At 68.4% G+C, this 55934-nt stretch carries 54 protein-coding genes, 1 tRNA gene and 1 pseudogene (1 of these 56 running past the window's edge); 25 read left to right on the forward strand and 31 right to left on the reverse strand.

Annotated elements, in window-relative coordinates; translation table 11 throughout:
* The coding region (locus E6P78_RS23155; protein WP_168712684.1) for an IS3 family transposase at positions 1-189 on the forward strand (189 nt) is incomplete at its 5' end.
* Here E6P78_RS23155 and E6P78_RS23160 read toward each other — a convergent pair.
* The 5 genes from E6P78_RS23160 to E6P78_RS32905 form a co-directional block, all read right to left on the reverse strand.
* Complete coding sequence (locus tag E6P78_RS23160; protein WP_136205562.1) at positions 186-1019, reverse strand: hypothetical protein; 834 nt, start codon at positions 1017-1019, stop codon at positions 186-188. The genes E6P78_RS23155 and E6P78_RS23160 overlap by 4 nt on opposite strands.
* 428 nt (positions 1020-1447) lie before the next feature.
* A complete protein-coding gene (locus E6P78_RS23165) occupies positions 1448-3226 on the reverse strand; it encodes an SAVED domain-containing protein (protein ID WP_136205563.1) in 1779 nt (592 codons plus the stop codon).
* On the reverse strand, positions 3223-4692 hold the full coding sequence (locus E6P78_RS23170) for a ThiF family adenylyltransferase (protein WP_136205564.1): 1470 nt from the start codon (positions 4690-4692) through the stop codon (positions 3223-3225). The genes E6P78_RS23165 and E6P78_RS23170 overlap by 4 nt, the downstream gene beginning before the upstream one ends.
* Positions 4689-5693 carry a nucleotidyltransferase gene (locus tag E6P78_RS23175; RefSeq protein WP_136205565.1) on the reverse strand — a complete coding sequence of 335 codons (1005 nt, stop codon included), beginning with the start codon at positions 5691-5693 and terminating at the stop codon, positions 4689-4691. The genes E6P78_RS23170 and E6P78_RS23175 overlap by 4 nt, the downstream gene beginning before the upstream one ends.
* A gap of 92 nt (positions 5694-5785) precedes the next feature.
* Positions 5786-5926, reverse strand: a complete 141-nt coding sequence (locus E6P78_RS32905) for a hypothetical protein (RefSeq protein WP_168712685.1) — start codon at positions 5924-5926, stop codon at positions 5786-5788.
* A 117-nt stretch (positions 5927-6043) separates the two neighbouring features.
* Between E6P78_RS32905 and E6P78_RS23180 the strand changes: the two genes are divergently transcribed.
* Both E6P78_RS23180 and E6P78_RS23185 read left to right on the forward strand, forming a co-directional pair.
* On the forward strand, positions 6044-6418 hold the full coding sequence (locus E6P78_RS23180) for a hypothetical protein (RefSeq protein ID WP_240799334.1): 375 nt from the start codon (positions 6044-6046) through the stop codon (positions 6416-6418).
* A gap of 49 nt (positions 6419-6467) precedes the next feature.
* Entirely contained in the window at positions 6468-7604 is a 1137-nt protein-coding gene (locus E6P78_RS23185) for an ImmA/IrrE family metallo-endopeptidase (protein WP_136205566.1), read from the forward strand.
* Between the two features lie 63 nt (positions 7605-7667).
* Here E6P78_RS23185 and E6P78_RS23190 read toward each other — a convergent pair whose 3' ends face one another.
* Positions 7668-8066 (reverse strand): hypothetical protein, encoded by a 399-nt coding sequence (locus E6P78_RS23190; RefSeq protein WP_240799335.1) that lies wholly within the window; start codon positions 8064-8066, stop codon positions 7668-7670.
* 258 nt (positions 8067-8324) lie between these two features.
* Here E6P78_RS23190 and E6P78_RS23195 point away from each other — a divergent pair, with 258 nt between their 5' ends.
* Positions 8325-9554: a TerD family protein gene (locus tag E6P78_RS23195; RefSeq protein WP_136205567.1), complete on the forward strand. Its 1230-nt coding sequence runs from the start codon at positions 8325-8327 to the stop codon at positions 9552-9554.
* 22 nt (positions 9555-9576) lie between these two features.
* Here E6P78_RS23195 and E6P78_RS23200 read toward each other — a convergent pair whose 3' ends face one another.
* The 5 genes from E6P78_RS23200 to E6P78_RS23220 form a co-directional block, all read right to left on the reverse strand.
* Complete coding sequence (locus tag E6P78_RS23200) at positions 9577-10371, reverse strand: aminoglycoside phosphotransferase (RefSeq protein ID WP_240799336.1); 795 nt, start codon at positions 10369-10371, stop codon at positions 9577-9579.
* Positions 10372-10491: 120 nt separating this feature from the next.
* Positions 10492-10704, reverse strand: a complete 213-nt coding sequence (locus E6P78_RS23205; RefSeq protein ID WP_136205569.1) for a hypothetical protein — start codon at positions 10702-10704, stop codon at positions 10492-10494.
* Positions 10701-11804 (reverse strand): radical SAM protein, encoded by a 1104-nt coding sequence (locus tag E6P78_RS23210; protein WP_136205623.1) that lies wholly within the window; start codon positions 11802-11804, stop codon positions 10701-10703. The genes E6P78_RS23205 and E6P78_RS23210 overlap by 4 nt, the downstream gene beginning before the upstream one ends.
* A gap of 53 nt (positions 11805-11857) precedes the next feature.
* The gene (locus E6P78_RS23215; RefSeq protein ID WP_136205570.1) at positions 11858-12310 is read right to left on the reverse strand and encodes an ATP-binding protein; all 453 of its coding nucleotides are present in this window, start codon (positions 12308-12310) and stop codon (positions 11858-11860) included.
* A gap of 8 nt (positions 12311-12318) precedes the next feature.
* Positions 12319-12747, reverse strand: coding sequence for a hypothetical protein (locus E6P78_RS23220; protein ID WP_136205571.1), 429 nt, complete (start codon positions 12745-12747; stop codon positions 12319-12321).
* Between the two features lie 154 nt (positions 12748-12901).
* Here E6P78_RS23220 and E6P78_RS23225 point away from each other — a divergent pair, with 154 nt between their 5' ends.
* The 3 genes from E6P78_RS23225 to E6P78_RS23235 are packed head-to-tail and all read left to right on the forward strand — an operon-like array spanning position 12902 to position 15427.
* Positions 12902-14026 (forward strand): helix-turn-helix domain-containing protein, encoded by a 1125-nt coding sequence (locus E6P78_RS23225; RefSeq protein WP_136205572.1) that lies wholly within the window; start codon positions 12902-12904, stop codon positions 14024-14026.
* Entirely contained in the window at positions 14023-14691 is a 669-nt protein-coding gene (locus E6P78_RS23230) for a YdcF family protein (RefSeq protein WP_065488002.1), read from the forward strand. Before E6P78_RS23225 ends, E6P78_RS23230 begins: the two co-directional genes overlap by 4 nt.
* A gap of 46 nt (positions 14692-14737) precedes the next feature.
* Positions 14738-15427 (forward strand): WbqC family protein, encoded by a 690-nt coding sequence (locus tag E6P78_RS23235; protein ID WP_136205624.1) that lies wholly within the window; start codon positions 14738-14740, stop codon positions 15425-15427.
* Between the two features lie 30 nt (positions 15428-15457).
* Here the strand turns inward: E6P78_RS23235 and E6P78_RS23240 are convergent, their stop codons facing one another.
* The 4 genes from E6P78_RS23240 to E6P78_RS23255 all read right to left on the reverse strand — a co-directional run bounded on the left by E6P78_RS23240 (position 15458) and on the right by E6P78_RS23255 (position 20470).
* Positions 15458-17149, reverse strand: a complete 1692-nt coding sequence (locus tag E6P78_RS23240; RefSeq protein WP_136205573.1) for a mobilization protein — start codon at positions 17147-17149, stop codon at positions 15458-15460.
* A complete protein-coding gene (gene mobC, locus E6P78_RS23245) occupies positions 17146-17811 on the reverse strand; it encodes a plasmid mobilization relaxosome protein MobC (protein WP_136205574.1) in 666 nt (221 codons plus the stop codon). Before mobC ends, E6P78_RS23240 begins: the two co-directional genes overlap by 4 nt.
* A gap of 102 nt (positions 17812-17913) precedes the next feature.
* Positions 17914-18864 (reverse strand): DUF2637 domain-containing protein, encoded by a 951-nt coding sequence (locus E6P78_RS23250; protein ID WP_276607229.1) that lies wholly within the window; start codon positions 18862-18864, stop codon positions 17914-17916.
* Positions 18865-19192: 328 nt separating this feature from the next.
* Positions 19193-20470 (reverse strand): DUF3631 domain-containing protein, encoded by a 1278-nt coding sequence (locus tag E6P78_RS23255; protein ID WP_206307888.1) that lies wholly within the window; start codon positions 20468-20470, stop codon positions 19193-19195.
* 294 nt (positions 20471-20764) lie between these two features.
* Here E6P78_RS23255 and E6P78_RS23260 point away from each other — a divergent pair, with 294 nt between their 5' ends.
* From E6P78_RS23260 to E6P78_RS23275, 4 genes are all read left to right on the forward strand, one after another.
* Entirely contained in the window at positions 20765-21277 is a 513-nt protein-coding gene (locus tag E6P78_RS23260; protein ID WP_136205626.1) for a helix-turn-helix transcriptional regulator, read from the forward strand.
* Positions 21278-21403: 126 nt separating this feature from the next.
* Positions 21404-21781, forward strand: coding sequence for a helix-turn-helix domain-containing protein (locus E6P78_RS23265; RefSeq protein ID WP_136205576.1), 378 nt, complete (start codon positions 21404-21406; stop codon positions 21779-21781).
* A 32-nt stretch (positions 21782-21813) separates the two neighbouring features.
* The gene (locus E6P78_RS23270; protein ID WP_136205577.1) at positions 21814-23316 is read left to right on the forward strand and encodes a LacI family DNA-binding transcriptional regulator; all 1503 of its coding nucleotides are present in this window, start codon (positions 21814-21816) and stop codon (positions 23314-23316) included.
* Positions 23317-23424: 108 nt separating this feature from the next.
* On the forward strand, positions 23425-24582 hold the full coding sequence (locus E6P78_RS23275; protein WP_136205578.1) for a hypothetical protein: 1158 nt from the start codon (positions 23425-23427) through the stop codon (positions 24580-24582).
* 32 nt (positions 24583-24614) lie between these two features.
* On the opposite strand, the gene E6P78_RS23280 is transcribed toward E6P78_RS23275, so the two are convergent.
* The 3 genes from E6P78_RS23280 to E6P78_RS23290 all read right to left on the reverse strand — a co-directional run bounded on the left by E6P78_RS23280 (position 24615) and on the right by E6P78_RS23290 (position 26463).
* Positions 24615-25097, reverse strand: coding sequence for a hypothetical protein (locus E6P78_RS23280; protein WP_240799338.1), 483 nt, complete (start codon positions 25095-25097; stop codon positions 24615-24617).
* Positions 25098-25351: 254 nt separating this feature from the next.
* Positions 25352-25425, reverse strand: a tRNA-Pro gene (locus E6P78_RS23285).
* 96 nt (positions 25426-25521) lie between these two features.
* On the reverse strand, positions 25522-26463 hold the full coding sequence (locus E6P78_RS23290) for a metallophosphoesterase (protein ID WP_136205580.1): 942 nt from the start codon (positions 26461-26463) through the stop codon (positions 25522-25524).
* Between the two features lie 79 nt (positions 26464-26542).
* Between E6P78_RS23290 and E6P78_RS23295 the strand changes: the two genes are divergently transcribed.
* A complete protein-coding gene (locus E6P78_RS23295; RefSeq protein ID WP_136205581.1) occupies positions 26543-27007 on the forward strand; it encodes a GatB/YqeY domain-containing protein in 465 nt (154 codons plus the stop codon).
* An 88-nt stretch (positions 27008-27095) separates the two neighbouring features.
* Here the strand turns inward: E6P78_RS23295 and E6P78_RS23300 are convergent, their stop codons facing one another.
* A complete protein-coding gene (locus tag E6P78_RS23300; protein ID WP_136205582.1) occupies positions 27096-29354 on the reverse strand; it encodes a transglycosylase domain-containing protein in 2259 nt (752 codons plus the stop codon).
* Between the two features lie 386 nt (positions 29355-29740).
* On the opposite strand from E6P78_RS23300, the gene E6P78_RS23310 reads away from it, so the two are divergent.
* A complete protein-coding gene (locus E6P78_RS23310; RefSeq protein WP_018551136.1) occupies positions 29741-30091 on the forward strand; it encodes a WhiB family transcriptional regulator in 351 nt (116 codons plus the stop codon).
* Between the two features lie 47 nt (positions 30092-30138).
* On the opposite strand, the gene E6P78_RS23315 is transcribed toward E6P78_RS23310, so the two are convergent.
* Both E6P78_RS23315 and E6P78_RS23320 read right to left on the reverse strand, forming a co-directional pair.
* Positions 30139-31518, reverse strand: coding sequence for an ArsA family ATPase (locus E6P78_RS23315; RefSeq protein ID WP_136205583.1), 1380 nt, complete (start codon positions 31516-31518; stop codon positions 30139-30141).
* Positions 31515-32504, reverse strand: coding sequence for an ArsA-related P-loop ATPase (locus E6P78_RS23320; RefSeq protein ID WP_136205584.1), 990 nt, complete (start codon positions 32502-32504; stop codon positions 31515-31517). Before E6P78_RS23320 ends, E6P78_RS23315 begins: the two co-directional genes overlap by 4 nt.
* 82 nt (positions 32505-32586) lie before the next feature.
* Between E6P78_RS23320 and E6P78_RS23325 the strand changes: the two genes are divergently transcribed.
* The 4 genes from E6P78_RS23325 (at position 32587) to E6P78_RS23340 (ending at position 35124) form a co-directional block, all read left to right on the forward strand.
* Complete coding sequence (locus E6P78_RS23325; RefSeq protein WP_136205585.1) at positions 32587-32745, forward strand: DUF4177 domain-containing protein; 159 nt, start codon at positions 32587-32589, stop codon at positions 32743-32745.
* Positions 32745-33215, forward strand: coding sequence for a RidA family protein (locus tag E6P78_RS23330; protein ID WP_136205586.1), 471 nt, complete (start codon positions 32745-32747; stop codon positions 33213-33215). Before E6P78_RS23325 ends, E6P78_RS23330 begins: the two co-directional genes overlap by 1 nt.
* A 152-nt stretch (positions 33216-33367) precedes the next feature.
* Complete coding sequence (locus tag E6P78_RS23335) at positions 33368-34297, forward strand: NUDIX hydrolase (protein ID WP_136205587.1); 930 nt, start codon at positions 33368-33370, stop codon at positions 34295-34297.
* Positions 34294-35124, forward strand: coding sequence for an MBL fold metallo-hydrolase (locus tag E6P78_RS23340; protein WP_136205588.1), 831 nt, complete (start codon positions 34294-34296; stop codon positions 35122-35124). The genes E6P78_RS23335 and E6P78_RS23340 overlap by 4 nt, the downstream gene beginning before the upstream one ends.
* Positions 35125-35201: 77 nt before the next feature.
* On the opposite strand, the gene E6P78_RS23345 is transcribed toward E6P78_RS23340, so the two are convergent.
* Positions 35202-35876 carry a Crp/Fnr family transcriptional regulator gene (locus E6P78_RS23345; RefSeq protein ID WP_014046869.1) on the reverse strand — a complete coding sequence of 225 codons (675 nt, stop codon included), beginning with the start codon at positions 35874-35876 and terminating at the stop codon, positions 35202-35204.
* Between the two features lie 254 nt (positions 35877-36130).
* Here E6P78_RS23345 and nth point away from each other — a divergent pair, with 254 nt between their 5' ends.
* From nth to E6P78_RS23360, 3 genes are all read left to right on the forward strand, one after another.
* The gene (gene nth / locus E6P78_RS23350) at positions 36131-37105 is read left to right on the forward strand and encodes an endonuclease III (RefSeq protein ID WP_240799339.1); all 975 of its coding nucleotides are present in this window, start codon (positions 36131-36133) and stop codon (positions 37103-37105) included.
* A gap of 153 nt (positions 37106-37258) precedes the next feature.
* The gene (locus E6P78_RS23355) at positions 37259-38116 is read left to right on the forward strand and encodes a CoA pyrophosphatase (protein ID WP_136205589.1); all 858 of its coding nucleotides are present in this window, start codon (positions 37259-37261) and stop codon (positions 38114-38116) included.
* An 88-nt stretch (positions 38117-38204) separates the two neighbouring features.
* Positions 38205-39410: a MarP family serine protease gene (locus E6P78_RS23360; RefSeq protein WP_136205590.1), complete on the forward strand. Its 1206-nt coding sequence runs from the start codon at positions 38205-38207 to the stop codon at positions 39408-39410.
* 66 nt (positions 39411-39476) lie between these two features.
* Here the strand turns inward: E6P78_RS23360 and E6P78_RS33570 are convergent, their stop codons facing one another.
* From E6P78_RS33570 to E6P78_RS34025, 7 genes and pseudogenes are all read right to left on the reverse strand, one after another.
* Positions 39477-39680 carry a hypothetical protein gene (locus tag E6P78_RS33570; RefSeq protein ID WP_136205591.1) on the reverse strand — a complete coding sequence of 68 codons (204 nt, stop codon included), beginning with the start codon at positions 39678-39680 and terminating at the stop codon, positions 39477-39479.
* A 105-nt stretch (positions 39681-39785) separates the two neighbouring features.
* The gene (locus E6P78_RS23370; protein WP_136205592.1) at positions 39786-40811 is read right to left on the reverse strand and encodes an alpha/beta hydrolase; all 1026 of its coding nucleotides are present in this window, start codon (positions 40809-40811) and stop codon (positions 39786-39788) included.
* Positions 40808-41338 carry a phage holin family protein gene (locus tag E6P78_RS23375; protein ID WP_136205593.1) on the reverse strand — a complete coding sequence of 177 codons (531 nt, stop codon included), beginning with the start codon at positions 41336-41338 and terminating at the stop codon, positions 40808-40810. The genes E6P78_RS23370 and E6P78_RS23375 overlap by 4 nt, the downstream gene beginning before the upstream one ends.
* 39 nt (positions 41339-41377) lie before the next feature.
* Positions 41378-42784, reverse strand: coding sequence for a Na+/H+ antiporter NhaA (gene nhaA / locus E6P78_RS23380; RefSeq protein WP_136205594.1), 1407 nt, complete (start codon positions 42782-42784; stop codon positions 41378-41380).
* Between the two features lie 228 nt (positions 42785-43012).
* A complete protein-coding gene (acs, locus tag E6P78_RS23385; RefSeq protein ID WP_136205595.1) occupies positions 43013-45010 on the reverse strand; it encodes an acetate--CoA ligase in 1998 nt (665 codons plus the stop codon).
* Positions 45011-45308: 298 nt separating this feature from the next.
* Complete coding sequence (locus tag E6P78_RS23390) at positions 45309-47810, reverse strand: carbonic anhydrase (protein WP_276607228.1); 2502 nt, start codon at positions 47808-47810, stop codon at positions 45309-45311.
* A gap of 97 nt (positions 47811-47907) precedes the next feature.
* Positions 47908-48123 (reverse strand): annotated as a pseudogene (locus E6P78_RS34025) (hypothetical protein); the annotation flags it as partial.
* A gap of 283 nt (positions 48124-48406) precedes the next feature.
* On the opposite strand from E6P78_RS34025, the gene E6P78_RS23395 reads away from it, so the two are divergent.
* Entirely contained in the window at positions 48407-49720 is a 1314-nt protein-coding gene (locus E6P78_RS23395; RefSeq protein ID WP_136205596.1) for a hypothetical protein, read from the forward strand.
* A gap of 137 nt (positions 49721-49857) precedes the next feature.
* On the opposite strand, the gene E6P78_RS23400 is transcribed toward E6P78_RS23395, so the two are convergent.
* Positions 49858-50850: an ATP-binding protein gene (locus E6P78_RS23400; RefSeq protein WP_136205597.1), complete on the reverse strand. Its 993-nt coding sequence runs from the start codon at positions 50848-50850 to the stop codon at positions 49858-49860.
* 102 nt (positions 50851-50952) lie between these two features.
* Here E6P78_RS23400 and E6P78_RS23405 point away from each other — a divergent pair, with 102 nt between their 5' ends.
* Positions 50953-51777, forward strand: a complete 825-nt coding sequence (locus E6P78_RS23405; RefSeq protein WP_136205598.1) for an oxidoreductase — start codon at positions 50953-50955, stop codon at positions 51775-51777.
* Between the two features lie 432 nt (positions 51778-52209).
* On the opposite strand, the gene E6P78_RS23410 is transcribed toward E6P78_RS23405, so the two are convergent.
* Entirely contained in the window at positions 52210-53049 is an 840-nt protein-coding gene (locus E6P78_RS23410) for an HAD-IB family hydrolase (protein ID WP_136205599.1), read from the reverse strand.
* A 567-nt stretch (positions 53050-53616) separates the two neighbouring features.
* Between E6P78_RS23410 and ssd the strand changes: the two genes are divergently transcribed.
* The 3 genes in view from ssd to E6P78_RS23425 are tightly spaced (at most 35 nt apart) and all read left to right on the forward strand, a layout consistent with a single transcriptional unit that may run on beyond the window.
* A complete protein-coding gene (ssd, locus tag E6P78_RS23415) occupies positions 53617-54678 on the forward strand; it encodes a septum site-determining protein Ssd (RefSeq protein WP_240799346.1) in 1062 nt (353 codons plus the stop codon).
* Positions 54675-55823 (forward strand): TadA family conjugal transfer-associated ATPase, encoded by a 1149-nt coding sequence (locus E6P78_RS23420; RefSeq protein WP_136205600.1) that lies wholly within the window; start codon positions 54675-54677, stop codon positions 55821-55823. Before ssd ends, E6P78_RS23420 begins: the two co-directional genes overlap by 4 nt.
* Positions 55824-55858: 35 nt before the next feature.
* Positions 55859-55934: the 5' end (the start) of a type II secretion system F family protein gene (locus E6P78_RS23425; protein ID WP_206307889.1), read on the forward strand. 767 nt of this gene lie beyond the right edge of the window; 76 of the gene's 843 nt are visible here — the first part of the coding sequence; its start codon is at positions 55859-55861; the stop codon falls past the right edge of the window.

The following is a 55934-nucleotide window of genomic DNA, read 5'->3' on the forward strand; positions in this document are numbered from 1 at the left end:
GTCTTCGCCACCAGGGCCGAAGCGAACCTCGCGCTCTTCGAGTACATCGACGGCTTCTACAACCCCCGCCGCATCCAGAAACGCCTCGGCTACCTCAGCCCGATCGAGTACGAGGAGAAGCACTACGCCAACCAGGCAACGACCGAACAAGTGAACCTGAAACTACGTCACCCCGCCCTGACCAGCTAGTCAACACCTCCCGCACAGCGGGGGAACCTCACAGGGATGCCCAGCGTGTAGACGGCCACTGCGAGGGTTGCGATGATGCAGATAACTAGACACTGGAGCCGAGAGCGAGCCAAGGGCACGGCGAAAGCCGTCCACCAGGCTGGGACGGCACAGACGACAGCGAGCAACCAGCACACGGCGGCCGCAACGGGTATCAAGTGCTGAGCTGTTGACAGGAAGAGGGACATGGCGAGCAGTGGCCCGCCGAAGAGCGCCACAGCCCTGTTGAGGGCGTCCTCTCCATGACGGATAGTCCCGGTACGCCCCCGTCCGTCGAGCGGCCGCACGTCGAGGTCCGCTCGGGGCCCGTCCGTGCGTAGATGCCGGGCCAGGTGTCGGGCGGCGTCCTTGCTCGCATGGATGCGCACGCGGACGTCGAGCAGCCCGGTGTGCGCCGCGCACCAGCGCGTGGCTGTTCGCCAATGCCGACGGAAGCCCGGTGTGACAGTGCCTTCGGGTTCGTGATCTGCCGAGTGCACCTGCCACTCGGGCTCAAGAACCCGATCGATCTCCTCACGCCGGAACAACCGACCGTAAATCACAGTCTGTACCGACCGGCTCAACTCTGTGATCTGCCAAGCTGCTTCGCGGTCGGCACGCCAGGTGGAGCCCATGATCGGCACTTCCACCCACCAGAATTCGCTGCAATTGACATCTGAGTCGAACGCCCGGAGGACCGTGCGTCGCTCTTTCGGGCTGAGCTCGTGGCACGTCCAGCCCAGCTCCCGTATCCGCCGCATGGCTTTGTCCCACTGCGGCCTGCCGCCTTGCAGCTCGATCAGGGTGGTCACCGTGCAGTCCGGTCCACGGGGAATCATCGGGCACCCTCGATATGATTGGCGAAGGGTGTTTTTTCAGCCAGCATGGCGGTGTCCGTCCTCAATCTGTCTCAATCGTCGGAGTGCAGAGAAACGACGATATGGCTCAGCACTGACAGGCAGACGGCGTCTTCAGCGGGTACGTCCCAGTGTGAGTGTGGGTGCGGCAGGCTGACCTCCGCTGAGGCCGCCGGCGTGGTGGATCCATCCGACGACTCGGTCTGACGAACACTTTTCACGTCCTGGCTTGTGACTCAGGCCGGCAGGCCCGCTGCGTTCGCCACCCTTTCGCCCAGTACGACTGAATCACCTTCTGGCTCAGAAACATCTCGTGGTGCACTGCTACAACTTCAGCCAGGCAGAGCAAGACCGGCTGGCACGCCGCGTGTGCGTCCCCACGCCTATTGGGCGAGCAGAATCTCGGTAATCGGTCCGCCGTTGACACCTGGCTCAAGCACGAGAGCTGGCGTGTAGCTGGGCCTCCCAGGGGTAGCACCGTCCCACTCGTAGACGACGGTGCGCAGTGTGTTGAGGTATCGCCCTACGAGCAGAGCCATCGTGTAGGGGCCGTGGAAAGCGAGATGCACCTCCGCACGGCCGCTGTGTGCGGCAAGCGCTTTGATCTGTTGCGCGGCAGCCGTGCTGAGTCGTGCGGCCTCGCGCGGGTCGAGTCGGTCTGCCCCGGCGACGGAGATCACGGCGGCCGCGGCGAAGCCGTCGCTGGACTCGTGCAGGAGCTGCTTGAATGCGGTCTGATCTGGATTGGCAGTCAGGCTGAGGAAGATCGCGACGCGGTCGTGGCTGTCGGGTGTCTGCGCTTGTTCGAGGTCAACTGGTTGCGTATGAAGTTCGCTGGTCAGTGGGTCGTCACCATTTTCTGCAGACGTCCACTGAGCGCCGCGAGTGTCGACCACCTCGACATTTCCGATCTTGGTCTCGGGCAGGGCGGCTCCCAAGGCCAGGGCTACCGACAGGTGAGCTCCGCCAAAGACGCGTACGGTTTGCGCGCTGGCGGCATAGACGGCGTCGCTGGTCAGGGGCAGTGTGGTCTGCAGGAGCTGAAGTCCCTCTCGCAAGGGCAGACGCCCGTCGCTGGCGGCCCTGATGCGGATGTGCAGGTCGTCCTCGCCCGCGTCCATGGCGAACGGCGCGGGGCGGGTCTGGACTCGGATCGTGAAGGCGCGGTTCTGGCTGTGAATGGCGGGCTTGCGTTGTTCGACTCGGTGCATCAGCAGGTCGCGCACGATCTCGCTCTCGCCGGACGGCTGGAGCATGTTGCTTTGCTTCTTGTCGGCGAGGGTCCGGGAGGGAGCGAGTCTTAGGAGTCGGTCCGGTGCGTCGTAGTCGCACCGTGTATCGCTTCCCGCTCTGGCGGTCTTGTTCGCGATGCATAGGCTGAAGGCGGGGTCCTCGTCCAATTGGAGCAGCCGAGGGAGCTCACGTTCTCGGACGATGTCGCTGTGGACGATGTCCGGTGTCACGACGAGCACGGCTGCTGAAAGCCCTTGGGTCAGGGCTTGCTCGAGGCGATCGGTCGTTGTGCCGGCGCGCAGGTCGGTACGGTCTCTCCACACGACGAGACCGGCGGCCCTCAGCAGGTTCTCGATCGACTCGGCCTGCGGGGACCCGTCAGACTGCCGGTAGGAGATGAACACCGCGCCGTCAGGCCGGACCGCGCCCTTGGGCAGTGGCCCTAGCGCCTTGAATCTCTGTGGTGGCGGAAGGACCGTTGCTGCCTTGCTGGTGACGCGTCCCCATCGTGGGCGTCGGGTGATCAGCCCGGAGAAGGGGTTCGTCCCGCCGGGAGCGTAAACGAGGAGTGCGATCGGGCCGTCGTGTTCCCGGGCCATTGCCCGCATCGCGGCAAGGTCCGTTGGGCTCGGTCCGGACGGTGCGGGATGGCTGTGCCACTCGCCGACGTAGCCGGTTGGATCGTCGTCCGCTCGCCGGGCCAGGAACTCTGCGAGGAGCGTGTTCGCCTTGACGTCATCGCGCACGTACCTGTGGGTGGTCGCTCCTTGTCCCTCGACCACTAGGGCATGGGTGACAACGACGTTGGCGTCTTCCTGATAGCCGAGGAGGATGCCACCCGTTTCCCGTGGTAGCTGCTGCGCGGTCGCGGACCCGATGACCTCGTATGCCGCCTGGCGCAGCTCGAGGCGTGGTGCCGGCCGGGTCACTGGTGGTGGCTCCCTTGTTGTGCGGAGTGGAGGTGGCGCGTCTCCCCTGCAGGATGGAGGGGGCGGTCCACGAGGAGTCCGACGGCGTGGCGGACGGTTGCCGCTGCTGCCTCGATCACCGCGTGGGGCGGCGTTGGGGAGATCGGACTTCCGCAGCCTGCTTCGAACAGTTGCGGTGCTTCGGCGTCGGCTCTGGTCGTCGAAGGCGGCAGCGGTGCTGCGGCGTCGATCGGTGGCAGTACGTCGATGCGATAGGTCCTGCCGTCGTTTTGAAGCGCCGCAGACAGGACCCGTGTGCCCAGTGTCAGGGCGCTCACATGCAGGAGCGCGGTGGTGGCGAAGTCGGCGGTGGCGTTCACGACGAGGTCGTGGTTCCGCAAATGGTCGACCGCGTCGGCACCCGAGGTAAGGGCGCTATTGATGGTGTCGATGTCTGCAGCCGGCGCCTCGTTGTGCCTGACGAGGTACCGCTTGACCGCTTCGGCTTTCGGCAGTCCGACTGCGTCGGGGCCGACGACGTGGCGGACGACGTTTCCCGGCATGACCACATCGTCGTCGATGAGAGTGAGGTGACGGACACCGGAGCGCACCAGCATGTCGGCGATGAACGAACCCAAAGCGCCGACGCCGACCACGGCAACCTTGGATTCACGCAGTTTGGCAACGTGGACGCCTGCGCGAGCGGACCGGGCGGCCTCGGTGTCTGCGCCCGAGCGCAGACGTGTGACGGCCGTGCCGCCCTCCTTCGTGGGCGTTACGTCCAGCACGATCGCGCCCTCGTGGGTGCCTCGTTGGTAAACCAGCACGACGACCGCGACCGACTGCTGGCGAATTCTGCGGTCCAGATCCGCGTTCGAGCCGAGCCGGGCACAGATGTCTGCCCAGGTTCGCGGCGGCACGTCGACCTCGCCGAGATCGGCCACGAACCCAAAGCGGTCCTTGCTGTGCTTAAGGGCTTTCCTGGGACGGATGCCGTGCCTGATACGCATCGTGTTGTTGCTGGCCGGGCTGAAGCGGACGGAGCGGTTGAGGTACTGGCCGAGGTCGTCGTAGAGGTAGAGGCGCCGGTCCGCGGACTGATGGAAGTACCGGTCGAGGTCGAGGTCGGGCCGATCGTCCGTCCATCCGGTGTCCGCGTGATCGAACCATGCTGTGACGTGTTCGAGGAATGCAGGTGCCTCCGTCCACCACAGCTCGTCGTGATCTTCTTCAGCAACCAGGCACAGCGCGCCGTCCGGGTCACGGTGCCAGGACCAGGGCACCGTGTCGTGATCGATCGGCACCACCCTCGGCGGCCGAAACGGGAAGCGGGGCTGCAGGTCGATCACTACACGAGTCGTGCCCGCCGAGTGCGGGACAGGCCCTTCCCACCCAGCTTCCATCTCTTGGAACCCGGCGCGGATCAGGCCCTCCTCGAAGTGCAGCCGCGCGTAGGCGACGTACTCGTCGAACTCGGCAGAGGTCACCCGAAAGTCCTCTTGCCGGCAGGTACGACGCGGGCACCGGGCGAGATCGCGGATGCCGTCTTGCTGCCGTCCTCGTTGAAGCCGGGGGGCATTGGGAAGACCATATCTCCATCGCCGTTCTTTCCCAGCAGTTTCCGGAACGCCAGCGCGGCCTTGCCCGCGTCCTCCTCGGCGAGCGCAGTTGCTGCCGACGTCGCGGCGTCGTTGAACCGCGTACACGCGGTGTCCAGTTCATCGTCCGTCGCGCGGACGTGGATGGTGTGTCCAGACAGGGTCGGGTCGGTCACCGCGATGCCGTAGGTCACGAAGTTTTCTATGATCTTGCTGACCTCCCGGAGAGCCGAGACGTAGTACTCCGCCTGGTCGTTGCCCGAGACTGTGCCTGAGGCGAACGCCTGGTAGGCGGCCATCTCGATGAAGAATCCGCCCGGCTTCTTCGTGCCGAGCAGGGCGCGACGAGTCTGGCGAAGCAGTTTGACGGTCGGTACGTAGTACTCGTCGTGGTCCGCGTTCATCGTGCTCGACAGTTCGGTCAGCCCGTCTGGGTTGGTGCGCACCCACTCGTTCTCGTCGCCCTTCTGGGGGATCTCCCAGGTTCCGTCCCCGTAGGGGCGGGCAGGCACCGCGTCGACGTAGAGGTCGTACTCCGGGAAGGAGACTTGCAGGCTCCGGTCCTGGCGCTTGGTGCGCCGGTGCCCGTCTGCGTCGGTGGCGAACTCCGCATGCAGGACCTTGAAGAACCTGTCGAGGACGTCTGCCGACGTGACATCGCTCGGGACATCGGGCAGGCGCACGAACACATCGACGTCCTTGATCCTGCGGATCGACACGTTGCGCTTGTAGGAGCCGATCAGTACCGGGCTGACGCCGTACTCGACGAGCTTGGCATCAGCCTTGAGGGCGTCACGGACGAGGCGATGCGCCTCTGGCGCGTTGGTCTTGTCGTCGCCGGGCTCGATGGAGCTCAACGCACCCTTGAACTGCTGCTTGAGGTGAGCCATCGGGCCCTCCGGTCTGGTCGTGACTGCATTGGTCTGCTGAGCCTGCCTCGCACCAATGGCAATGCGAGGTCCGCCGGCGAGGGACTGGTGGCCTACTTCTTCTTGCTGCCCTTGCCGGTGCTCTCGTTGGTCGTTGCCTTCGGGTGCCGCTTTACGGTGGCCTGCTTCACGAACCGGCCCGTGATGGCACTGCGGCCCCGCTTGCCGTTGGATGCGCTGCTCTTGCCCGCCATGGGCTGTCCTTCCGATCTTCTGCGGTGGCCTGCGGTAGCACACGCCACATCCTGTCTATAGATTTCGTTTACCCAGTAGGTGCATGGAATCTCGTAGACCTTGATCGGGAGGATAGCATGGAGGCAGTAGGTACACGGAAATGGATTCTGGGGTCGCTGGTGGAGATCGTCTTCGAGGACGCCGAGCTCGCCCGTCTCTGCAACAGCGGCCCTGCCCGCAGGGACCGTTTAGGCCCCGATGGGGCGACCACCCTGCTCCGGCGTCTTGGCCAGATGGCGGCCGCCCACCACTTGGCCGACCTGCGCCACGTTGCAGCCGCGCGGCTGCGGCCCGCAGCCAACGGGGACTGCTTCACTCTGCTGGTGTCGCTCGGTGATCACGGCGATCTCGTGGTCCGCCCGCGTGACGACCCGCCCCGCACCCTCGACGACGGCACCCTCAACGAGCACGCCGTACGCGCTGTGATCGTCGCAGCGATCCACCGCCCCTGATCTCGCCACCATGCCCGCCCCGCAGCCTCGCCGACCGAGAGGCACTCACGTGACTCCGCCCTCCGCCCCGCACCCGTTCGCACCGGATGAAGTCCTGCCTCCTGGTGACACGCTGAAAGAACAGCTCGACGCCCTTGGCATTCCCCAGGCGGACCTTGCCCGCCGCACCGGGCTGTCGACCAAGCACGTCAACCAGGTCGTCCAGGGCAGCGCTGTCCTTACCCCCGACACTGCCCTTTTGCTGGAGCGGGCCGTCGGAATCCCGGCTTCGCTGTGGAACCAGATGGAGGCCGCCTGGCGCACCCATGTCAGCCGCATCCAGAGCCGTGAAGCCCTTAGCCATCGCCTCGACTGGCTCGACCGCTTCTCCCTGCAGGAGTTGGTCAAACGCGGCATCCTGCAGACGAAAGAGCGCACGGTGGACAATCTCGAGCGTCTGCTGGCGTTCTTCGGGGTCGCCGACCCAGAGGTTGCAGAGAACGTGTGGGGCAGTTACCGAACTGCCTTCCGGCGTTCCACCGTCCTCACGCCGGACGACTACGCCACCGCCGTCTGGCTGCGCCAGGCTGAACTCCGAGCACGTGAAATCCCTTGCGCACCCTACGACCGCGCGGTCCTGCTTGAGCTACTTCCCCAGCTGCGAGCCCTGACCGTCGAGGAACCCGCCGTCTGGCGCACCGAAATCCCGCGCCTCTGCGCCCGAGCCGGCGTCGCGGTGGTGTTCGTTGCCGCGCCCCCCAATAGTCACGTGTCCGGCGTCACCCGATGGCTCACCCCTGAGAAGGTCGGAGTCGCCCTCAGCGGCCGGTTCAAGAAGGACGACCACTTCTGGTTCACCGTCTTCCACGAGCTCGGCCATGTCCTCCTGCACGGCAAACGCCTCACCTTCATCGACAACACGAGCCGTGACGACGACACGACCCCCGAAGGAGATCGCAGTGAGGACGAGGCAGACGCCTTCGCCAGGGATACCCTCATCCCGCCCGAGCACGCGGCCGCCTACAAGCAACTTGCCCAGCGCCCCATGCCCTTTACCAACATCACAGCCTTCGCCCGCCGGGCTGGCATCGCCCCAGGCATCGTTGTCGGTCGCCTCCAGCACGACGGCGTCCTGGACTGGAAATACGGCAGCAAGCTGAAGCGCCCCATCGAGATCAGCCTCTCCGGCGATCTCGCTGCGGGCTAGCCGCCCCTGGACGTTTCACTGAACGCCACCCGCCGCGTAGCAGATAGGCAGGAACTGCTTGCTTCAGGCGAAGGCAAGCGCGCGATACTCCTCGACCGAAATCTGGACGACCCCAATGTTCATACGGGCCGTGTAGACCAGGCCGTCGAGATGGCCGGTCTCGTGGTGGATGAGGCAGCCTTCGTAGTGCTCGTCGGTCTTCTCGGAGTGAACGGTGATCTTCGGAGGTTGGCCGCAGGGGTGTTCGCCGGGGCTGCACAACGGCTGCGGCCCTGCCGATGCCGATCTACGAGGCGGCGATGCCCCTGCCTTTGGCGAAGTGGTGGACCTGGGTGATGTGGTCCGACCGGCGAACAGTTCGTCGGTGATGCGCTCAGCATCGTCGCGCTCGGCGGGCAGGCTGAAAGAGCGGGGCCATTTCGCCCAGGACGCCGACGCTGCGCTGGACGACTCCAGGGCCACGCATGCGCTGGCTGGGCCGTACGTCGGGCACCTGCACTCCCCGGCTTCCGTGCCACGTTCGGACTCGGCCCGGCGCCGCCTCGCCAGACGGTACCCAGCGTGTAGAGCGGGTGCACAGTGATCCCGGCTTATTTTGGGACTTTCGGTGCTCCCAAGCCGCGTCTACAGCCCGATGCGGTCGGCAAGCAAATCCGTGTTTGTACTGCGTGGAACGGCCAGGGGCACCACCATGTACGGATCTCGGAGAGAGGCCGATCCATGACTACTGCTCTTGCCAAAGGCGGCAATACTGCCCTGTCTGCTGCGGCGGCATGCCGCGTCACCCTCAGCTCCCCTACGACGGGCATTGATGTGTCCGCTGTCCTGCTCGGCCAGGACGGCAGGGTGCGGAGTGATGACGACCTGATCTTCTATAACCATGCTGCGCAGGACGGGGTCAGGCTGAGCGGGCAGACCATCGTCGCGGATCTTGCCGCAATCCCGGAGACGGTGGACCGCGTTGCCATCGTCGCCAGCATCGATCCGGAGCTGCGGGTGAGGTATTTCGACGCGAGTAGCACCCCGCATGCGGTCATCGAGTGTGGCGGTGTTCGAAGTACCTTTGAGCCGCCGCCGCTCATGCACCGGGAGACAGTGGCTGTGCTCGTCGAGCTGTACCGGCGGGCGGGCAGCTGGAAGGCTAGGGCAGTGGGCCAAGGGTGGGACACGGGTCTGGCGGGGTTGGCGTCGGACTTCGGCATCGTTGTAGATGACCCGGGCCCTACCGCAGCGGCCCCTCCAACCGTCACCCCCGCGCGAAGCCGCCAGCTGTCACCTGGGGCGTCGCCGCCGAGGCCGGTGACAACACCTGCCCGGCTCCCTGCGCCGTTGGGCAAAGTGCTCCTCACCAAGGCCGGCCAGGCGACCATCGACATGCGTAAGGACGACCCGAGCCTTGTAGTGACAGCCACTCTTGAGTGGAACGGCCGAAGTGCGGCACGAAGAAGGGCTGGAGCGGACCTGGATCTTTACGCCCTCTACGTCCCCCGGAGTCTGGTCACCTCACCCGGGCAGCGCCCGGTCAAGACAGACCAGGCCGTCTACTACCGGCAACTCGGATCGTCAGTAGCGCCCCCCTACATCGCACTGGACGGCGACTCCAAGGTGCCAGGTCGAGAGACGATCACCATCCGTCGCCCAGACCTCCAGGGCTACGTCCTGCTATGCGCTTACAGCGCGGTGGAGAACGGAACAGGTTCTTTCAAGTCGTACGGTGCTCAGGTGGTAGTCACGGATGGGCGCGGGTCCACGGTGACGGTGCCCTTGTTCAACAACCGCAACCTGTCCTACTGGGTCGCCATTGCCCTGATCGACTTCAATGTTCCAGGCGGTGTGGAGATCCGGCATGTGGAGAAGTACAGCGGCAACCACGTTGAGGCCCGACCCACGCTGTACTCGAGTGGGAACTTCCGTATGAGTACCGGAAAGATCGAGTTCAAGACGAGGTAGGTCCGACGGCAGGCGTGGACTCTCAGAGGAGTACGAGCCTGAACGCAGCGGCTCGCTTGGCCATCCCCTGCTTCCACGGCGTTGGATCCTCCTCGGCGATCTCCCGCCACAGCGCCGCAGATGCGGAACCGAAAGCCGCCAGTGCCTCCGGCTCGGTGTTCCGCCACGACGGGAAGCGGCCTGCGAACACGATCGCGTCCTCCGCCGGGTGGCCGGCGTCCATGAGCCTCAGCGCCAAGGTGCCTGGATCGATCCACGCCGCACCGCGCGTTGGCCACGCCCAGTCGATGAGGCGGGCACGCCCGTCGGCGATCAGGACGTTGTGCGGTGCGAAGTCGGTGTGCAGCAGGGTGTTGCCACTGAAGTGCTGGAGCGTTCCGGTCGGAGCGTAATCCGCCCAGCGTTCCACCGCGTCCTTAATTTCGATGTCGGCCGGAGCGGTGATCCGTTGCAGTTCGGAGAGCGCGGCTTCTACGAGCACCAAGTCGGCCGAGCCGGGGCTGTAGTCGGCGTGGCGACCGCTGAGGACCTCGTATCCGAGAAGGCTCCATCCACCGACTTCCAGGTGCCAGTACAGGCGGGGGCAGGACGTGGGCAGGTGGGGGGCGATCTCCGCCTCGCGGCGCTGTGCTGCGACCTGCGCATGATCACTCGCGATGCCCTTCACGAAAACGCTGCCGCTCTCAGTCTCCAGGACGGAGGCGACGCCGGAGTTCATGCCGCCGGTCATGGTCACCGCCCGATGCACGGGGCCGGTCTTGGCAGTGACAGCCTGGCGGACGTCGGCTGGGAGCTGATCGAAGGGAATGCGAGACATGGACACGCGCGGTTCCTCATGGGGCTCGGAGACAAGGGAGTGCCGCCCCGGCCAGGGTACGACCGGGGCGGCACTCATGGGGCGCGTACGCGAGCGGTGCGGCGCCCGCCTGCGGTGTATCTAGTACGGCTGGTCGTCGCCGGCCGAGCAGCTGCACTCGGCGCCCTCGGCGGCCTCGTCCAGGTCGGTGATGATCTGGACCTCGTCATCGCGGATGGCCCCGGCCGGCAGCGGCACGGGCAGGGTGTCGGTTGCACGATCGGTGGGGCGCCGTCCGATGGTGAGCAGCATCGGTTCGCGCGGCGGGGTGAGGGTTGTGGTGGGTGGAGTCATGATCCGTAGCCTCCGTGTTGGCAGTAGAGCTCTCGTCGGTCCCCCGCATCCTGGTAGAGCTTGGCCAGCGGCCGGCAGGTACGGCAGGTGCCGACCTTGGTGCAGCCGGAGCATCCACCGGTGCGGAGCTGTAGGGACTCGGCGATAGCGCCGAGCCGGGTGAGGGCGGCGACGCCCTCGGTCACGAGGTTCACGCTCGGGTCGCGGCCGACCTTGCAGACGGACGCGATGCCGTGCGGGTTGACGTGGAAGAACGTCCGGCCGGCATTGCAGCCGGTGAAGACGCTCCGGGCCTTGATGCGGCCCTTGGCCTGCGTCGCCAGCGGGTTCGCTTCACCGTCGATCGTCGGCGACATATTCGTAAAGACCTGGTGCGGGAAGCTGTAGCGTTCACAGAGAGCCACCATCGCGTCGACCTCATGGGCGTTGTCGTCCGACACGATCACGTTCAGCCGGACCGGCAGCCGGTCCTGGTGGGCCGCGTCCAGACCCTGGATGAACCGGCCGAACGCGCCGCGGTTGCGAGTGACCTTGTCGTACGTGTCCGCGGTCGCGCCGTAGACGCTGAGCGTGAGCCGGTAAGGGCGATGGCGTGCGAACAGCCAGCGGATCGGCGGCTTGCGCAGGGACGAACCGTTCGAGGAGACCTGCACCATCATCCCGAGCTGGTGGGCGTACTCGTAGGCCGCGCCGAACTCGCGGTCGATCAGTGCCTCGCCGCCCGTGATCTGCAGCCAGAGCACGCCCGCGTCGCGCATCGTCCGCAGGAGCTGCTGTTTGCCCGGCCAGTCCAGGCCCTCGAAGCGCTTCTCGCCGAGGTAGCAGAACTCGCAGTCGTAGTCGCAGCCGAGGTTGATTTCCCAGGACGCCTTCGCGTACCCGTACGGCGATCGCTCGCGCACGAGGACGAAATCGCCGACCGGTCCGTCTGGCAGCTCGGTGCCCCACGCCTGCCGCTCGGCATCAACAAGCCAAGTCGGCAGAGGGCCTCCGACGTGGCTCGCGGCGCGCAGCTCCTCGTAGCGAATCCCAGGAATGCGCACTCCGACCGCTCGGCCTGGCTGAAGAAGGAGGTGCTGGGCGAGGAACGGGCTGGCCACGAGACGCGTGCTTGACGCGGCAGGCGCCGCCCGATCCGGTGTGCCGGTTACGATCATCGGACCTCCAGAGGGCGGTCGTCGTGGTTTGGGACGGGAGGGCTGATCGACTGTGCGGCGTCGTCCGCGGTCTTGAAGCAGGACCAGATGATCTTCCCGAGCGGCGTACGGTCCCTCACTCCCCACTCGTCGGACAGCGCGGCCACCAACGTCAGGCCCCTCCCGGAGATGTCTGTGGCGGTCGGCTCGCGTACGACGGGCTGCTGGCGACGGCTGTCGTGCACTTCCAGGCGTACGCAGTTGTCGTCGATGTCGAGCCGGACGAGGAAGCCGTGCCCGCGGGCGGTGCCGTGGAGGACGGCGTTCGTGGCGAGTTCGGAGACGCACAGGCGGATGTCCTCGGTGCGGCTCGTCAGGCCCCAGCCGTCCAGCGTTCTGGTGGCGAACTCCCGTGCTTTGCGTACGGACTGGCGGCGGGCCTCGAAGAACTGCTGAAGCGACTCGAGCATGGGGTGCCTCATGACTCCGTGCTCAGGAGGAGGAGTGGCGCGGGGAAGCGGCGGTGGGCGGTCTGCTGACGAGGTACGTGGCCAGGCCCGATGCGGGGGCGGCGGGCCAGCAGCAGGCGGGCGCCGGCGGCCTCGATAAGGCGGGTGCGTTCGGCGGCGAGGTGCTTCGGCCCCAGGTGAGACAGGGCGGGGGCGATGACGCCGTAGACGTCAGGAAGGGCCAGCGCGTCCAGCAGGCCGGTGAACGCGGTGGAGCTCGGTTCGGTCGTCGCGCGCCTGTCCTTGAAGACGCCGGAGAGCTGCAGCTCATGGATCCGGCAGTACTCCGTCAGTGACGCCCGTAACGCCGTTTGACGGGCTGCGGAGACTCCGGCCAGCCGCAGGAAGCCGTAGACGACGGGCCCGTTGACCGGGCGTTGCTCGGTAAGGAGTTCCATGCTGGTGACCGTCCAAGGGACTCGGCGAAAGGAGACCCCTTGAGCGTCGCCGTACCTCAATGCGCAGGGAATCAGCGGCTGTTCCACTTGCGCTCTACTTCCGCCCCACCGGCCGCACGCTTCTGCTTCCATGGCTGGTGGAAGGGAGCGACGCGTGGCGACCGTGCACCACTGGACCGGCCTGGAGGCCAGAGCCCTACGGCTCGCCCTCCGCCTGAGCGTGCGTGCTTTCGCCGAGCGCCTCGGTCTCGCCGTCGCGACCATCTCGAAGTGGGAAAAGCTCCGGTCCGCGACCGAGCCCCGCCCCGACACGCAGGCCATTCTCGACACCGCGCTCGGTCGCGCCGATGCCTCCGTGCACCTGCGCTTCGAAACGCTCCTGTCGGAGATGGCCGGCCCCGGGCAAGTGGCAGCCGGACGCCGGGTGACGGCTGCCGGGCCCAGAGCCTGGGAGTACGAGTCGTGGACCGACGACCTGGACCGTGCCGTCGTCGCCTTGTCCCGGCAGAACTTCACCTTCGCCGACAGCCTGCTGGGCCGATGGCTCAACCGTTTCACGGCCGCCGAACTCGATGACAAGGGCCTCTACCTCTACGCCCGATCCACCGCGTTACTCGGAGACCTCAAGCGCGATCAGGGCGCGGTGCTCGGACCACTGTCCGCACGCCACTCCTACGCGGGCGCGCGCTCGATCTTCACCCAGCTCGACATTCCCCGCCGTGTCGCCCAGCTCGATCTGTCCCTCGCGGTCGTCGCGGAGATGTCCGGTGACCTGGAGACGTCGGCCCGTACGTACGAGACGCTCGCCGTCGACGACCGGCTCTCTCGCCGTGACCGGGCCAGAGCCCGCCTGTGGGTGGGCACCGCACTCAGCAAGGACGGCAACCACGACTACGCGACCCGCGTGATGCAGGCCGCGACCCGTGAATTCGAAGACCTCACCGAACCCGACGACTGGTCGGTGGCCCATCAGAAGCTCGCCCTGGCCCGCCGGGGCGTCGGGGACCTCACCCAAGCCCTGCACTTCATCGCCATCGCCCGAAGCAGCGGGAGCAGCGACTCACCGATGCAACGCGTACGGCTGGACACCGCTCACGGCCACATCCTGCTGTCCGACGCGGCGACCCGCGATGATGGGTTACGCGTTCTCGGCCAGGCCGCTCGGACGGCCGCGCAGTACGGCCTCGTGCACCAACTGCGCAGTATCGAGAGCGTCAAGGCCAGCAGTGAGGGGCCGCCCGGGGCCCCGCCGACGGTGATCAGGGAGACGAACGCATGAGTGACAGCCAGCAGGTCATCACCGAAGACCAGTGGCACCAGGCCAAGGCGATCTGGGACTACCACCAGATGCACCACCAGGCCCACCCCGCGGACGTGGCGATCGGCCTGGGCAGCCACGACCTGGGGGTGGCCACGCGCGCCGCCGAGCTGTACCACGCGGGTCTCTTCCCCACGCTGGTCTTCACCGGCGGCAACAGCCCGACCACCGCCAAGGTCTTCCCACGCGGCGAAGCGGTCCACTTCCGCGAGCACGCCATCGACCTCGACGTCCCCGCCTCAGCGATCCTGCTGGAGCCCCACGCCGCGAACACCGGGCAGAACATCACCCTCGCCCGCGAGGTCCTGGCCGACGCCGGCATCACCCCGGAGAAGGTGCTGCTGGTCTCCAAGCCCTACATGGAACGGCGGTCGTACGCCACCGCCCGCAAGCTGTGGCCCGAGGTCGAGATGGTGTGCGCCTCGGAAACCCTGGAGTTCGACGACTACCTCAAGTCCATCGGCGACGAGAAGCTCGTGGTGGACATGCTCGTCGGCGACCTCCAGCGGGTGATCGAGTATCCGAAGCTCGGGTTCGCCATCGAGCAGGAGGTCCCGGAGGACGTGCATGCTGCGTACGAATCCCTCATCCACGCCGGCTTCACCAGCCGCCTCATCGCTTCCTGAACTCTCCTCCCCGGGCAGCCTGTGCGCCATCCACCAGCCCAACTTCATGCCCCGGCTGACCACGCTGGCCAAGCTGTTCGCGTCGGACCACTGGATCGTCCTGGACGACGTGCAGTTCGCCCGCCGCGACTACCAGCATCGCGCCCGCATCGCCACACTCGACGGCCTTGGCCCGAACCGGTGGCTGACCATCCCCACTCACCGCCCCTCCGGGCGCGCCACCCTTATCAGAGACACCCTGATCGCCGACCCTGCCGCGGCCCGACGCAGAGCCTCATCGATCCTGCGCCAGCAGTACGGGACCAGTCCTCACTGGCCCGCACTTGACCGTGCCCTTCAGCCGGCCTGGAATGCGTTCGACACAGGAAGGGTCGCGCCGGTCGCCACGGCCTCGACTCGCGCCCTGCTCGAACTGCTCGGCTGGCGGGGGCAGATCTTCACCAGCAGCGCCCTGCCCGCACGCACGGGTCGGTCCGAGCGGTTGGCCGACCTGGCCGACGCCACCGGCGCACGCGCGTACCTGTGCGGCACCGGCGGCATGACCTACCTGGACCATGCCCCCTTCACCGAGCTGGGCGTAGCCGTCGTCCCGTTTCTCTCGCCGGCCACTGGTCTGTGGGCCTCGGGGCGACAGGTCAGTGCTCTGCGGGCGTTGGCCTTCCGCGGCCCCGACGCTGTGGGAGCTCGGTTTCGGGCTCTCGCGTTCGCCCACGATGCGCTGGGGTGCGCGGCCTGACACCCGCTTCGGGTACGGAAGCGGGTGTGATCAACGTCGACGTGCCTGTGGCGGCTGTGGCTGGGAGGCCGGCGCGACCGCTGCCGGGCTGACCGATGTGCCTTGCCGCCGTGCCGCGCTCCGCATCCGTGCCACTCGTGCACGGTTGCTCGGAACTGGCCTGGTGCTGAGCCGCTCGACGCGCCAGGTCACTACCCGTGCGGGGCTTCGGGCGTCGTTGAGTGCCCGTTCGTCGGTGGCCTGCTGCAGCAGCTGCTTCGGATCATGCCCGGCCTTCTCGGCGGTCGCGAGGGCGGCGGTGAGGGCGTCGAAGGCCGGGTCCCTGATCACCTGCTCGGCGTGGACAGGCATGGCCTGTCGGATGAGGAGGATGTGCCGTTCCACCGTCTGCTGGGGTGGCCGGTGCTGGGCGAGGACGGTCAGTGGTGCGGTGGCTGTCTGCTCGTAAGCGGCCTGCAGGTGGATCAGGGTCTGTTGGGCTGCGGCCACCTGTTGGTCGTGGTGGCGGAGCTGGTGCCAGCGGGCGGCGGCGATGACGGCGAGGATTGCGGCGTCGAGGAGCATCGCCAGCAGCGCGCCGTCCTTGGGGGCGGGCTCGCGGACCATGGCTCGTACGGCGCTACGCAGGGCGCGGGCGTGCTGGTGCTCGGCCTGGACGCGGGAGCGGGTGGCGCGCTCGAACGCCTCGGCTGCCTGCCATAGCTGGGGACGAATTTCCTGGGGTGCGCGCATGGGCAGGGCGTCGAGGGCTTCGCCGAAGGCGGCCAGGTGGGCCTGAGCGGCTGCATCGTCATCGCCGTCGAGGTGGTGGGGGATGCGCTCCGCGGCGGCGGTTGCCTGGTGCCACGGGTTCACCCGATGGGGGCTGTGCTGGGGTTCGGTGGCTTCTAGACGCTTGCGGATCTTGGGGAGGGACAGGTCGGGGGAGAGTTCGGAGCCGGAGTACCAGATCAGCTCCTGCTGGGCGTTGACGTCGCCGTCGAGGGCGACGGTGTAGCCGCGTACATCACCGGACGGGAAGTGCTTGATGTCCACGAGGATGCCGTCGGTGTGCTCCAGCAGGTGGACGAACTCCTCGGTGCTGGTGGCGGCGGCCACGGCGGTGCGCACGATGGTGCGCAGGTGTTCGCGGGCGGTGCGGGCTTGGCCGGCGCGCTTGGCCTTCTCCTGCTCGGCACGGGTAGGCCGTTTCGCGGCTGTGCGATCCCCGCGTATGACCTGGAAGAGGCCGTACTCCTTTTCGACGGCTGCGAGTTCGCGGTCGGCGGTGAGGTAATCGTTCCAGTGCCGGGCGGTGCGCAGGTCGGCGCGGACTGTGGTGGCGGCGATGTGGATGTGGTCGGGGGCGTGGCGGACGGCGACCCAGCGGCAGCCGTCCGGATCGCCGTCGGGTGCGATGCCGGTGGCGGCGACGATGCGGTGGGCGATGTCAGCCCAGTCGTCGTCGCTGAGGTGGCGGTCGGCCTTGGTGGCACGGATCGAGCAGTGCCACACGTGCTTCTCGGGTGCGCGGCCGAGCCGCTCGGCCTGCTTGACGTGCAGGTCGAGGTCGGCGACGAGAGCCCGCTTCGTGGCATCGACATCAGTGGTGCGGCCGGGGTCGGGGGCGAAGCCGTCCCAGGAGGCGACCAGGTGCGGGTCGGTGTGGCCCTTCTTCTTCGTGTCGTAGAGGTAGCGGATCAGGTTGGCGGTGTCCTTGCCTCCGGTGATCTTCGCGATCATCGCGGCGCCTTGTGGCTGACGGCCTGGTTCGCGGCGGCCGCGATGTGGCTCACCGTCTCACCGACCGCGTCCAGGGTCCGGTCGGTCTGGGCGAGGAGAGCGCTGTCCCCAGGGTGTGGATGGCCGCCGGAGTTGAGCTTCTTGGCGATCTGGTTGACGTTGCGGCCGATGGCGGTGACCTGCTCGCGCAGGGCGTTGATCTCGTCGATGTAGTCGTCGAGCTGGGTGCGCTGGCCGGCCAGGGTGAGGTCGCCGTGGACGTGGGCCAGAGTGGCTGCGGCAACGTAGTGGGCGCCGCTGAGGTTCAGCGACGTTGCCTTGGCGCGTATGACGGCCTCTTCCTCTTCGCTGTAGCGGACGTCGACTCGTCCCTCGCGACGGCCGTTGGGGTCGGGCTTGCGACGTTGAGCGACGCGGTGCAAGGCGGCTTCTTCTGCTGCACGCGGCAACGGCATCTCGACGGCAGCAGTGCTGTCGGCGATGGCGGTGGGCTGTTCCTGCTCGGGCACCCCCTGGTGCCCGCGTGCCTCCGCCACCCCCGTGGCGGAGGCTTCCCCGTGAGACCGGCCCTTGGACGGTCCAGCGGGATACCTTGCTGTGCTGTTCAGGCCGGTGGTCATCTCCTGCTGCGGGATGGCGAGTTCGTGGTGCGGGTCGTACATGGGCTGGTTCTCCGTGGAGTGCTGGGGGCGAGTGTTTGCTGTATGTGGGTGCCCCCCTCGTGCTTGTCGGCATGGAGGGGGGCGGCCAGGGCGTGCGCTGGATCAGGCGGTGGCGGAGGGGGCTGCGGCGGCTTCCCTCTGCTGGAACTTGGCGTCGTCGTACGTGCCGAGACGCTGGCCCCCGAAGCCATCGTCCGCGACAGGCTCGGGCCGACTGGCGCGCTCGGCCCGCAGCCGGTCGCGCACGGCGCCGGCGCGCGTCTGGGCGATCCGCAGTTCGCTGCGCAGGCGCTTGGCGGTCAACTGGTCGTCGCTCCAGTCGGCGGTCAGGCGGCGGCCTTCAGCGAGCACTTCGGCGTCGGTGCGATGGCGATTGGTGGTCGACTCAGCGTTGGTGAGACGCCTACCGGCCTTCTCCGGCGGGGCGGCTTCGGTCGACTTCGCCATGGTGGTCGACCGGGGCGGTCGGGCAGTGAGGGCCGACTCTTCGGCTCCGGTGGATCCGGTCATGTGTGCCTCGTCGACCTTCACGGAGGTCGACTCGGGCGGCTCCTCGGGGACCGGTTCGGCTCGGTCGGCCACCGACGGTGCGGCCTGCTCACTGGCGCGCTGGCCAGCGGATTCCTCTCGTTGCCGGGTGACCGACTGGGCCGAGTCGGCCGACTCGTGCTTGTGGTGCAGCACCTTTGCCACGAGGTCCGAGCCGAAGTAGATCGACCCGACTGGGAGTGACGTGGCCAGCAGTACGAGGGCCCAGTTCGCAGGGTCCCAGCTGGTAAGTCGACCCAGCCGGGTCGACTCGGTGTGCAGGGTCGGTATGAGGCCGTGGACGTAGTTCAGCAGGAGGCTGGCGATGGTGTAGGTCGCCAGTACTCGTAGCGCGAATGTCCGATCGGGGCCGGTCAGCACGAGTGTGGCGATGAGCGCGAGGGCCATGAGCCCGTCGACCACGATCGGGTAGAGCAGGGCGGCGATGGGATCGGCGCCGATGGCGCGGGCCACGTCGGACAGCGCGTTCCACGAGACTCGGAAGGCCATGAGGACGACGGCAATCAGGCCGAGGACGAGGGTGGCGCGTGCGCCCGCCCGGCGTCCACTTCCAGGATCGGCAGCGGGGCGACGCTGATGCGAATCAGTTCGGCTGAGCAGGGCGGTGATGCGTGCAAGCAAGCGGGGGTGCTCCAGGTGGGCTTGAGACGGCGGCCTTGGTGCGGGGGAGGGCAGGGCGTGGCCGCCGTGAGGTGCGGGGACTCGTACCACTCGTCGCGTGCCTGGTCAGCACAGGTACGAGTGGCGTGGCGATGTCGAGACGACTCGTTGCGAGGCGTTCACTCGTCCCCGTGCTGACCTGCGCGGGGACGAGTGGTGCGAGTGAAGCCGGTCAGGCTGGGGTGCCGGGAAGGGGACCGTCGGCTGACGAGACGGACGCGTCTGCCGCCTTCGGCTCAGGGCAGTAGCGCGCCCAGGTGTCGAGGAATTGGTTGCGCGCGAAGCCCTTGGCCTGGGTGCCCTCCGGGAAGCGGCGGTTGGCCGAGCCGATGCCGTACGGCTTGAGCAGCAGTTGCAGGCCGCGCGGGGTCAGGCCGTTTGCGCCGTACTCCGCCCACGGTGCTTCCCTGTCTGCGTTCAGGGATTCCAACAGGTGTTTCGTGCTGAGCACGGCAGGGTCGCCGACGGCGGCGAAGGCGCGGCGGATGCCGACCAGGAGGCGGGTGCGAAGACCGCCTTCCTCGTCCTGGCCGGCCTCGTAGTCGGTCATGGTGCGGCAGGCGGTGCGGGCCAGCGCGGGCCAGTCACCTCCGGCGAGATCGGCGACGATGACCAGCGGTTCCCAGGTGTCCGCCGCGCGGTCCTCGACCGGCATCGGTGGCTCCATCTCCATGGCCAGTTCATAGAGCGGCTGGAGCCAGGCGCGGAGGCGATCGCGGATCGCGTTCAGGGCGGGTGTGTCCCGGCCAGTGCGGAAGGACGCCACCTTCTCGCCCGCTGCTCGGCGGCGCATTCGGATGACCACCGCACGGTCCATGATCGTGTCCGGCAGGTCGCCGATCCCAGCCAGGGCCGCCATGGCGAAGGTGGGGAACTCCTGCACCTGGTGCTCGGGGCCGGACACTCGCAGTGTCGGCCGGCCGCGCTGGTGTCCGGCGTTGATGAGACCGCGGACCTCCTCGTTCTTCTCCGCGGCCTTGGTGGTGCTGAACATGGTGTCGGCCTCGTCGACCAGGAGAGTCGGCGGGTCGTTCCCGTCGATCGACCGGAAGATCGCCGCCGCGCTGGCGTTGACCGTGATCAGCCGGTTGTGCACGGTCTCGGTGACCACGTCCAGCAGGCGGGACTTGCCGCACCGCTTCTCCGGCGCGACGATCGCCAGGCGCGGCGCGTGCTGCCACGCACGCTGAAGATGCGTTGCCGCGACCCACAAGGCCACCGCCGTGACGGCCTCCTCGCTCGGCATCGCCACGTACCGCTTCAGCTGCGCCCGCAGGTCGTCCAGGATCTGCACCCCCTCGGATAGCGGCGTAGGCGAGGCGGTGTCGTCGGGGTCCTCTTCTGTTGGAGGCGCAGCAGCGCCGGACGGTTGGCCGGGGACGGCGACTGGGGGCCACGACGTGCCGGAGTTGTCCTGGAGGGATGGCGTATTCGGCTGGGCATCGGTCATACTGGGCATCAGCTCCTCTGCTTGCGGGCCATATGGGACGGCAATCCCGGACTCCGCGGGTTGATCGCTAGGGATGGCGGTTGAGAGGTTTGCGCTTGAGCCCCCGGCATCGCCGGGGGCTTCTTTCATGTGACGTGTGGGCGTGCGGACTCCTGAGGTCAGTGGGGTGGGGGGCCACCACTATGCCACACGAATTGCGGATCGCAGAAGTGTTTTGCATCTCGCAGTAACGATGCTACTGTTTAGGCTGTGCTGCAAACCGCAGTGCATTGCTACGAACGGAAGGGCGTGTCAGTGGCGGAGGAGGAGTCGTCCGAGGGCGTTCTGCTCAGCGGTGAGGCGAACGTCGCGACCCGCATCAGGGTGGAGCGCGAGGCGCGTGGCTGGAGTACCAATGCCCTGTCCGACCGGCTCAACGAGGCCGGCTTCGACATGAACCCATCCGCGGTCTGGCGGATCGAAAATGGCAAGCGCCGCATCAACCTCGATGACGCCATCGGCTTCGCCGAGGTCTTCGGCATTGACCTGCGCAACCTCGTCGGGCCACCTCAGCTGGCGGCCAAGGCCCGAGCTATGGAGCTCATCGACGAGGTCTTGGACGCTTTCCGCGCGACGCAGAGAGCCAACATGGCCTTCACCGAGGCGCGCGACGCTCTCGACGCCTACCTGACCGGGCACCCTGACATCCGCGAGGAGGCCGACCTCATGGTCCAGTCCGCCATCGCAGAAGAGGCCAACAAGACCATGCTGAAGATGCACGGCCCTCCGCCCGGTGGCCGTGACGGTCACTCCACCGACGGGGTATAGCCTCCGGCACCCCCTCCCGGCCTGGAGCCGCAAACACCCAGGCCGGGCAGCTCACCCACATCCCTAGTGATCAACCGGCGGGTAGGCGTTGCCGCGCCCCATGCCCGCCAGAAGAGGACCCACCCCTTGCGTCAACCCGCGATAACCCCTGCCTCCGAACCGACTTTGCCCGCCGAGGTCGGCCTGCCGCGCCTCTACGTCCCCGAGGAAGTCGCCGCCGTACTCGGCTGCTCCGTTTGGTGGGTCAAGGACCGCGCTCGCCGTCGGCTCATCCCGTTCACCCGCGTCGGCCGTGCTTACCGCTTCTCGGACGAGCACCTCGCGGAGATCATCCGCATGCACGAAGAGCGCCCCGCCGTGAATGCGCAGCGCACCGGCGGCGCTCCTGCGCCGACGCGCAAGCCTCCCGCTCGGCACCGGCCCGATGTGGCTGTACCCACCGTCCGGCTCCAGGCCCGGCCACCGCGCCGGATGGCCAAGTCCCAGTACGGAACTGCTGCTTAACGCGCCCCACACGACGGAAGGGAGGGAAAACCGTGGGGTACGCAGAGAAGCGCAGTGGCTACTGGCGTGGCCGTTACAAGATCGAGGACGGCAAGTACGGCACCGTCGCCGATTCCACGGGCGCCGTGGTCAAGTTCGCCACCAAGCGCGAGGCCAAGCAGGCCGCAGACGCCGAAGAGGTGACCGTACGTCGTGGCCAGTGGCGTGACCCGGGTCTCGGCCAGGAGACCTTCGGCGAGTACGCGAGTCGCTGGTACGCCGCCCAGGACCTGGCCGCCTCGACCATGCAGAACTACAAGCGCCACATCGAGGAGCACCTGCTCCCCGACTTCGAGGACAAGGCGCTCGCCAGCATTCTGCGCACGGACGTCGAGCTGTGGGAGAAGAAGGAGCGGGCGGCGTACGCGGCCTCCAGCGTCAAGACGTGGCGCGCGACGCTCCACCTGATCTTCGAGGACGCGATCGACGAGGGCCTGATCACGTCGAACCCGGCGGCCAGGCGGCGCGGACGGGGCAAGCGCGCCGGCCGCTCTCGCGACCGCGGCCCGGAGAAGGTCGTCACCGACGCGCTCGGCATCCTGCTTACCGCTGAGCGGGCGGCCCTGCTCTCCGGCCGCGACGACGAGTTCGTCGCCACTGTCCTCAAGGGCTACACCGGCAAGCGATGGGGCGAAATCGTCGGCCTGGAAACGGAGTTCGTCCGAACCGCCGCCTTTCGCGTCGAGTGGCAGCTGTACGAACTGGACACCGGAGAACTGGTCCGCTGCCCGCCCAAGGACGACAGCTACCGCGACATCGACTCGACGGACTGGCTGTCGGCCCTGGTCTTCAACCACATCGCCCGTACGAAGCCGACGCCCTGCCCCTGCCATGGCAGGACGTACGTCTTCCGAGGTCAAGGTAAGGCGCGCACAGGAGGCCACCAGGGCGCGAAGCTCGTCGACGTCGCCCGCCGTGCCGAAGTCTCCACAGGCACGGTCTCGAACGTCCTCAACCACCCCGACCGCGTACGCGAGGACACCCGCGTACGCGTCGAACTCGCCATCGCAGAGCTCGGGTTCGTACGCGGCAGCGCCATGTCGGAGCACGCAGCTCACTGGCGACGAAACGGCTTCGCCACGTGGCTGTTCACCCCGGCGACCTCCGGCTGGTACCCCAAGAAGGCACCGCAGGAGGCCCGCCCGGTACCGATACTCGGCGAGCCGTGGCCCGGCATCCCGACCCGAGGTCGAGGGGCAGCCGCTCGGGCGGACGCCTGCTGGCTCCCGATCGCCAAGGGCCTCACGCCGCACGGCCTTCGCCATACTCATCGAACGATGATGGAGGACCTCGGCACCGAGAAGGTCCTCATGGACGAACGCATGGGCCACATCGACAGCTCGGTCTCCGCGCGCTACGCCCACGTCACGCCCGGCATGCGTCGGCGCCTCATGTCTGGTCTGACCGAGCGATGGGAGGCGGCGCTCGACGTCCGACACACGATGCGTCCCTCATCCCCCGTGCGCGTGCTCAACGACCTCCTGTGCGTACGCTGAGCGACTCAGCAGTGCCCCGCAGCGCCGCTGCGGGGCACTGCTGGGGCCCTGCGGGCGTTAAGTGGATTCTTCCCCATCGCGCGGCATATTGCTGCCAGGATCAGGGGCGTGACATACGTAGTGACTGTGGACGCCCTCATACCCAAGAACACTCCGGAGATGGACCCACTTCAACGCACTGGCGCGGTGGCCCTCATCGAAGATGGTTTTGCCTCCGTCGAGGCGATTGAGGGGCCCGATGGCATGGAAGTCGATCTTCTCGACACCGTCGTGGCCGTCTATCCAGGCGGCGCGCTTCTGAAGGTGTTCGTGGATGCGGCGGCTCTGGAGTTCGCGGAGGAGGCTGTCCGGTCAGTCGTGGGTGAACTGCTGGAAAGATCGGAGCTGTTGGCCGACTGGCAGATCGAGCGATGTGAGGTCGAACTGCACCCGGAGCTCGCCCAGGAGAGTCTCGCCGCTGCCGACGGTCCCGATGCCCCGCCCGATGATCTGGCAGACCGTAAGGCGCGGCACACCGAGAGCCCCACGGCCGAGGACGACAGGGAGGGCTACGACGCCGAGGCGAAAGCTGAAGCGGTACGCGGTCAGATGCTGGCGCTGGCAGATGACCTGCGCTCCTTCCCGCCCGTGATGTTCGGCGTCCTGGACGCCGAAGGCGACGAGGAGGAAGAAGACGCCATCAAGTTCGCCGTCTCGCCGGAGGACGCCCAACTTGCTGCCGGTGCCTTGGTGTACGCGACCGACATCTTGGTGGACGAGCTGTTCCAAGACGTGCAGACCTTGACGCAGGAGGACACCACCGCTGCTGAATGCGACGGTCCCCTGTGGCGCTTCGAGGACCTTCCCGAGCGATACGCCCTCCAGTACGACGCCCGTTTCGCTCGCCGCTTCCTGGTAACGGTCATCGCCATGACCACACGGTTCACAGACGGCAGCTTCCAGCGGCTCAGCTGTGTTGCTGAGGAACTCGCGCTGAAGCTATTGCTGACTGAGACCAACGTGACACTGGAAACTTTCGGGCTGCTCGACGACGGCGTCTCGGCTGCACTCGACTCGTTCGCTGACAACGTTTACGAGGACATGGATCACGAGTGGCTCTACGACGACTCCATGGACGGCATCGACGAGAGCGCCGTTGGAGAGGCTCTCGGCGTGGCACCGATGGCGTTCAAGGCGTGGTTCACCCCGTTTAACGAGGGCAGGTACGTCCACCCGTCCGCGGCGGACGAACCCGAGGGGGCGGCGCGCACCGGAGACCACGCGTAAGTACGCCGCGCCCCTGCCCTTGCTGCAGGCACTCAGATGCCGAGACTCTTCCGTCGCACCCGCAGGGAGTAGGACGTACCTTCGGGGCCACTGCTGCTGCCCCACCCAACACTGGTCGCGATGGCCCATCCCCGCTGCTCCTGCATCTGGCTCGCGAAGGTGCCCAAGTCACGGATCTCGCACCCGCATGTCAGCGTGAGCCGGATGCTGATGTACGGACTCCGGGGATTGGGGTTGCGGCCCGTCGCCTCAGTCCACTCCACGTCGTGGACGTGTTCCTCCAGCCCGGTCCGGTTCTGGTCATGCTTGATCCCCTGAGCTTTGGCGTACTCGTCGAGGTCGTCGATCATGAACAGGTCGCTCGACCACTCGCCGGGCCAGACGGCGAACAGCCGCGACTTTCCGGCGACAGCGCGCTCGTAGGCGGCCCGATCGTTGCCATGGGTGACTCTGCCGTCATCATGAACCTCGATATAGCAGGTGGTACGCGCGGTGTACGGAAAGTCGATTCCCACCGCTGCTGCACTTCTCGGCTCCACTTGCCCCCCTGGTTGGCTCGGTTCCAACCGCGCCGGTCTTGGGGTCGCCGATTCACGAATACGCATACGGCGATCCCTGCTACGCACCTCACCGTAAGGGAGGAGAGCAGGTGCCCGCTGGGAGACTATGACCAAGATCTTCTCCCAGATTTCTCCCAAACGATCACCAGAGATGCAGGAGGGGCCTGACCCGCGATGCGGATCAGGCCCCTGACCTGGTGTTTCAGCTGTCGGGGTGGCGGGATTTGAACCCACGACCTCTTCGTCCCGAACGAAGCGCGCTGCCAAGCTGCGCTACACCCCGATCGCCACCGGTCTCCCGGCGACATCGATTACTTTAGCCCACCGGCGCCCGGAGACGAAATCCGGTTTTTGTCGGGAACGGTCTGTGCGGCGTGGATCACGCGTTCCGGGGCGTCAGTGTCAGCAGGGTCGCCTCCGGCGGGCAGGCGACGCGGACCGGGGCGTAGCGGCTGGTGCCGCAGCCGGCCGAGACGTGGAGGTAGGCGCGGTTGCCGTGGGCGTAGTGGGTGGAGAGGCCCTTGACGCGGTCCGTGTCCAGGTCGCAGTTGGTGACCAGGGCGCCGTAGAAGGGGATGCAGACCTGGCCGCCGTGGGTGTGACCGGCCAGGATCAGGGGGTAACCGTCCGTGGTGAAAGCGTCGAGGGAGCGCAGGTAGGGGGCGTGGACGACGCCGATCGAGAGGTCGGCGCCCGTCTCGGGGCCGCCGGAGACCTCGGCGTAGCGGTCGCGCTTGATGTGGGGGTCGTCCAAGCCGGTGAAGGCGAGCTCCAGGCCGTCGAGCTTGAGGCGGCCGCGGGTGTTGGACAGGTTCAGCCAGCCCGCCTCGTCGAAGGCGTCGCGCATCGGCTCCCACGGGTTGTGGACGACGCCGACCGCCGGGGCGTTCCCGTTCAGGCCGTGCTTGCCCGACGCCTTCTCGAAGAGGTAGCGGACCGGGTTGCGGAGCTTGGGGCCGTAGTAGTCGTTGGAGCCGAACACGTACACCCCCGGGAACTCCATCAGCGGGCCGAGCGCGTCCAGCAGCTCCGGCACGGCCTCGGGGTCCGAGAGGTTGTCGCCGGTGTTCACGACGAAGTCCGGGCGCAGCCCGGCCAGTGACTGGAGCCAGGCGCGCTTCTTGCGCTGGCCGCTGACCATGTGCACGTCGGAGATCTGGAGGACGCGCAGCGGGCGTGCCCCCTGCGGGAGCACCGGGACCGTCACCCTGCGCAGACGGAACGAGCGGACTTCGAAGCCTGCCGCGTAGACGAGACCGGCGGCGCCGGCCGCGGCGGTGACCGCCGTGATTTTCAGGGGTACTCCGTAGCGTGCGCGCATGCGCCCATCGTCGCAGACGACGCGGGCCCGCGGGAAAACAGGCGGGCGCAGGGCGCCTCGCACCTGCCACAATCACCCCATGACCACGCTCAAGTCCAAGCTCAAGGAAGACCTCACCACGGCCATGAAGGCGCGTGACGAGCTGACCTCGTCCACGCTCCGGCTGACCCTCACCGCGATCACCAAGGAGGAGGTCGGCGGCAAGACCGCCCGCGAACTCTCCGACGACGAGGTGCAGAAGGTCATCGCCAAGGAGGCCAAGAAGCGCCGCGAGGCGGCCGAGGCCTTCGCCAAGGGCGGCCGGACCGAGCAGGCCGAGCGGGAGAAGCGGGAGGGCGAGCTGCTCGAGACGTACCTCCCGCAGCAGCTGAGCGACGAGGAGTTGGCCGCGATCGTGGCGTCCGCCGTCGACGAGGCGAAGGCCGCCGGGGCGGAGGGGCCGCGCGCGATGGGCGCCGTCATGAAGATCGTCAACCCCAAGGTCGCGGGCCGCGCCGACGGCGGCCGGGTGGCCGCCGAGGTGAAGAAGCTCCTCGCGGGCTGAGGCCGGGCGGGGCCACCACCTGCGGATACGAAGGAGGGGCGCCCCCGGTCATCGGGGGGCGCCCCTCCTTCGTATCGCTGTGTGCGGCTCAGGGGCCGTTCGTGCCGCCGTCGTTCTGGCCGCGGCCGTGACCGTTGTTCCCGCCGATCAGGTTCGGCGAGATGCTGATGCCGGGGAACGGGTCGTGGTCGTCACCGGGCTTGTTGTCGTCGCCCGGCTTGTTCTTGTCCCGGTCCTTGTCCCGGTCCTTGTTCTTGTCCTGCTCTTCCTTCTGCTTCGCCCGCGGCACGTCGACGTGGTTGAAGGCCGGGGTCTCCGAGGAGGTCAGGGAGCCGGTCATCGCCGTACGCCATATCGGGCCGGGGAGGCAGCCACCGCAGACCTTGTCGTAGTACTGGCCACCGATGACGATGTCGGTCATTTGTTCCTGCTTGGCGCCGTCACTGCCGACCCACACCGCCGTGGACAGGTTGGGCGTGTACCCGACGAACCAGACGTTCTTGCGCTCGTCGGTCGTACCGGTCTTGCCCGCGTTGTCACGGTCGCTGAGGCCGGCCTGCGTACCGGTGCCGTCCTCGACGACACCCTTCAGCATCTGGTTGATCGTGTCGGCCGTGTGCTCGCTCATGGCCCGGTTGCAGCTCGTCTTCGGCACGTCCATCTTCTTGCCGTCCGGCTTGGTCACCGAGAGGAGCGCGATCGGAGTGCAGTACGTGCCGCGGTTGGCGAAGGTGGCGTACACCGAGGCCATGGCCAGGGGCGTCGACTCCTGGCTGCCGAGGGTGGTGGTGGGGATCTGCAGCAGCTTCTTGTTGTCGCCGCGGTCGTAGCCGACCTTCTTCGCCATCGCGAGCGTCTCGCAGAGGCCGGCCTTCTGCTCCAGCTTGGCGAAGTAGGTGTTGATCGACTTGCCCAGCGCGCTGGTCATGTCGAACATGCCCTTCTCCGACTCCGTCTCGTTCTCCACGTCCCACGGCTTGTCGTCCGCGGGGCCACCCTCACACGTGCGGAAGGCGTCAGCGGGCAGAGTTATCGAGGAAGGAGTGTCGAAGCTCTGAGCCGGGCTGATCCCCTTCTCCAGCGCCGCCGCCGCGGTGATCGGCTTGAAGGTCGACCCCACCTGGAAGCCGGCGTAGCTGCCGCCCATCTTGTGGTCGACGGAGAGGTTTAGCACGGTCTGGTGCTTGGACGCGTCGAGACCGTACGGCCGGGACTGGGCCATCGCCAGGATCTGCCCGGTGCCGGGCTGGACCTGGACGAGCGCGGCCGCGACCTTGTCGTCCTTGTTGACCCGGGAGGTGGCCGCCTGGTTGGACGCGGCCTGCGACCGGGGGTCCAGGGTCGTTTTGATGGTCAGTCCGCCGGTCGCCCAGAGCTTGGCGCGGTCCTTCGAGGTCTTGCCGAAGGCCGGGTCGCTCGTGACGATCTGGCGTACGTAGTCGCAGAAGAAGCCGGCACCGCTGACGGCGGTGATGCAGCCGTTCTGCGGCCGTTTGACCTTCAGCTTGATCGGGGTGTCCTTGGCCTTGTCGGCCTGCTGCTGCGAGATCTTTCCGACGTCCGCCATCCGCTGGAGCACGGTGTTGCGGCGCTTGGTCGCTTCCTCCGTGTCATTGATCGGGTCGTAGCGGCTGGGCGACTGCACGATCCCGGCCAGCAGCGCCGCCTCCTCCAGCTTCAGGTCCTTCGCGGACTTGGAGAAGTAGCGCTGGGAGGCCGCCTCGACGCCGTACGCCTGCTGCCCGAAGAAGGTGATGTTGAGGTAGTTCTCCAGGATCTTCCTCTTGCCGAGCTCTTCCTCGACCTGGATCGCGTACTTCAGCTCCTGGACCTTGCGGCCCAGCGTCTGCTGCGTGGCCTCGGCGACCTTGGCCGGGTCGTCGCCCGCCTCCTCGACGAAGACGTTCTTCACGTACTGCTGGGTGAGGGTCGACGCGCCCTGCGCGGTCCCGCCCGCCTGTACGTTGCTGTTCATCGCGCGCAGGATGCCCTTGAGGTCGACCGCGCCGTGCTCGTAGAAGCGGGCGTCCTCGATCGCGACGATCGCGTTCTGCATGTACGGGGAGATGCTGGTCAGCGGCACCACCGTGCGGTCGCGGGAGTAGACCGTGGCGATCAGGCCGCCCTTGTTGTCCAGGATCTTGGTGCGCTGACTCAGCGGCGGAGTCTTCAGATTGGCCGGGATCTCGTCGAACCCGTCGACCGTCCCCTTGGCGGTGAGACCCAGTGCTCCGGCGGCCGGCAGCGCGATGCCCGCCAGAACGACTCCCGAGAGTGCGGCGACACCGAGGAACTTGGCGGCCTGCTGGGTCGTCGTGAGACCCCCGCCCGAGCGCTTCTTTGGCATGGGGGCAGCCTACGTTCTCATTCGCCGGACACACGTATATGCCTTGGCCTAAGCTGCTCTCAACTGTCACAGCAGTCCGGTTCCGTATCAACCCCCGTGCACGATCCGGCCACACGCTCAGGCGCTCCCGAATTCGCCTCGTGTGTCACCGAACGTCCGTTGTGGTTCTGGTGAACTGTCCCGATTCTGACGGGATAGTCGCGCATGTCCTCGCCTCACTCCCCTGGGTGATCTGCCGCATACGCATAGTCCGTTCGGGCCATTCAAGATTGGGCCCGAAGGGGGTGTTGTGCTGTCGCCACCTTCCGTAACGTCCTCAACTGGCAGCGGTGAATATGCCGCTGCCGCCGTGGGGGAGCCTCGATTCGGGAGAGGACGGCGCCGGGATGGGCTGGGTAACCGACTGGAGTGCGCAGGCAGCCTGCCGCACTACCGATCCGGATGAACTGTTCGTACAAGGGGCAGCGCAGAACAGGGCCAAGGCGGTGTGCACCGGATGCCCGGTGCGGACCGAGTGCCTGGCCGACGCGCTGGACAATCGCGTCGAGTTCGGCGTGTGGGGCGGGATGACCGAGCGGGAGCGCCGCGCATTGCTGCGCAGGCGTCCGACCGTGACGTCCTGGCGCCGACTGCTGGAGACCGCCCGCAGCGAGTACGAGCGGTCCACGGGCATCCTGCCCGTGGCGATCGGGCTGGAGGACGACGAGCTGCACGAGACGTTCGCCGCCGTGGGATAGACCGGCGGCAGCACGTACGGCTTACGGAGTACGAGGGGCTGGGCAGCTCAGACCGGGGTGGAGCCGGTCGCGAGCCGGTCCCCGATGGCTCGCAGCCCCGAGAGGTCGTGGACGTCTCCGGGCAGCGCGGCCACGGCGGTGACGGCCACCTCGGGATGCAGCGCGGTGAAGCGGTCGCGTGTGTCCTGTTCGCGCGCGACCATCTGCATGCGTTCGGCATGCAGACGCAGCAGGGCTGCCGTCAGTTCTTCGGTGGTGACATCCGGTGTGACCTCTGTGGTGGCATCTGCCGTGACGTCGGCTTCGGGCGTGGCGTCCGAGTCGGCTTCGCGTGCGTGGGATGCGGCGGTGTCAGGGGGCGGTGCGGACCCGGCCGCAGGGGAGTCGGCGGGCTCACGAAGTCCAGCCTTCCCGGTCGCCTGATCCACAATGCCGTCGTCTTCAAGATTTTCTGCGGCGGTCAGCGCCTGCTCGGCCGAGAGCCGCGCGGCGTCACTGCCGTGGACCCGGTTGAGCACCAGGCCCGCCAGCGGCATGTCCTCCGCGGCCAGGCGTTCCACGAAGTACGCCGCTTCGCGGAGCGCGTCCCGCTCCGGCGTCGCGACGACGAGAAACGCCGTACCGGGCGCCTGAAGGAGTCTGTACGTGGCATCGGCCCGGGTACGGAAGCCGCCGAACATGGTGTCCATCGCGGCGACGAAGGTCTGTACGTCACGCAGGAACTGGCCGCCGAGCAGCTTGCCCAGCGTCCCGGTCATCATCGACATTCCCACGTTGAGGAACTTCATTCCGGCCCGGCCGCCCATCTTCGCCGGTGCCATCAGCAGCTTGATGAACTTCCCGTCCAGGAACGAGCCCAGTCGCTTCGGCGCATCCAGGAAGTCCAGCGCGGACCGCGACGGCGGGGTGTCGACGACGATCAGGTCCCACTCCTCGCGCGCTCGCAGCTGGCCGAGCTTCTCCATCGCCATGTACTCCTGCGTGCCCGCGAAGCCGGCCGACAGGGACTGGTAGAAGGGGTTCTCCAGGATCGCGCGGGCCCGCTCGCCGTCCGCGTGCGCCTCGACGATCTCGTCGAAGGTCCGCTTCATGTCGAGCATCATGGCGTGCAGTTCACCGGCGCCCTCGCCCTCGATGCCCTTCACCCGGCGCGGGACGTTGTCCAGCGAGTCGATGCCCATGGACTGGGCGAGCCTGCGGGCCGGGTCGATGGTGAGGACGACGACCTTGCGGCCGCGCTCCGCCGCCCGTACCCCTAGCGCCGCGGCGGTGGTCGTCTTGCCGACGCCGCCCGAGCCGCAGCACACGATGATCCGGATGTCCGGGTCGTCGATCAGGGCGTCGGTGTCCAGCAGGGGGACGGGGTCCGCCACGCCCGCTTCCCCGCCCGTGTCCCCGGCCGCTCCCGCGTTCGTGCGTGCTGTCATGAACCCGCCCCTCGTCCGGACTCCCCTTCGCCCGCGCCCTGTTCCCGGAGCCCGGCCGCCAGGTCGTGGAGCCCCGCCAGGTCCACCCCCTCGCCGATCAGCGGGAGCTCGTATCCCGGCAGGCCGAGACCGGCCAGCACGGCGCGCTGTTCACGCTCCAGTCCGACCCGCTGGGAGTGCTCGGCGGCCTGCTCGACCAGGGGGCGTACGAGCCCCGCGGCGCCGGTCACGCCGGCCCGCGTCAGCGTCTTGGCGATCTCCTTGCGCCGGCCGCCGACAGTGGCACGCAGCGCGTCCCCGTCCAGCAGCTGCGGGCGCACCATGTTCACGATGACGCGGCCCACGGGCAGTTCGGCGGCCCGCAGCTCCGCGATGCCGTCCGCGGTCTCCTGGACCGGCATCTCCTCCAGCAGGGTCACCAGGTGCACCGCGGTCTCCGGGGACTTCAGCACCCGCATCACAGCCTGCGCCTGATTGTGTATAGGACCGATCCGGGCGAGCCCGGCCACCTCGTCGTTCACATTGAGGAAGCGGGTGATGCGGCCGGTCGGCGGGGCATCCATGATCACGTAGTCGTAGACGAACCGGTTCTGCCGGTCCTTGCGGCGCACGGCCTCGCACGCCTTGCCCGTCAGCAGGACGTCCCGCACGCCGGGCGCGATCGTGGTCGCGAAGTCGATCGCGCCGAGCTTCTTGAGCGCCCGGCCCGCGCTGCCGAGCTTGTAGAACATCTGGAGGTAGTCGAGGAGCGCGAGTTCCGCGTCGATCGCGAGCGCGTACACCTCGCCGCCGCCCGGGGCGGCGGCGATCTTGCGCTCCTCATAAGGCAGGGAGTCCGCCTCGAAGAGCTGGGCGATGCCCTGTCTGCCCTCGACCTCGACGAGGAGGGTGCGCCTGCCCTCGGTCGCGAGGGCGAGCGCGAGGGCGGCGGCGACCGTGGTCTTACCGGTACCGCCCTTGCCGCTGACGACCTGGAACCTGCTCACGTATTCGAGCCTAACCAGTCGCACCGCAGGCTACGCACGAGGCTGCGCATGCCCGGGATTGCGCAGGCATTACAGTCGGGCCATGACCAAGTGGGAATACGCGACCGTGCCCCTTCTCGTGCACGCGACCAAGCAGATTCTGGACACCTGGGGCGAGGACGGCTGGGAGCTGGTCCAGGTCGTTCCCGGCCCGAACAACCCCGAGCAGCTCGTGGCCTACCTGAAGCGGGAGAAGCTGTAGTGGCGGGCACCGTCGAGGCGAAGCTCGCCGAGCTCGGGCTGCCCCTGCCGGCCGTCGTGCCGCCGCTGGCCTCGTACCAGCCGGCCGTGCAGTCGGGGGTGTACGTGTACACCTCCGGCCAGCTGCCGATGGTGGACGGCAAGCTCGCCGTGACCGGCAAGGTCGGTGCGGAGGTCACTCCCGACGAGGCCAAGGAGCTGGCGAAGACCTGCGCGCTCAACGCCCTCGCCGCCGTGAAGTCGGTCGCGGGTGACCTGGACCGGATCGCACGGGTCGTGAAGGTCGTCGGCTTCGTCGCGTCGGCCGCCGACTTCACCGGCCAGCCCGGCGTGATCAACGGCGCCAGCGAGCTGCTGGGCGAGGTCCTCGGGGACAAGGGTGTGCACGCCCGCAGCGCCGTGGGCGTCGCCGTGCTGCCACTGGACGCGCCCGTCGAGGTCGAGATCCAGGTGGAGCTGACCGAAGCCTGAGCCCGGCCCCGCCCCTGCCTTCTGATCCCGTCCGGTCGCGAAGACCGGGCGGGATCATGTGCGTCCGGTACCTGCCGACGCATCTGTGTACGGGCCATGTACAGATCACCGCCCCCCTCGAACATCGTCGCGGTTCCGGATAGCCTCCGGCCATGTCCAATGGTCAGTGGTACCCCCCGGAATGGCCCGGCCGGATCAGGGCCCTCGCGGCAGGCGAGCTGACGGCCGCCGTGCCCCGGCGGGCTGCCACCGTGATGCTGCTCCGGGACGACGCCACCGGCACCGGGGGCGCACCCGCTGTCCACATGCTGCGCCGGCGCACCTCGATGGCCTTCGCCGGAGGGGCGTACGCCTATCCGGGTGGCGGCGTCGACCCCCGCGAAGACGACCGGCTCGTCGGCTGGGCCGGGCCCGCGCTGGAGACCTGGGCGCAGCGGCTCGGCGTCGCCACGCCGGCCGAGGCGCAGGCGATCGTCTGCGCGGCCGTCCGCGAGACGTACGAGGAGGCCGGCGTCCTGCTCGCCGGGCCGACCCCCGGGACCGTCGTCACGGACACCACGGGCGACGCCTGGGAGGTCGACCGCGAGGCGCTGGTCGCGCGGGAGCTGTCGTTCGCTGAGTTCCTGGAGCGGCGCGGGCTGGTGCTGCGGTCGGACCTGCTCGGGGCGTGGGCGCGTTGGATCACCCCCGAGTTCGAACCGCGCCGCTACGACACCTGGTTCTTCGTCGCCGCGCTTCCGGCCGGCCAACGGACCCGCAACGCCTCGACGGAGGCCGATCGCACGGTGTGGATCACCCCGGGTGACGCGGCCGACGGATACGACCGGGGCGAACTGCTGATGATGCCGCCGACCGTGGCGACGCTGAGGACCCTGCGGCCGTACGCCACCGCCGCGGAGGCTTTGGAGGCGGCCTCGGCGCAGGACCTCACCCCCGTACTCGCGCAAGCCCGCCTGGACGGTGACGAGCTGGTGCTGAGCTGGCCGGGGCACGAGGAGTTCACCAAGAACATTTCCACGGGCGGCAAGGACGAAACACGCGGCGGGGAGAAATCGGACGGCGCGGAAGGCGGTGCGGCATGAGTGACGCGGCGGCGCTGCCCGGACAGCCGCGCGGCGGTGTGCTGTCCGGTCCCGCGACGGTCCGTGCGGTCAACGTCCTGGCGCCCAACCCGTCGGCGATGACGCTGGACGGCACCAACACGTGGATCGTCGCCGAGCCCGACTCGGACCTGGCGGTGGTCATCGATCCAGGCCCGCTGGACGACGCCCATCTGCGGGCGGTCATCGACACCGCCGCGCAGGCGGGCCGCCGGATCGCGCTGACGCTCCTCACCCATGGCCACCCCGACCACGCGGAGGGGGCGGCACGGTTCGCGGAGCTGACCCGGACGAAGGTGCGGGCGCTCGATCCGGAGCTGCGGCTCGGTGACGAGGGCCTGGGCACGGGCGACGTGATCACGACCGGTGGGCTGGAGATGTACGTGGTGCCGACACCGGGCCACACGGCGGACTCGCTGTCGTTCCATCTGCCGGCCGACCGGGCGGTGCTGACCGGTGACACGATCCTCGGCCGCGGAACGACGCTCGTGGCGCATCCGGACGGGCGGCTGGGGGACTACCTCGACTCGCTGCGGCGGCTGCGCTCGCTGACGGTCGACGACGGGGTGCACACGGTGCTGCCGGGGCACGGTCCGGTCCTGGAGGACGCGCAGGGCGCGGTCGAGTTCTACCTGGCCCACCGCGCGCACCGCCTGGCCCAGGTGGAGACGGCGGTGGAGTCCGGCTACCGGACCTCGTCCGAGGTGGTGGCCCATGTGTACGCGGATGTGGACCGTTCGCTGTGGCCGGCGGCGGAGCTGTCGGTGCGGGCGCAGCTGGAGTACCTGGTCGAGCACGGGCTGATCTGACGGGCCGTCCCCGGCATGCGTGAGGCCCCACCGAATCGGTGGGGCCCCTCACACGCACAGCGGCGTACGACGGCGGGTCAGCGGGAGCGCTTGGCCAGCCGCTCCACGTCGAGCAGGATCACCGCACGGGCCTCCAGCCGCAGCCAGCCGCGGCCGGCGAAGTCGGCGAGGGCCTTGTTGACCGTCTCGCGGGAGGCGCCGACCAGCTGGGCCAGCTCTTCCTGCGTCAGGTCGTGCACCACGTGGATGCCTTCCTCGGACTGGACGCCGAAGCGGCGCGACAGGTCCAGGAGGGCGCGGGCGACGCGGCCCGGGACATCGGAGAAGACCAGGTCGGACATCTGGTCGTTGGTCTTGCGCAGGCGCCGGGCGACGGCACGCAGCAGGGCCGTGGCCACCTCGGGGCGTGCGTTGAGCCAGGGCTGCAGGTCGCCGTGGCCGAGGCCGAGGAGCTTGACCTCGGTCAGCGCGGTGGCGGTGGCGGTGCGCGGGCCCGGGTCGAAGAGCGAGAGCTCGCCGATCAGCTCGCCGGGGCCGAGGACCGCCAGCATGTTCTCGCGTCCGTCGGGGGAGGTGCGGTGGAGCTTCACCTTGCCCTCGGTGACCACATAGAGGCGGTCTCCCGGGTCACCCTCGTGGAACAGCGCGTCGCCGCGCGCGAGGGTCACCTCACTCATCGAGGCGCGGAGCTCCGCGGCCTGCTCGTCATCGAGCGCCGCGAAAAGCGGGGCGCGCCGCAGAACGTCGTCCACGAGTTCTCTCCTTGTCGGCCTGTTCAGGGAACCGTGGTCCCCATCATGCCGGACGGTAAAACAGTGCGATCAATCACAAACCAGTTTGACGCACGTGCGTGCCGGAGCGTACGGCAGGGGGCCGATTGGGGGCGGATCACCGGTGACCGGGGCGGATGTCAGTGGCGGGCTCTAGGCTGTCCGGGTGTCCAGAATTGCCGGTGAGAGCGCAGGCCAAGGGGGCTGATGGGGTGTCGGAGGGCCGTAATTCCGCTGTGGGCGAACAGGCCGCAGGCAACCGGAAGAACCCGGAAAAAGCGGCAGAAAACGGGTCCGGAAGGGCGGCGGGCTCCGGCTCGGCCAAGAGAGCGAAGCAGGACCGGGAGGAAGCGGTGACCCCAGAGGCCAAGGGCGACGGTGCGTCGGCTGCCGGGGCCGAGGCCGGTGCCGCCGGGGCCGGCCGTCCGAAGAAGAAGGCGGGGCGGCCGGAATCCCGCCTGGCCATGGTCCGCCGCGCTCGCCGGATCAACCGCGAGCTCGCGGAGGTCTACCCGTACGCCCATCCGGAGCTGGACTTCAGGAACCCGTTCGAACTGCTCGTCGCCACGGTCCTCTCCGCCCAGACCACGGACCTGAGGGTCAACCAGACCACCCCCGCCCTCTTCGCCGCCTATCCCACCCCCGAGGACATGGCAGCCGCTGTCCCGGAGGAACTGGAAGAGATCATTCGGCCGACCGGCTTCTTCCGGGCCAAGGCCAAGTCGTTGCTGGGCCTGTCCGCCGCCCTCCGGGACGACTTCGGCGGCGAGGTGCCGGGGCGGCTGGCGGATCTCGTGAAGCTGCCGGGGGTCGGCCGCAAGACGGCCAACGTGGTTTTGGGCAACGCATTCGGAGTGCCAGGCATCACCGTGGACACCCACTTCGGCCGACTGGTCCGGCGGTGGAAGTGGACCGAGCAGGAGGACCCGGAGAAGGTCGAGGCGGAGATCGCGGCGATCTTCCCCAAGAGCGAGTGGACCATGCTCTCGCACCGCGTCATCTTTCACGGCCGCCGCGTCTGCCACGCCCGCAAGCCCGCCTGCGGCGCCTGCCCGATCGCCCCGCTGTGTCCTTCGTACGGTGAGGGTGAGACGGACCCGGAGAAGGCCCGCAAACTCCTGAAGTACGAGATGGCCGGCCGGCCGGGCCAGCGGCTGAACCCGCCGCCGGACTACCCCGGAAGCCCGGCACCGCCCTTGGGCGCCGACTGACGCGGACCGCCGCTGTGGATCGCCACCGCGATTCCCGGCCGCGGGCCTCAGCCGCGGTCCCCCGCTGCGGACCGCGACGGTGGTTCTCAGCCGCGGTCCTCGACTGCGGAACGAAACGCGTGACGACAGGCGTTGTGAGACGGAGGGGTGCCTATGAAGACGCATGAACCCGGCACGGAGCAGCATGGCAGGGAGCAGTACAGCGGTACGGACCGCGGCGGCGCAGAACGCGGTGGCGCAGAGCGCGGTGGGACGGACCGCGGTGGGGCGGAACAGCGCGGCGGCCCGCGCGGCCACAGTACGGATGCGGACGTCGTGACCGCCGAGCCGGCGGATGACGGCTCCCCGGTCACCGTCTCGGCCGAAGGGCTGCCCGGCTGGCTCGATCCCGTGGCCGGCGCCGCCCGGACCGTACGGCCGCAGCAGCTCAGCCGCTTCCTGCCGCCCGAGGACGGTGCGGGCCGCCAGTCGGCCGTGCTCGTCCTGTTCGGCGAGGGTGCGCGAGGCCCCGAACTGCTCCTGATGGAACGGGCCGGAAGCCTGCGTTCGCATCCGGGCCAGCCGTCCTTCCCCGGCGGCTCCCTCGACCCGGCGGACGGTGACCAGGCGACGACCGGGCCGCTCAGGGCCGCGCTGCGGGAGGCTGAGGAGGAGACCGGCCTCGATCCGCGCGGGGTGCAGATCTTCGGTGTGCTGCCCCGGCTCTACATCCCCGTGAGCAGCTTCGTGGTGACGCCCGTCCTCGGCTGGTGGCGTACGCCCAGCCCGGTCGGGGTCGTCGACCCGGGTGAGACGGCGCGGGTCTTCACGGTTCCCGTGGCGGATCTCACGGACCCGGCCAACCGGGCGACGGCCGTCCACCCCAGCGGACACCGAGGACCGGCATTTCTGGTCGAATCCGCACTTGTCTGGGGGTTCACGGCCGGGGTGATCGACCGGATTCTGCACTTCGCGGGCTGGGAGCGCCCCTGGGACAGAGCCAAGCAGGTGCCGCTCGACTGGCGCGCATGACAGGCTGACTTCCGTGCTCCGCAGCTCCGGGCCCGCCCGGATCACGGAGACGTACGGGCCCGGTGACGAATCTGCGAGGCTATAGACGGTGAACGTGCTGGACATCCTGTTGCTGGCCGGCGCCGTGTGGTTCGCGGTCATCGGCTACCGCCAGGGGTTCGTCGTCGGCATTCTGTCGGTGATCGGGTTCCTGGGCGGCGGTCTCGTCGCCATCTACCTGCTGCCGATCCTGTGGGACCAGGTGACGGACGGTTCCGAGGTCTCCTCCACCGCTGCCGTCGTCGCGGTCGTCATCGTGATCGTGTGCGCGTCGGTGGGCCAGGCCTTCACCACGCACCTGGGCAACAAACTGCGCCGGCACATCACCTGGTCGCCCGCGCGCGCCCTGGACGCCACCGGCGGCGCCCTGGTCAACGTGGTGGCGATGCTGCTGGTCGCCTGGCTGATCGGTTCCGCCCTGGCAGGCACCTCCCTGCCGACGCTGGGCAAGGAGGTCCGTAGCTCCTCCGTCCTGCTCGGCGTTTCCCGGGTGATGCCGCCCCAGGCGTCCACCTGGTTCACGGACTTCTCGTCGGTCCTCGCGCAGAACGGCTTCCCACAGGTCTTCAGCCCGTTCGCCAACGAACCGATCACCGAGGTCAGGGCCCCCGACCCGGCTCTGGTCGGCAGCCCCGTCGCCGCGCGCGCCAAGCAGTCGATCGTCAAGGTCGTCGGCACGGCCCCGAGCTGCGGCAAGGTCCTCGAAGGCACCGGATTCGTGTTCTCCGACCGTCGGGTGATGACCAACGCCCACGTCGTCGGAGGCGTCGACGAGCCGACCGTCCAGATCGGCGGCCAGGGACGCCTGTACGACGCGAAGGTCGTCCTCTACGACTGGCGGCGCGACATCGCCGTACTCGACGTCCCCGACCTCGACGTGAAGCCGCTGCAGTTCGCCACCACGGACAACGACGCGGAGACGGGCGACAGCGCCATCGTCGCGGGCTTCCCGGAGAACGGCTCGTACGACGTACGCTCCGCGCGCGTCCGCGCCCGCATCGACGCCAGCGGCCCCGACATCTACCACCGGGGCACGGTCCGCCGCGATGTGTACTCGCTCTACACCACGGTCCGCCAGGGCAACTCCGGCGGCCCGCTGCTGACCCCTGAAGGCAAGGTGTACGGCGTCGTGTTCGCGAAGTCGCTCGACGACCCGGACACGGGCTACGCGCTGACGGCGGACGAGATCCGCGACGACATCACGCAGGGCCGTACCGCCAACCAGCAGGTCGACAGCCAGGGATGCGCCCTTTAGGGAGCCGTACGCCCTTCAGGGGGTCGGCAGGCGGGCCCCGAAGCGGTCCCGGGGGCCGTGAGCGGGTCAGTTGCGAGGATGGCGCAGCCGCGCCGAGACCCAGCGGGCCCGGCGGCGGAGAATGCGCGAGATGCCGAGCCGGGGATCATGCAGAACGTGCAATGTGTGCACCCGGCCCGGAAGGCCGTCCCCCTCGTGAATGCCCGGTACCGCCGTGGCGGTCGAGCGACGGTTGTCTGCTGCGTCACCGAAGTCGTGCGTCCAGCCCATACCCGGACCTCTGCCCGTGCCTCATGGTCCGTAATCGCCTATCCGTCAGCCAATTGGCCTATGCGTCAGGCACGTGGCCATTCCTCGGACATGTGTGCCCGCCGGTTAGCGGTCGGGCTCGGAATCCTTGAGCCAGTTGATGAGTTCTGCCGAGAACCCCGCCGGATCTTCCTCGTGGGGGAAGTGACCCAGACCGTCGAAAAGTCGCCAACGGTACGGCGCCTCGACGTACTCGCCGGACCCCGCGGAACTGCGGGTGCGGACCGCCGGATCGAGTGAACCGTGCAGATGCAGCGTCGGCACCCGCACGGGCCGTTTCATGCGCCGGTTGAACTGAATGCCGTCCGGGCGCGCCAGCGAGCGCACCATCCAGCGGTACGGCTCGATCGAGCAGTGTGCCGTCGAGGGGATGGCCATGGCTCGCCGGTAGACGCCCAGCGAGGCCTCGTCGGGGAACTCCGCCGTGCTCGGCCCCGCCCAGTCGGTGATCAGGCGGGCCACCAACGCCGCCTCGTCGGCCACGAGCTGACGTTCCGGCACCCACGGCCGCTGAAAGCCCCAGATGTACGAGCCGGCCCGGGACTGCGCGAAGTCGGAGAGCATCGAGGAGCGCCACCGCCGCGGGTGGGGCATCGAGGAGACGACCAGCCGGCGCACCAGCTTCGGGCGCATCACCGCAGCCGTCCAGGCCAGGTAGCCGCCCATGTCGTGGCCGACCAGGGCGGCGTCCGGTTCGCCGAGCGACCTGACCACGCCGGTGATGTCGAGCGCCAGGTTGGCGGGGTCGTAACCGCGGGGCGTGCGGTCGCTGCCGCCCACCCCGCGCAGGTCCATTGCCACGGCCCGGAAGCCCGCCTCGGCGAGCGCGGGCAGTTGGTGGCGCCAGGTCCACCAGAACTGCGGGAAGCCGTGCAGGAGGAGGACCAGCGGCCCTTCACCCATTTCGGCGATGTGGAAGCGGGCGCCGTTCGCCGCGACGTCGCGGTGGGTCCAGGGACCGTCGAGGCGGACGGGGCCGCCGGCCGGGGGCAACGGTGCGGGGGCTGGGACGGCCGGGCCGGCCGTCCCTTCGTGGCCCGCCCGGTCTTCCGGGCCCAATGGGCCGAATGCGCTGGAATCGGGGACCGTCATGTAGTTGAGCGTGCCACAGCCGACGTGTTGTCCTGGACCGGAACGCTCTCGATGGCCCTGTCCGCGCGGGTGCTGCCGCCCACCGGGAGGATCGCGTCGGCGGCGATGCCCGGGCGGGGGTGCGGCTTGACGCCCTGGAGGACGGCGGCGGACTGTTTGGCGGAGGCGATGGACTTCTCCGGCGGCTTGACCTTCTTGAACTTCGCGTAGCCGAAGAGCGCGAGCAGGATTCCCAGAAGGATGAACGCACCGCCCACGATCAGGAACGACCAGGCGAGCCCCAGCCCCAGGTTGTGAATGCCGTACGCGGCCGCGAAGCTCAGCACCGGGATCGAGAACAGGAGCAGCACGCCCGTGACGATGAACGCCACGCTGCCGATGACGCCGCGCTTGACGTCCTGCCGCACCTCGGCCTTGGCCAGGGCGATCTCGTCGTGCACCAGAGCCGACAGTTCGGCCGTCGCCGACGCGACCAGCTGGCCGAGACTGCGGTCGGCACTGCCCACGTAATTGCCGGGGTCGCTCATCCCTGACTCCCTCTCCTGTTCAACACGTCCGATGTCAGATCATGCCGGACTGTCCGGCTTGTTGCTCGCTGCCCCCGCCAGTCGGGCAAGGCGACGGTGCTCGGCCGCCTTCTTCTCGTGGATGGCGGCCATCCGCAGGTGGTACTCCGGGTCGTCCTGTTCGTAGACGTCCGGTACCCCGGACGCGTCCTCGTCGAGTTCCTCGGCGTCGGACAGCGCCCTGTATCTGCGTACCCGGAGTTTGAGCAGTACACCGGAGAGTACGGCGGCAATCAGGGAGCCGAGCAGAACCGACGCCTTGATCTCGTTGATCATGTCGTCGTCGCCTGCGAAGGCGAGCTCCCCGATCAGCAGCGAGACGGTGAAACCGATGCCGGCGAGTGTGGCGATCGCGAAGACGTCGGCCCAGGCCAGGTCCTTGTTTAGCTCCGCCTTGGTGAGGCGGGTGGTCAGCCACGTACCGCCGAACACGCCGATCGTCTTGCCGGCGACGAGTCCCAGAACGACGCCGAGCGTTTCGGGGCGGCTGAATACACCGGCCAGCGCGCCGCCGGAGAGGGAGACGCCGGCGGAGAACAGCGCGAACACCGGGACGGCGAAGCCTGCCGACAGCGGGTGGACCAGGTGTTCGACGCGCTCACCCGGCGAGTGGTCCTCGCCGTCGCGCCGGGTGCAGCGCAGCATCAGGCCCATGGCGACACCGGCGATGGTGGCGTGGATGCCGCTGTTGTACATCAGCCCCCAGACGACCAGGGCGAGCGGGACGTAGACGTACCAGCCGCGTACGCCCAGCCGCAGCAGCAGGTAGAAGACACCCAGGCCGACGAACGCGCCGACGAGCGCCACGAAGTCGATGTCCTCCGTGAAGAAGACCGCGATGATCAGGATCGCGAAGAGGTCGTCCACGACGGCGAGGGTCAGCAGGAACGCTCGGAGCGCGGCCGGCAGCGAGGTGCCGATGACGGCGAGGACGGCGAGCGCGAAGGCGATGTCGGTGGCGGTAGGAACCGCCCAGCCGTCCGTGGAGCCGTCGCCGAATACGTTCACCAGCGTGTAGACGACCGCCGGTACGGCCATGCCGCAGAGCGCGGCGGCCACCGGGAGCGCGGCAGCCTTGGGGTCGCGCAGCTCGCCCGCCACGAGTTCCCGCTTGAGTTCGACGCCGGCGACGAAGAAGAAGACCGCGAGCAGTCCATCGGCGGCCCAGTGCGCCACGGAGAGATGCAGACCGAGGGTTTCGGGACCGAAGTGGAAGTGGCTGACGGACGCGTAGCTTGATCCGAAGGTGTTCGCCCACACCAGTGCGGCCACGGCGGCGACCAGCAGGATGACACCGCCGACGGTCTCCGTACGCAGGGCGTCGGCGACGAAGTTCCGCTCGGGGAGCGGCAGCAGGCCCAGAAACGTGCGGCGGGGGCCGGTGGGTGCAGGGTTGGGCGTGGCCACGGGGAGAGACCTCCGGGTCGGTACGGCAGCGATGGCATGGCTGATGCACTTGCCGACCAGACTTCCCGGCACCCCTGTGGATTTTTTTCTTATCTTTTTATCGATCAGCTGCCACTGTACCCGGGGGATGTGGGGCGGGGGTGTGGGTAGTGATCTTCACTTTAGATGCCCGGAGGGTATCCGGCGCGTTGCCGGATACCCTCCGGGTCTCAGCCCCTGGCCTTGGCCTCAGTCCTCGGAGGAGGCCGACGGCAGTTGGGTCTGGATGAGGTCCATGACTGAGGAGTCGGTGAGGGTGGTGACGTCGCCGAGGGCGCGGTTTTCTGCGACGTCGCGTAGGAGGCGTCGCATGATTTTGCCGGAGCGGGTCTTGGGGAGTTCGGCGACGGGCATGATGCGTTTCGGTTTGGCGATGGGGCCGAGGGTGGTGCCGACGTGGTTGCGCAGTTGTGCGACGAGTTCGTCGGAGGGGGTGGCTGTGCCGCGCAGGATGACGAAGGCGACGATGGCCTGGCCGGTTGTTTCGTCGGTGGCGCCGACGACGGCGGCCTCGGCGACCGAGGGGTGGGAGACGAGTGCGGACTCGACTTCGGTGGTCGAGATGTTGTGGCCGGACACCAGCATGACGTCGTCGACCCGGCCGAGCAGCCAGATGTCGCCGTCCTGGTCCTTCTTGGCGCCGTCGCCGGCGAAGTACTTGCCCTCGAAGCGTGACCAGTAGGTGTCCAGGAACCGCTGGTCGTCGCGCCAGATGGTGCGCAGCATGGACGGCCAGGGTTCGGTGAGGACGAGGTAGCCGCCTCCGCCATTGGGTACTTCGCGGGCCTCGTCGTCGACGACGGTGGCGCAGATGCCCGGGAGGGCGCGCTGGGCGCTTCCCGGCTTGGTCTCGGTGACACCGGGCAGCGGCGAGATCATCATCGTGCCGGTCTCGGTCTGCCACCAGGTGTCCACGACCGGGCAGGTGTCGGCACCGATGTGCTTGCGGTACCAGACCCAGGCCTCGGGGTTGATCGGCTCACCGACCGAACCCAGAACGCGCAGGGACGACAGGTCGAACTTCGCGGGGATGTCATCCCCCCACTTCATGAACGTACGGATCGCGGTCGGCGCGGTGTAGAGGATCGTGACACCGTACTTCTGGACGATCTCCCAGAAACGCCCCTGGTGCGGGGTATCGGGGGTGCCCTCGTACATCACCTGCGTAGCACCGTTGGCCAGCGGCCCGTAAACGATGTACGAGTGCCCCGTCACCCACCCGATATCGGCCGTGCACCAGTAGACGTCGGTTTCCGCCTTGAGATCGAAAACGGCGTGATGGGTGTACGCCGCCTGAGTGAGATAACCCCCCGAGGTGTGCAGAATGCCCTTGGGCTTCCCGGTCGTACCCGACGTGTACAGGATGAACAGCGGCTGCTCCGCCTCGAACGCCCGGGGGGTGTGCTCGGCGGACTGGCGGGCGGTGATCTCGTGCCACCAGATGTCCCGGCCCTGGGTCCAGGCGGTGTCCTGGCCGGTGCGCCGGACGACCAGGACGTGCTCGACGCCTTCGATACGGGAGACGGCGTCATCGACCGCGGGCTTGAGCGCGGAGGGCTTGCCACGGCGGTACCCGCCGTCGGCGGTGATGACGACCTTCGCGTCCGCGTCCTGGATACGGGCGGCGATGGCATCGGCGGAGAACCCGCCGAAAACCACCGAGTGCGCTGCGCCGATGCGGGCGCAGGCCAGCATCGCGATGGCGGCCTCGGGGATCATCGGGAGGTAGACGGCGACCCGGTCGCCCTTGCCGACACCGAGTTCGGTGAGGGCGTTGGCGGCGCGGGAGACCTCGTCCTTCAGTTCCGTGTAGGTGATGGCGCGGCTGTCGCCGGGCTCGCCCTCGAAGTGGATGGCGACCCGGTCGCCGTTGCCCGCCTCGACGTGACGGTCCACGCAGTTGTACGCGACGTTGAGCTCGCCGTCCGCGAACCACTTCGCGAAGGGCGGATTGCTCCAGTCGAGTGTCTCGGTCGGTTCGGTGGCCCAGGTCAGGCGGCGGGCCTGCTCGGCCCAGAAGCCCAGCCGGTCCGCTTCGGCCTGCTCGTACGCCTCCGCGGTGACATTGGCGTTGGCGGCCAGCTCGGCAGGCGGAGCGAACTTCCGCTCTTCCCGAAGCAGGTTGGCCAGGCTCTCGTTGCTCACGACTTCTCCCAGTCCCAGGGTGTCCGTTGTGTCCCGGGGCATAGCTCATCAGTCCCAAGGCCGGGTGACAAGTGTCTGCCGGGAATTGGTTTAGACCTGTGTCTCGTGTATAGGTGGATGATCCCGCTTCCGCGTCGGGGTGACACGGTGGAGTACTGCGCCGGTGTGGCGGTGTGGCATGTGGTGGCGTGGCGTGGCCAGTGGCGCCCGCGGCCGGGTGGTGGTGCGCCCGCGTGGTGGTGCGCCCGCGTGGTGCTGGGGGCAAGGGGACGTGCGGTGCGGGTGTGTGGTGACGTGGAAGCGGGATCACAAGGTCTCACGGACACGGGGCCTGCGTGGTTCAGGCGCCGGTACGTGCCAGCTCGGCCGGGCGAGCGGGCGCGATCGGGTCGAAGACCTCATCCGGCCCGTTTCCGGCAGCCGCGCCCTCGGCCAGCAGATACGACTGCGCCTCGGCGACGTGGAAATACGTGCCGTGGAGCTGAAGAGTGCCGTCGGCGATGCGGCGCGCCACCGATGGATGGGCGCGCAGATGGTCGAGCTGCTGGACCACATTGGTCAGACAGAGCTGTTCCACCGCATCGGTGGGCGGCCGGCCGGAGAGCCTGGCGGAGGCCTGGCTGGCCGAGGCCACCCGCTCCAGGCTGGGAAGCCCGTGCCGGAGCCAGCGCCACAGCGACGTGTCCCGGGTGTCCGGCTCGGCCGGTTCGGCCCCGAGGAGTGCCTTCATCGCACCGCAGCCGGAGTGACCGCACACGGTGATGGACTCGACGCCGAGCATGTCCACCGCGTACTCGATCGCTGCGCCCACCGAATGGTCGCCGTTCTCGGCGTCCGGTGGCGGCACCAGGTTGCCGATGTTGCGCACTGTGAACAGGTCGCCCGGCCCGCTGGCCGTGATCATGCTCGTCACCAGGCGGGAGTCCGCGCAGGTGATGAAGAGCTGTGAGGGCCGCTGGCCCTCCGCGGCGAGTCGTGCCAGCTCCCCACGGACGAGGGGCGCCGTATCTCGCTGGAACGAGCTGAGACCTCTGACCAACCGGTGAGCCCCGACCGCGAGCGGGGGCCGGGCGGTGGGTGCGGCCTGCGCGGGGGGTGGAGCCGACGTGGGGGGTGTGGGCTGCTGGGCTGGCGGGGCCGTGTCGGGGGTGACGTCCGATTCGATGCGGGGCGTCGATGGGGGAGTGCCACGGTTGGTGGCGCGGCCGGGGGCGTGCTGGGCGGAGGCGGCGTCACCAGTAGCGGGGCCGGGGGCAGTGGGCATGGCCTTGGGGGTGGTGGGCGTGGCCTCGGGCGTGGCGGGCGTGGCCTTGGCGGTGGTGGGCGTGGCCTCGGGCGTGGCGGGCGTGGCCTTGGCGGTGGTGGTGTCGCGGGCTGTGGCTGGGGCGGGGTCGGTGGGGGTCTGTCGGCGGGACCGGTCGGTGGTCGGTCCCGTGGGAGGCGCGTGCTCGGACCGGTCGTGGCAGTGGTGGTTGAGCCCCGGGGGCCACGGACGGCAGCAGGAGTCAGCCGCTGAGGCGGGTTCGGCGATTCTGCCGGTCGGCCTGCCGACGAAGGCCACTCGGCCGCCATGGGCGGTATGGGCGTTGCTCCAGTCCTGGATCGTCTCGTATGCCGCGTGATCCATGAAGGAGCCGTCCAGCTCGACGACCACGTCGGCGTACTGGGGCAGTCGCCCCAGTACCCGGCTGAGCCGTGGCACGGCCAGGAACGTCAACTGCCCGCGTACGGCGACGAGATGTCGGCCGTTTCGTTCGGTGGCCGAAATGCGGGTGCGGGCCAGCCGGTGCAGGGCGACCGTCACCGCCGCCGCGATCCCGATCACCACGCCCTTGAGGACGCCGACGAGCAGCACGCCGGCGATCGTCGCGCCGTACACAAGGAACTCCCGGTGCCTGTGGACGTTGCGGATGTGCGCGAAGCTCACCATCTTGAGGCCGACCATCATCACCAACGCACCGAGGGCGGCCAGCGGGATTCGTTCCAGGGCGGTGACGAGCAGGACGGAGGCGAGCAGAATCCACACGCCGTGCAGCACGGTGGAGGCGCGGCTGGTTGCCCCGGCCCTCACATTCGCCGAACTGCGCACGGCTCCGCCGGAGACCGCCAGCCCACCCAGCAAGCCCGATACCGAGTTGGCGATGCCTTGTGCGCGGAGCTCCCGGTCCAGGTCGGAGCGTCTGAGCGGGGGACTGAGCCGGCCGGGGACGGCTGCTCCCTTCCCGTCTCCTGCCACGGGGGCCCCGGCCGACCTCTCACGGCTTCGGTCGGAGGCCAGCTTGTCCACGGCGACGGCGGCGAGCAGCGACTCGAGGCTGGCTACGAGCATCATCGTGAAGACGGCCGTAGCCAGGCCGAGCACGGGGCCCTGCGGCATCTCGGGGAGGGCGTGCGAGCGCCAGGACGGCAGATCGACCCGGGCGATCGTCGGGGCCGCCCATGCTGCTGCGGCGGTGGCCAAGCCCACCGAGGCAAGGGCTGCCGGGACGCGGCGCAGGAGTCGGCCTGCCCGTCCGGGCATCCGCGGCCACAGCACCAGAATCGCGATGGTGAGCGCGCCCATCAATGGAGCTGCCGGACTGGCACGTGCCAATTGTTCGGGGAGATGGAGGGCGTTGGAGACGGCCGAGCTCTGTGGCGAACCGCCCAGCACGATGTGCAGTTGAGCGAGTGCGATGGCCACACCGATGCCGGCAAGCGTGCCGTGCACGATCGCGGGGCTGACGGCGAGCGCGCTGCGGCCTGCGCGCAGAGAGCCCAGCGTGAGCTGAAGCAGTCCCGCTGCGATGGTGATGGCGCAGGTAGTGCGCCAGCCGTAGATCTGGATCACCTCGGCTGTCACCACGGTCAGCCCGGCGGACGGGCCGGAAACCTGGAGGGGGGGTTCCGCCGAGCAGTCCGGCGACGATGCCACCGACCGCGGCGGAGATGAGGCCCGCTTCCAGAGGGGCGCCCATGGCGGCGGCCAGGCCCAGAGACATGGGGATGGCGAGCAGGAACACAGTGATGGACGCGGACACGTCGGCGCCGGCGATGCGGAAGCGTCCGCCGCGCTGTGGCGGTGGCGGGCTGTGTGGTCGCTTGACTCCCGAGGACCTGGGAGGGCGCGAACTGCGGGACGAGCGGTCGTGACGAGTGGGTACGCAGGCAGACATTTTTCCGTCTTCTTCTGGGTGGCGCGGTCGCGAAATGCGGTGACGCGGGCCGTGGAGCACGGCGTGCAGCGGCGGGATACTTCAACTCTTGGTAAATAGACAGTAATGGAGAGTAAAGAAGCGTGTCCAGGATTGGTGGCAAATGGGCCATCTGACCACCCATTCCGGTGAATAGGCAGCTTTTCATTCGGCCTGTCGCATTGAGCTCCGTGCAGTGCGTGCGACCTTGGCCGCGCCGTGTCGGCACTCGGCGCAAGCTACCTGCGAGAAAGAGGGTGGGCGGATGATGGCCGCCACGAAAAGGATCACTTTGGGCGTCATGGCCGTTGCGCTGGCCGTGGGGGCGGCCGGATGCGCGGGACCGGGCTCCGAGTCACGGGCTTCGGGGCTCGGAGCTGTGAACGGCGCCGCCGGGGAGAAGAAGAAGGCTGCGGAAGCGGCACCCAAGAGTGTGTTCCGGGCCATCGGCGACGGCTCCACCGCGTTCACGGGCGTCCAGCCCAAGCAGCCGGCGGCACAGCGCCTGACGGCTGGTCAGAAGCCCCCGCAGTTCGTGGTGTTCTCATGGGACGGGGCGGGGGAGGACAGTCAGAAGCTCTTCTCGCACTTCCGCGAGGTCGGCAAGAAGTACCACGCCAACATGACGTACTTCCTCAGCGGCGTCTATCTGCTGCCCGAGGCGAAGCGGACACAGTACGACCCGCCCAAGCACAACGCCGGAAGCTCGGACATCGGCTTCAACGACACCAAGGGCATCCGGGACACACTCACCGAGCTGCGCGGCGCCTGGCAGGACGGGAATGAAGTCGGCACCCACTTCAACGGCCACTTCTGCGGCAAGGACGGCGGCGTCGGCACCTGGTCCGTCGACGAGTGGAAGAGCGAGATCAGCCAGGCCAAGTCCTTCGTGAAGAGCTGGAAGACGAACGACCCGGACCTGAAGAGCGAGAAGCCGCTGCCCTTCGACTACGACAAGGAACTCGTCGGCGGCCGTACCCCCTGCCTGGAGGGTCAGAAGAACATGGTGGCGGCGGCACGTTCCATGGGATTCCGCTATGACTCCAGCGGCGTCAACAACCAGGTCTGGCCGAAGAAGAAGGACGGGATCTGGGATCTCTCCATGCAGCTCGTCCCGGTGCCGGGACGCGACTTCGAAACGCTGTCGATGGACTACAACTTCATGTTCAACCAGTCCGGCACGACGCAGGGCGACCCGGACCAGCATGAGTACTGGGGCAATCAGATGCGTGACGGTCTTCTCCAGGCCTTCGACCGCGCGTATGACGGCAACCGTGCGCCGCTGATCATCGGCAACCACTTCGAGTCCTGGAACGGTGGCACATACATGCGTGCTGTCGAGGAGACGATCGCGACGGTCTGTACCAAGAAGGACGTGCGCTGCGTCTCGTTCAGGCAGCTGGCGGACTGGCTCGACGCGCAGGACCCGGCGACGCTCGCGAAGCTCGGAACGCTGGAGGTCGGCCAGGCACCGAAGGCCGGATGGCCCGCATTCCTCGAAGCAGGTACGGCATCCGGCCGGGACCAGGCGGCCTCGAAAGCACCTGCGGCGGCCGCGGGGGAACCTGCCGGACGTTAGAGCGCGTTAGTCCTCCCGCCGGGCTGGCGGGGTCGTCCTCCCGCCGGGCGCCGGGCAAGCGACATGCCCGGCGCCGTTCGGTGCAGCGGTCGGGTGGTTCGGCGACGCTCCAGCCGGCCCGAGTCCCTGGCGCCCGCTCAGGCAGGCTGGGCGGCTTCGGCTCTGCAGTGCTCGCCGAGCACGAAAGCCGGGTCGACCTGGGCAGCCAGGTCGGCCCCGGTCTTCTCGTTGCCCCAGCTCTCCGCGTTTCGCAGGTGGAAGTGGACCATCTGCCGTGTGTAACGGCCCCAGTCCCGCCGCTCGTACGAGTCCTCCGCGGCGTTCTGCAAGGCTTGCAGGGCCATCCTGTTGTCCGCCTCGAGCAGCTCGAAGCGCGCGGGCCGGCCCTTCTCCATGGCCCGCACCCAGTCGGAGTGGCCGACGGTGACCAACAGGTCCTCGCCCACCTCATCGCGCAGGAACTCCAGGTCGTCCTCGCCCTGCACCTTGTTGCCGACGACCTTCAGGTCGACGCCGAAGTCCCGCGCGTACTCCTTGTACTGGCGGTAGACGGAGACGCCCTTGCGGGTCGGTTCGGCGATGAGGAACGTCATGTCGAAGCGGGTGAACATCCCCGAGGCGAACGAATCCGAACCGGCGGTCATGTCGACCACCACGTATTCATCGGGTCCGTCGACGAGGTGGTTGAGGCAGAGCTCGACCGCGCCGACCTTGGAGTGGTAGCAGGCCACGCCGAGGTCCGACTCGGTGAACGGCCCTGTCGCCATCAGGCGGATGTCTCCGTCGTCGAGCCGCACCGTGCGGGCGCAGGCATCGAAGATCGGGTTGTCCTCGCGCACGCGCAGCAGGCGTGAGCCCTCGCCCGGTGGTGTCGTCTTGATCATCGTCTCGGCCGATGTGATGCGTGGATTGCTGCCGCGCAGATACTCCTTGATCAGAGGCAGCTGCGCCCCCATGGCAGGCAGCGCGGCGGATTCCTCCTCGTCGAGGCCGAGCGCGGCCCCGAGGTGCTGATTGATGTCGGCGTCCACCGCGACGACGTGGGCTTCATTGGCGGCGAGGTGGCGGATGAAGAGCGAGGACAGCGTGGTCTTGCCGCTGCCGCCCTTCCCTACGAAAGCGATCTTCATGTTCACCTAGGGTAGTCGATCGATTGCTTTGTGTTGCCTGGTTTCGTGAAGAAGGCCACTCCCGGCCGGTAGCCGCGCGTGAGGCGCGTAGCCTCGCTACTTATGAGTACGACTTCCTCGGACCCGCTTGTCGCTCTGGGCGCTCTGCCGGGCGTGACCGACGCGGTGGACTCGGTACGCAAGGCCGTCGACCGCGTCTATGGTCACCGCGTGATGCGGCGTCGCAGCAACGAGGTCACAGCTGAGGCCGCGCTGCGAGGGGCCCGCGGGTCGGCCGCGCTGTCCGGTGCTGACTGGAATCTCGAGGAGGTGCGCCGGCGCACCGATTTCAGTGGCGACGGCGAGGCCTGTGTGATCGGAGCCGCCCTTCGCCTGACGGCGGAAGCGGGACAGCTTCTGTCCATTTGGCGGCAGTCTCCACTGCGGGTCCTGGCCCGGCTCCACCTGGTGGCGGCGGGAAGCGCCGCACCCGAGGATGCCGTCGGCCGTCCCCGGCTCGCGGGGGAACCGGTGGACGAGCCGCTGATCGAAGCGTCGTTGCCGGACGCGGACGAGGTGGCGGGCCGGCTGGACGGGCTGAGTCGGCTAATCCTTTCGGGGAGCGAGGCGCCTGCCTTGGTGACGTCCGCAGTCGTCCATGGAGAGCTGCTGGCTCTGCGGCCCTTTGGCTCGTACAACGGCCTGGTGGCGCGGACCGCGGAGCGCATCGTGCTGATCGGGAGCGGGCTGGACCCCAAGTCGATCTGCCCGGCCGAAGTCGGACACGCCGAACAGGGGAGGGCGGCCTATGTGGCGGCCTTCGACGGCTACCTGTCGGGAACGCCAGAGGGCATGGCCGCCTGGATCAAGCACTGCGGCCGCTCGGCGGAACTCGGTGTCAGGGAATCGACAGCGGTGTGTGAGGCCCTCCAGCGCGGCGCCGCGTAACGCGCTACCCGCAGACGGCAAGTGCGGCAGGCGCCACGTGCTGAGAAGAACGCCGTGAGCGTGGTGCGGGGTGGCGGGCATAGTTGCGGCGGCACCGGTCCCGGTACCGCCGCTGGCACGTCCGCCCAGTTACCAAGCGTCCTCGATCTATGCCCATCAGGTCGGGTTCTTTGCCCGTTCCTGGTGCGGCTGGCCCGTAATCGACGGGTCGACGTCGCGTGGGTGCTGGGTCTCCGTGCGCGGTCCGTGGGCCTTTACTGCGTCATCAGGTCATCCTCTCGGATGTCCTTGGTCTCGCGGGCCGTTGAGTCCTTTGTACTCCAGGGGCCCGGTGAGCGGTAGTGGTGGCCGCACTTCTTTACTTTTAGGTTCAATTACGGACGAGTTGGTCCAATGGGTCGTGCCGCGCAGGTCGTGTCGCGCGGGGTTGCGCTACGCGGAGGCCGCTGTGGAGCGTCGGCGGGCGGCGTACCAGACGATGCCCGCGGTGAGGGCGGCCGCGCTTACGGCTGCCGCAGTCATGAGTGCCGGACGCGGCGGCAGGGAGAACGACGGCACTCGTTGCTTGAGCCGGACGGGTCGGTCGAAGACGAGAATCGGCCACTCTCGGAGGGTCGCCTCCCGGCGCAGCGCGCGGTCCGGATTGACCGCGTGCGGATGGCCGACGGATTCCAGCATCGGGACATCGGTCGCGGAATCGCTGTACGCATAGCAGCGGGCCAGGTCGTAGCCCTCGGATACTGCGAGTGCCTTGATGGCCTCGGCCTTCGTGGGCCCGTAGGCGTAGTACTCCACCTCTCCCGTGAAGCAGCCGTCGTCGCCGACGACCATGCGGGTGGCGACGACGCGGTCGGCGCCCAGCAGCTCGCCGATCGGTTCGACTACCTCGGCGCCGGATGTCGAGACGATCACCACATCGCGTCCGGCGGTGTGATGTTCCTCGATGAGCGTCGCCGCTTCGTCGTAGATGATCGGGTCGATCAAGTCATGCAGGGTCTCGGCCACGAGTTCCTTGACCTGCTGTACGTTCCAGCCCTTGCAGAGCGCCGAGAGGTATTCGCGCATCCGCTCCATCTGCTCGTGATCCGCACCCCCGGCCAGGAAGACGAACTGTACGTACGCGGTGCGCAGTACGGCGCGGCGGTTGATCAGCCCGCCATGGTAGAAGGACTTGCTGAAGGTCAGTGTCGAAGACTTCGCAATGACCGTCTTGTCCAGGTCGAAGAAGGCGGCTGTGCGCGGCAAGAAGCGGTTTTCCACAAGGCAGAGCATAGGGGCCCGCCATTCGGCGTAAACCCCAGCGCGTGGGTTTGCTTGAGAAGGCCGTCGGGTACACCATGGAAGTCACGGATCGTTCGCGACCGTGCTAACCCGGTCCGGCTCCTCCCCCCCCCGAGTCGGCCGTGGGGACGACCCCCGCTCTCCCCCCCGGCGGGGGTCGTCGCATGTCCGGACGCGGTTCTCCCGTACGGAATCGACCATTTCTCCTCCTTCTTGCCCATGTCGCTCCATGCCTGTGCGCGACTCACTTTAGAGTGCACCGTGACGCTGGGTAGCGAAAGGGTCGCAACCGGAAGTCACTGGTATGAGCGACGGAGTTATTCACAACCGTTGAGTTGTCCACGGTTTTTGACCAAGATCCACATGATTTCCCGAAGCGCTGCACCGTGATTCCACCCGTGAAGTCCACGGGTACCGGAATCGCCGTTCTCGGAAGGCCCCGAGATCGCCGTGAACCCGCGGCGAAGGTGAGCGATGTAGGGGGTGGAGAACGTGGCTGAATCCAGTGCACGGGATCGTCTGCCGGCTGCCGGCGTGCGACGCGGCGGACCGCTGATCGTGACCGAGGATGTGGAGCTGCTCGACGATCTGCTCAGGCTGTGTGCGGCCGCCGGTGCGGAGCCGGAAGTGCATCACACGCTGCCCGACCGCAGAGGGGGCTGGGAACAGGCTCCGATGGTGCTCGTCGGTGACGACGCGGCCGCGCGGTGCCGGGGGGCGGCGCGCAGGCGGGGCGTGATGCTCGTGGGCCGGGACCAGGACGTACCCGATGTCTGGCGCCAGGCCGTCGAGATCGGTGCCGAGTACGTGCTCCGGTTGCCCGATTCCGAGAGCTGGCTCGTGGATCAGATCGCCAACGCGGTAGAAGGCGTCGGCCGGCCCGCGCTCACGGTAGGGGTGATCGGGGGCCGGGGTGGCGCTGGTGCCTCCACGCTGGCGTGCGCTCTTGCCGTGGCCGCGGCAAGAGCCGGGCAACGAACGATGCTCATCGACGGGGACCCGCTGGGCGGTGGCATCGACGTGTTGCTCGGCGGTGAGCGAGCCGAGGGGATGAGGTGGCCTGATTTCGCCCATTCCCAGGGGCGGGTCGGTGGGGGCGCGCTGGAGGAATCGCTGCCCGCGTTGCATGGGTTGCGGGTGCTCAGCTGGGGCCGCGACGACTGGGTCGTCATCCCGCCGCCGGCCATGCGGTCGGTTCTGGCCGCAGCGCGCAGGCTCGGCGGGGTGGTGGTGGTCGATCTGCCGCGCCGGGTGGACGAGGCGGTGGCCGAAGCCCTCGCCCAGCTTGATCTGGGCCTTGTGGTCGTCCCGGGGGAGCTGCGGGCGGTCGCGGCGGCGAAGCGGGTGGTGTCGATGGCCGGGATGGTGCTGGATGACCTGCGGGTCGTGGCACGAGGGCCGTACGCGTCCGGGCTGGACGAAGAATGGGTGGCCGACGCCATGGGCCTGCCACTCGCCGGTGAAGTCCCCTTCGAGAGAGGGCTGCTGGCCGAGCAGAACATGGGTGAGCCGCCCGGTGGCAGTGCACGCGGGCCGCTTGCCAGGTTCTGCACTGCCTTCTGGGAACGGGCTCTCGTCGGGGAGGGCGCCAAAGGCCCGGTCGCGGGGGGCCTCTCATGACCGAGGCGCTGCTCGATGCCGTACGGCAACGGCTTGCGCACAGCGGCACAGCGCCGACCCCAGCCGGGGTTGCCGCCGCACTGCGCGCGCAGGGGCGGTTGCTCGGCACGGCGGAAGTGCTCGGCAGAGCCGATGAGTTGCGGGGGGAGCTGATCGGTACGGGGGTGCTGGAACCGCTCCTCGCCGACCCGCAGGTCACGGATGTACTGGTGTCCGCGCCCGACAGGGTGTGGGTGGACCGGGGCGGCGGACTCGAACTCACCGAGGTGACCTTCGCCGACGCGGCGGCCGTCCGCAGGCTGGCGCAGCGGCTCGCGGCCGTGGCGGGGCGGCGGCTCGACGACGCCAGACCCTGGGTGGACGCGAGGCTCCCGGACGGGACGCGGATGCATGCGGTGCTTCCTCCGGTGTCCGTCGGCTCGACGTGCCTGTCGCTGCGGGTGGTCAGGCCCAGGGCGTTCTCGCTGACGGAGCTGGTGGAGGCCGGGACGGTGCCGCCCGGAGGTGACCGGGTGCTGAGGGCTCTGGTGGAGGCCCGGGTCTCGTACCTGATCAGTGGGGGGACGGGGGCGGGAAAGACGACTCTCCTTTCGAGCCTGCTGGGGGTGGTGGGGGGACGTGAGCGGATTGTGCTCGCCGAGGATTCGGCGGAGCTACGGCCGGACCACCCCCACGTCGTGCGGTTGGAGTCGCGCCCCGCGAATCAGGAGGGTGCCGGACAGGTGACCCTCAGGGATCTGGTGCGTCAAGCCCTGCGTATGCGTCCCGACCGGCTCGTGGTCGGTGAGGTGCGGGGAAGCGAGGTCACTGAGCTCCTGGCCGCCCTGAACACGGGACATGAAGGTGGTTGTGGAACTGTTCATGCCAATGCTGCCGGACGCGTTCCGGCCCGGCTGGAGGCGCTCGGGACTGCGGCGGGTCTGGACCGGGCGGCGCTGCACAGCCAGTTGGCGGCGGCCTTGTCGGTGGTGGTCCACCTTGCACGGGACCGCGCGGGGCGCCGCCGGATCGCCGATGTCCATGTGCTGGAACGGAATGCGGCGGGTCTGGTTGTCACGGTGCCTGCACTGCGTTGGAGCGCCGCGGGTTTCGAGCGTGAACGGGGCTGGGAGCGGCTGCGGGAGCTCACCGGGGGCGTGTTGTGACCGGGGGGCCGACGGCGGCGGCAGCGCCGGAGCTGGTGTATGCCGCAGCGCTGTGTGTGGCGACGGCGGTCTGGCTGGTGGTGGGGCACGGGCGAACACTGCGGAGAGCGC

This window comes from Streptomyces sp. A0958 (assembly GCF_004795035.1).
Taxonomy (GTDB): domain Bacteria; phylum Actinomycetota; class Actinomycetes; order Streptomycetales; family Streptomycetaceae; genus Streptomyces.

What these genes read in the sequence shown, in the direction of transcription:
- E6P78_RS23175 (WP_136205565.1), bottom strand. Translation starts at nt 5,693, where the DNA reads ATGGCTCACCTCAAGCAGCAGTTCAAGGGTGCGTTGAGCTCCATCGAG.
- E6P78_RS32905 (WP_168712685.1), bottom strand. Translation starts at nt 5,926, where the DNA reads ATGGCGGGCAAGAGCAGCGCATCCAACGGCAAGCGGGGCCGCAGTGCC.
- E6P78_RS23180 (WP_240799334.1), top strand. Translation starts at nt 6,044, where the DNA reads ATGGAGGCAGTAGGTACACGGAAATGGATTCTGGGGTCGCTGGTGGAG.
- E6P78_RS23195 (WP_136205567.1), top strand. Translation starts at nt 8,325, where the DNA reads ATGACTACTGCTCTTGCCAAAGGCGGCAATACTGCCCTGTCTGCTGCG.
- E6P78_RS23200 (WP_240799336.1), bottom strand. Translation starts at nt 10,371, where the DNA reads ATGTCTCGCATTCCCTTCGATCAGCTCCCAGCCGACGTCCGCCAGGCT.
- E6P78_RS23205 (WP_136205569.1), bottom strand. Translation starts at nt 10,704, where the DNA reads ATGACTCCACCCACCACAACCCTCACCCCGCCGCGCGAACCGATGCTG.
- E6P78_RS23215 (WP_136205570.1), bottom strand. Translation starts at nt 12,310, where the DNA reads ATGCTCGAGTCGCTTCAGCAGTTCTTCGAGGCCCGCCGCCAGTCCGTA.
- E6P78_RS23220 (WP_136205571.1), bottom strand. Translation starts at nt 12,747, where the DNA reads ATGGAACTCCTTACCGAGCAACGCCCGGTCAACGGGCCCGTCGTCTAC.
- E6P78_RS23230 (WP_065488002.1), top strand. Translation starts at nt 14,023, where the DNA reads ATGAGTGACAGCCAGCAGGTCATCACCGAAGACCAGTGGCACCAGGCC.
- E6P78_RS23235 (WP_136205624.1), top strand. Translation starts at nt 14,738, where the DNA reads ATGCCCCGGCTGACCACGCTGGCCAAGCTGTTCGCGTCGGACCACTGG.
- E6P78_RS23240 (WP_136205573.1), bottom strand. Translation starts at nt 17,149, where the DNA reads ATGATCGCGAAGATCACCGGAGGCAAGGACACCGCCAACCTGATCCGC.
- mobC (WP_136205574.1), bottom strand. Translation starts at nt 17,811, where the DNA reads ATGTACGACCCGCACCACGAACTCGCCATCCCGCAGCAGGAGATGACC.
- E6P78_RS23255 (WP_206307888.1), bottom strand. Translation starts at nt 20,470, where the DNA reads ATGACCGATGCCCAGCCGAATACGCCATCCCTCCAGGACAACTCCGGC.
- E6P78_RS23290 (WP_136205580.1), bottom strand. Translation starts at nt 26,463, where the DNA reads ATGCGCGCACGCTACGGAGTACCCCTGAAAATCACGGCGGTCACCGCC.
- E6P78_RS23295 (WP_136205581.1), top strand. Translation starts at nt 26,543, where the DNA reads ATGACCACGCTCAAGTCCAAGCTCAAGGAAGACCTCACCACGGCCATG.
- E6P78_RS23300 (WP_136205582.1), bottom strand. Translation starts at nt 29,354, where the DNA reads ATGCCAAAGAAGCGCTCGGGCGGGGGTCTCACGACGACCCAGCAGGCC.
- E6P78_RS23310 (WP_018551136.1), top strand. Translation starts at nt 29,741, where the DNA reads ATGGGCTGGGTAACCGACTGGAGTGCGCAGGCAGCCTGCCGCACTACC.
- E6P78_RS23315 (WP_136205583.1), bottom strand. Translation starts at nt 31,518, where the DNA reads ATGACAGCACGCACGAACGCGGGAGCGGCCGGGGACACGGGCGGGGAA.
- E6P78_RS23325 (WP_136205585.1), top strand. Translation starts at nt 32,587, where the DNA reads ATGACCAAGTGGGAATACGCGACCGTGCCCCTTCTCGTGCACGCGACC.
- E6P78_RS23335 (WP_136205587.1), top strand. Translation starts at nt 33,368, where the DNA reads ATGTCCAATGGTCAGTGGTACCCCCCGGAATGGCCCGGCCGGATCAGG.
- E6P78_RS23340 (WP_136205588.1), top strand. Translation starts at nt 34,294, where the DNA reads ATGAGTGACGCGGCGGCGCTGCCCGGACAGCCGCGCGGCGGTGTGCTG.
- E6P78_RS23355 (WP_136205589.1), top strand. Translation starts at nt 37,259, where the DNA reads ATGAAGACGCATGAACCCGGCACGGAGCAGCATGGCAGGGAGCAGTAC.
- E6P78_RS33570 (WP_136205591.1), bottom strand. Translation starts at nt 39,680, where the DNA reads ATGGGCTGGACGCACGACTTCGGTGACGCAGCAGACAACCGTCGCTCG.
- E6P78_RS23370 (WP_136205592.1), bottom strand. Translation starts at nt 40,811, where the DNA reads ATGACGGTCCCCGATTCCAGCGCATTCGGCCCATTGGGCCCGGAAGAC.
- E6P78_RS23375 (WP_136205593.1), bottom strand. Translation starts at nt 41,338, where the DNA reads ATGAGCGACCCCGGCAATTACGTGGGCAGTGCCGACCGCAGTCTCGGC.
- acs (WP_136205595.1), bottom strand. Translation starts at nt 45,010, where the DNA reads ATGCCCCGGGACACAACGGACACCCTGGGACTGGGAGAAGTCGTGAGC.
- E6P78_RS23395 (WP_136205596.1), top strand. Translation starts at nt 48,407, where the DNA reads ATGATGGCCGCCACGAAAAGGATCACTTTGGGCGTCATGGCCGTTGCG.
- E6P78_RS23400 (WP_136205597.1), bottom strand. Translation starts at nt 50,850, where the DNA reads ATGAAGATCGCTTTCGTAGGGAAGGGCGGCAGCGGCAAGACCACGCTG.
- E6P78_RS23405 (WP_136205598.1), top strand. Translation starts at nt 50,953, where the DNA reads ATGAGTACGACTTCCTCGGACCCGCTTGTCGCTCTGGGCGCTCTGCCG.
- E6P78_RS23410 (WP_136205599.1), bottom strand. Translation starts at nt 53,049, where the DNA reads ATGCTCTGCCTTGTGGAAAACCGCTTCTTGCCGCGCACAGCCGCCTTC.
- E6P78_RS23420 (WP_136205600.1), top strand. Translation starts at nt 54,675, where the DNA reads ATGACCGAGGCGCTGCTCGATGCCGTACGGCAACGGCTTGCGCACAGC.